Here is a 54,783-nt window from a genome sequence, read left to right as displayed (position 1 = left end):
CGCGGAAGAGGTCGCCCGTGGAGATGTGCGGAATCGACAGGTTCTTGGCAAGGTACGCAGCCTGCGTTCCCTTGCCGGCGCCCGGAGGCCCGACGAGGACGATTCGCATCAGCGGAGGAACCCTTCGTAATTGCGCTGCTGGAGCTGACTCTCGATCTGCTTCACGGTCTCCAGACCGACACCCACGATGATGAGGATGCTCGTCCCGCCGAACGGGAAGTTCTGGTTAGCACCGCCGAAGCCTGCCAACGCCATCGTCGGCACCAGAGCGATCAGGCCCAGGTACAGCGAGCCCGGCCAAGTGATCCTGTTGAGCACGTAGCTCAGGTACTCGGCAGTAGGTCGACCTGCCCGGATGCCCGGGATGAAGCCACCATACTTCTTCATGTTGTCGGCGACCTCGTCGGGGTTGAACGAGATGGCCACGTAGAAGAAGGCGAAGAACACGATCAGCACGAAGTACGTCGCGATGTAGTACGCGCCGTCGCCCGTGACGAAGTTGTCCTGGATCCAGGTCGCCCAGCCCGCGGTCGAGTTGGAGAACTGGACGATCAGGGCCGGGATGTAGAGCAGCGAAGAAGCGAAGATGACGGGGATCACACCCGCCTGGTTCACCTTGAGCGGGATGTACGTCGAGGTGCCGCCGTACGACCTGCGCCCGATCATGCGCTTCGCGTACTGCACCGGAATGCGGCGCTGGGCCTGCTCGACGAAGACGACGAGCGCGACCATCACGAAGCCGATGAGGATGACGGTGCCGAACTCGATCCAGCCGTCGGCCAGCTTGCCGCTCTCCTTGATGGCCCACAGGGCGCCGGGGAACGTCGCGGCGATCGAGATGAACATGAGGATCGACATGCCGTTGCCGATGCCGCGGTCGGTGATGAGCTCACCGAGCCACATGACGGCGGCGGTGCCGGCGGTCATCGTGAGGACCATGATGACCGTGGTGAAGATCGACTTGTCGGCGACGATCTGGTCGCCCACCGAGCAGTTGGAGAAGAGCGCTCCACTACGGGCGGTGGCCACCAGGCCGGTGCCCTGGAGGATGGCCAGCGCGACGGTCAGATAACGCGTGTACTGCGTGATCTTCGCCGTCCCGGACTGCCCTTCCTTCTTGAGCGCTTCGAGGCGGGGAATCACCACGGTCAGCAGCTGGAGAATGATGCTGGCCGTGATGTACGGCATGATGCCGAGCGCGAAGATGGTGATCTGCAGCAGGGCGCCACCGCTGAACATCTGCATCAGACCGAGAAGACCGCCCGCACCGGCTTGGTCGATGCACGTCTGGACCTTCGCGTAGTCGACGCCGGGGGCCGGGATGTGCGCCCCGAGCCGGTAGATCACGATGATGCCGAGCGTGAAGAGCAGCTTCTTGCGCAGGTCGGGCGTCTTGAACGCTCGGGCGAACGCGGTGAACACGGTGCCTCCTGCGACCCCCGCGCTATGCGTCAGAGGCGACGGGTCTGGATGGGATCGGATACAGGGCAGCCCTACATCGTAAGGAGGCCACAAAGATTAACGGCGCTACCCTACCCGGGGTTCCCCTGAGCAGGAAACACGCGCCCGGCCCCGGCACCCCTTCCGCCGCCCGGAATTCGGGCCGTGCGGACGCCGAAGACCCACCATGTTGGACGTGCCGGTGCGCCGTTCCGGACGGAACGGCGCACCGTTCCGGACAGGAAGGCGCACCGGCCCGCCCCGCGCTCTCCGCCACCCGCGCCGGGCCGGCCTCTCCCCAGCCTTTACCGGGAGTACGCCCGCCCGGCCACGCGGTCACTCCCCCGCACCGCACCACCCGCCCGCCCGGCTGGACGGCCGCCTGCCGCTTCAGCGTCCGACCGGTGACGCCGGGTGGCCCTCCGATGCCTCTCAGCACGGGAGCGGACGGCACGAGGACACGAAAAGGCCCGGTCGGCCGCCTCCGAAGAGGCAGCCGACCGGGCTCAGTTCTGTCCCGGGGCTCAGACGAGCTCGGTGACCGTACCGCCGGCGGCGGTGATCTTCTCCTTGGCGGAGCCGGAGACGGCGTCAACCGAAACCTGCAGCGCCACGGAGATCTCGCCCTGTCCGAGGACCTTGACGAGGTGGTTGTTGCGCACGGCGCCCTTGGCGACCAGGTCGGCCACCGTGACCTCTCCACCCTCGGGGTAGAGCGTCGCGAGCTTGTCCAGGTTCACGACCTGGTACTCCGTACGGAACGGGTTCTTGAAGCCCTTGAGCTTCGGGAGACGCATGTGGAGGGGCATCTGGCCACCCTCGAAGCGCTCCGGAACCTGGTAACGAGCCTTCGTACCCTTGGTACCACGGCCTGCGGTCTTACCCTTGGACGCCTCACCACGACCCACACGGGTCTTGGCGGTCTTGGCGCCCGGGGCAGGCCGGAGGTTGTGGGCCTTCAGCGGGCTGTTCTCCGCCATGTCAGTCAACCTCCTCAACCGTCACGAGGTGGCGGACGGTGTGTACCATTCCGCGGAACTCGGGGCGGTCCTCCTTGACAACCGAGTCGTTCAGGCGCTTGAGCCCGAGCGAACGCAGGGTGTCGCGGTGGTTCTGCTTGCTGCCGATGTACGACTTCGTCTGCGTGATCTTGAGGCGAGCCATTACGCACCCGCTCCCGCACGTGCACGCAGCAGAGCCGCGGGGGCGACGTCCTCGAGGGGCAGACCGCGGCGGGCCGCGATCTCCTCGGGACGCTGCAGGCCCTTGAGGGCCGCCACGGTCGCGTGCACGATGTTGATCGCGTTGGAAGAGCCGAGCGACTTCGACAGGATGTCGTGCACGCCGGCGCACTCGAGCACGGCACGCACCGGGCCACCGGCGATGACGCCGGTACCGGGGGAAGCCGGCTTGAGCATGACGACGCCCGCAGCCTTCTCGCCCTGGATCGGGTGAGGGATGGTGCCCTGGATACGCGGGACCTTGAAGAAGCTCTTCTTCGCCTCTTCGACGCCCTTGGCGATGGCCGCGGGAACTTCCTTGGCCTTGCCGTATCCGACACCGACGGTGCCGTCACCATCGCCCACCACGACCAGCGCGGTGAAGCTGAAGCGACGACCACCCTTCACAACCTTGGCGACGCGGTTGATCGCGACGACGCGCTCGACGTACGCGGTCTTCTCGGCGGCGCTGGCGCCACCGTCACGGCCCTTCCGGTCCCGCCGCTCGCCGCCACCGGCACCGCTTCCGCGGCGCTGGGGTCCAGCCATTGGATTTACCTCTCTCTGTTACGTCCGCTGTGCGTAGGAACCGGGGCTTAGAACTTCAGCCCGGCTTCACGGGCGGCGTCAGCCAGAGCGGCAATCCGCCCGGCGTACTGGTTGCCACCGCGGTCAAACACGACGGCCTCGACGCCTGCGGCCTTGGCGCGCTCGGCGACCAGGGCGCCGACCTGCTTGGCCTGGGCGCTCTTGTCACCCTCGCCACCACGGATCGAGGTGTCCAGGGTCGACGCCGACGCGAGCGTGTGGCCCGCGATGTCGTCGATGACCTGGGCCACGATGTGGCGGTTGGAACGCGTCACGACCAAGCGGGGACGCTCCGGCGAACCGGAGATGTGCTTGCGGACGCGGATGTGGCGCCGCTTGAGAGCGGCACGCTTGTACGCGTCGCCCTTGGCGATCTTCACACCGTATGCCATGGCTACTTACCAGCCTTTCCGACCTTGCGGCGGATGACCTCGCCCGCGTACTTGACGCCCTTGGCCTTGTACGGGTCGGGCTTCCGCAGCTTGCGGATGTTGGCGGCTACCTCGCCGACCTTCTGCTTGTCGATGCCCTCGACGCTGAGCTTCGTGGGCGACTCGACCTTGAAGGTGATGCCATCCGGAGCCTCGATGAGGATCGGGTGGCTGTAGCCCAGGGCGAACTCCAGGTTGGAGCCCTTCGCCTGGACGCGGTAACCGACACCGCTGATCTCGAGCGCCTTGCTGTAACCCGCGGTCACGCCGGTGATCATGTTCGCCACCAGCGTGCGGGACAGGCCGTGGAGGGCCTTGTTCTGACGCTCGTCGTTCGGGCGGGTGACGTTGAGAACGCCGTCCTCGCCCTTGGAGACCTCGATCGGCGCGGCGACGGTGTGCGAGAGGGAACCCTTGGGGCCCTTCACCGCGACCGTACGGCCATCGATGGTGACGTCCACACCGGCGGGAACCTGGATGGGGAGCTTGCCGATTCGCGACATGAGCTTTCCTTCCTTTCCCGACTACCAGACGTAGGCGAGGACTTCCCCACCTACGCCCTTCTTGCCTGCCTGCTGGCCGGTCAGGAGACCGTGGGACGTGGAGATGATCGCCACGCCCAGGCCGCCGAGGACCTTCGGCAGGTTGGTGGACTTCGCGTACACGCGCAGACCCGGCTTCGAGATCCGCTTGATGCCGGCGATCGAGCGCTCGCGGTTCGGGCCGAACTTCAGCTCCAGGACGAGGTTCTTGCCGACCTCGGCGTCCTCGACCTTCCAGCCGGTGATGAAGCCCTCCTGCTGGAGGATCTCCGCGATGTGCGACTTGATCTTGCTGTGCGGCATCACGACGGAGTCGTGGTACGCCGAGTTCGCGTTGCGCAGACGCGTGAGCATGTCTGCGATGGGATCAGTCATGGTCATGAATTGGCCTTCGGCCTCTCTCGCCGGGGTTTCCTGTATGCGCCATCCCTCTCCCCGCTCAGTGGCGGGACGGGTGCGGTGCGGGGACCTACGGCGTAGTAAGTCGGTCTTGGGCGGCAGGCGCCCAACCCTTCAAGCCTACGGCATGAAAGGCGGGGCTCCTGCCGACCAGATGCTTACCGAGAGCTTCCGGGTACTTCCAACGCCCAGGGGGCGAAGGAGAGTTACCAGGAGCTCTTGGTCACGCCCGGCAGCTCGCCACGGTGAGCCATCTCACGAAGGCACACGCGGCACAGGCCGAACTTGCGGTAGACGGAGTGGGGCCGGCCGCAGCGCTGGCAGCGGGTGTACCCGCGAACGCCGAACTTCGGCTTGCGGGCGGCCTTAGCGATCAGAGCCTTCTTCGCCACGGTCAGTTCTCCTTGAACGGGAAGCCGAGGTGACGAAGGAGGGCACGACCCTCGTCGTCGTTGGTCGCCGTGGTGACCACGGTGATGTCCATGCCCCGGACCCGGTCGATCTTGTCCTGGTCGATCTCGTGGAACATGACCTGCTCCGTGAGACCGAAGGTGTAGTTGCCACGGCCGTCGAACTGCTTGGGCGACAGGCCGCGGAAGTCACGGATACGCGGCAGCGCGAGCGACAGCGTACGGTCCAGGAACTCCCACATCCGGTCACCGCGGAGGGTGACGTGGCAGCCGATCGGCTGGCCCTCGCGCAGCTTGAACTGCGCGATGGACTTGCGGGCCTTGGTGACGGCCGGCTTCTGGCCGGTGATCGTGGTGAGGTCGCGAACGGCCCCGTCGATCAGCTTGGAGTCGCGGGCGGCGTCGCCCACACCCATGTTGACCACGATCTTGACCAGACCGGGAACCTGCATGACGTTCTCGTAGGAGAACTCCTCACGCAGCTTGCCGGCGATTTCCTCGCGGTAGCGCGTCTTGAGACGCGGCGCAGTGGTGGCAGTCATCAGATGTCCTCACCGGTCCGCTTGGCAACGCGGATCTTGTTGCCCTCGTCGTCAAAGCGGTAGCCGACGCGGGTGACGACCTTGTTGCCGTCCTTCTCCACGACCAGCTGAACGTTGCTGACGTGGATCGGGGCCTCGGTGGTGACAATGCCACCGGTCTGCGAGCCGCGAGCCGTCTGACCGGCCTTGGTGTGCTTCTTGACCCGGTTGACACCCTCGACGAGGACGCGGTCCTGAGCGGGGTAGGCCACGATGACCTTGCCCTGCTTGCCCTTGTCCTTACCGGTGATGACCTGAACCAGGTCGCCCTTCTTGATCTTCATGCTTACAGCACCTCCGGCGCGAGCGAGATGATCTTCATGAACTTCTTCTCGCGCAGCTCTCGGCCCACGGGGCCGAAGATGCGGGTGCCGCGGGGGTCGCCGTCGTTCTTCAGAATGACGGCGGCGTTCTCGTCGAAGCGGATGTACGAGCCATCCTGACGACGACGCTCCTTGACGGTGCGAACGATGACGGCCTTGACGACGTCACCCTTCTTCACGTTGCCACCGGGGATCGCGTCCTTGACGGTGGCGACGATGACGTCACCGATACCCGCGTAGCGGCGACCCGAGCCACCGAGAACACGAATGGTGAGAATTTCCTTCGCACCCGTGTTGTCGGCGACGCGCAGTCGCGACTCCTGCTGGATCACGTCTATCTCCTGATCGTCTGCCGGTTCCCGGCGGGCGCCTCTCCGTCACCGGAGAGGCGCCCCACCGAGCCTGGCGGAACTGACCTGAGGGGAATCCCCCTCAGGAATTACTTGGCCTTCTCGAGGATCTCGACGATGCGCCAGCGCTTCGAGGCGGACAGCGGACGCGTCTCCATGATGAGGACACGGTCGCCGACGCCCGCAGCGTTCTGCTCGTCGTGGGCCTTGAGCTTGTTCGTACGGCGGATGACCTTGCCGTACAGCGCGTGCTTGACGCGGTCCTCGACGGCGACGACGACGGTCTTGTCCATCTTGTCGCTGACGACCAGACCCTCACGGGTCTTGCGGAAACCGCGGTCGATCTTGCTGGTCTCAGTCACAGTCTTCTCGCTCATCAGGCGCTCTCCACCGTCTCGATGCCCAGCTCGCGCTCGCGCATCAGGGTGTAGATCCGGGCGATGTCCTTACGGACGGACTTGAGCCGGCCGTGGTTCTCGAGCTGGCCCGTCGCCGCCTGGAAGCGGAGGTTGAACAGCTCTTCCTTGGCCTCGCGGAGCTTGTTGAGGAGCTCCTCGTTGCCCAGCTCGCGCAGCTCGGACGCCTTGGTACCGGCCGACATCACGACTCACCTGCCTCGCGCCGAACGATCCGGCACTTCATCGGAAGCTTGTGAGCAGCGCGGGTGAGCGCCTCACGAGCAATCTTCTCGTTCGGGTAGGACAGCTCGAACATCACCCGACCCGGCTTGACGTTCGCGATCCACCACTCGGGAGAACCCTTACCGGAACCCATGCGGGTCTCGGCCGGCTTCTTCGTCAGGGGACGGTCCGGGTAGATGTTGATCCAGACCTTGCCGCCACGCTTGATGTGACGGGTCATCGCGATACGAGCGGACTCGATCTGACGGTTCGTCACGTACGCCGGGGTCAGCGCCTGGATGCCGTACTCGCCGAACGCAACCTGCGTGCCACCCTTGGACATACCGCTGCGCTTCGGGTGGTGCTGCTTGCGGTGCTTGACCCTACGGGGGATCAGCATTTCGGTCAGGCCTCCGTTCCGGTGCTCTCAGCAGCCGGAGCAGCGGCGGCGGGAGCGTCGGCCTTGGGGGCCTCGGCTGCCGGCGACTGCTGCGGCTTACGGCCGCGACCGCCACGCTCGCCACCACGGCCACCACGGCCGGCCGGGCGGTCAGCGCCGCCACGGGCCGGACGGTTGCCGGCGCGGGCCGCGGCGTTCTCGGCGCGAACCTCGGCGATGTTCTTGACGTCGCCCTTGTAGATCCAGACCTTCACGCCGATGCGGCCGAAGGTCGTCTTGGCCTCGAAGAAGCCGTAGTCGACGTTCGCACGGAGCGTGTGCAGGGGCACGCGGCCCTCGCGGTAGAACTCCGAGCGGGACATCTCGGCGCCGCCGAGGCGACCGCCGCACTGGATCTTGATGCCCTTGGCGCCGGCCTTCATCGAGCTCTGCATGCTCTTGCGCATGGCACGACGGAAGGAGACGCGGGAGGAGAGCTGCTCGGCGACGGCCTGGGCCACCAGCTGAGCGTCCACCTCGGGGTTCTTGACCTCGAGGATGTTCAGCTGGACCTGCTTGCCGGTCAGCTTCTCCAGCTCGCCGCGGATGCGGTCGGCCTCGGCGCCGCGGCGGCCGATGACGATGCCCGGACGAGCGGTGTGGATGTCAACGCGGACGCGGTCCCGGGTGCGCTCGATCTCGACCTTCGAGATGCCGGCCCGCTCCATGCCCTTCGTCATCATGCGACGAATGGCGACGTCTTCCTTGACGTAGTCCTTGTACAGCTTGTCGGCGTACCAGCGGGACTTGAAGTCCGTGGTGATGCCGAGCCGGAACCCGTGCGGGTTTACCTTCTGGCCCATTACCGGGTTCCTTCCTTGCTGCTGACGACCACGGTGATGTGGCTGGTCCGCTTACGGATCCGGTAGGCACGGCCCTGAGCACGCGGACGGAACCGCTTCAGGGTCGGGCCCTCGTCCACGTACGCCTCGCTGATGACCAGCGAAGAGGCGTCGGTGTGGTCGTAGTTGTGTGCAGCGTTGGCGATGGCGCTGTCCAGCACCTTGCCAACCGGCACGCTCGCGGCCTGCGGGGCGAAACGCAGGACCGCCTGAGCCTCCGTGGCATCCATGCCACGGATGAGGTCCACCACGCGGCGGGCCTTCATGGGCGTGACGCGGATGTACCGCGCCTGGGCCCTGGCTTCCATGGTTGTCCCTTCGGTGTAAGTCATAGTCGTTTCCACCCCGCCGTTAGCGGCGCTTCGACTTCCGGTCGTCCTTGACGTGGCCGCGGAAGGTGCGAGTCGGCGAGAACTCGCCGAGCTTGTGGCCGACCATCGACTCGGTGACGAACACCGGGACGTGGATCTTGCCGTTGTGCACCGCGATGGTGTGGCCCAGCATTGCCGGGACGATCATCGAGCGACGGGACCAGGTCTTGATGACGTTCTTGGTGCCTGCCTCGTTCTGTACGTCCACCTTCTTGATGAGGTGTCCGTCGACGAAGGGCCCCTTCTTGAGACTGCGCGGCATCTAAACCCGCTCCTAGCGCTTCTTGTTCGTCTTGCGGCGGCGGACGATGTACTTGTTGCTCGCCTTCTTGGGAGAACGAGTACGACCCTCCTTCTGACCCCACGGCGAGACCGGGTGGCGACCACCGGAGGTCTTGCCCTCACCACCACCGTGCGGGTGGTCAACCGGGTTCATCGCGACACCGCGGACGGTCGGGCGAACGCCCTTCCAGCGCATGCGGCCGGCCTTGCCCCAGTTGATGTTCGACTGCTCGGCGTTGCCGACCTCGCCGATGGTGGCGCGGCAGCGGGCGTCGACCAGGCGGATCTCACCCGACGGCATACGAAGGTGGGCCATGGTGCCCTCCTTCGCCAGCAGCTGCACGGAGGCACCCGCGGAACGGGCGAACTTCGCGCCGCCGCCGGGCCGCAGCTCGATGGCGTGGATGGTCGTACCGACCGGGATGTTGCGCAGCGCCAGGTTGTTGCCGGGCTTGATGTCGGCGGTCGGACCGTTCTCGACACGGTCGCCCTGCGTCAGGCCACGGGGAGCGACGATGTAACGCTTCTCGCCGTCCGCGTAGTGCAGCAGCGCGATGCGCGCGGTGCGGTTCGGGTCGTACTCGATGTGCGCGACCTTGGCCGGCACGCCGTCCTTGTCGTGACGACGGAAGTCGATCACTCGGTAGGCGCGCTTGTGGCCACCGCCCTGGTGGCGAACGGTCACACGACCGGCGTTGTTACGGCCGCCCTTGCTGTGCAGGGGGCGGACCAGCGACTTCTCCGGCGTGGACCGCGTGATCTCGACAAAGTCGGCGACGCTGGAGCCACGACGGCCCGGGGTCGTCGGCTTGTACTTGCGGATACCCATTTCTCAGTCCTCGTCCGATTCCGGACGACTCGACCTCACTAGGAGGTCGGGCCGCCGAAGATGTCGATTCGGTCGCCCTCAGCGAGGGTCACGATGGCGCGCTTCGTGTCGGCGCGCTTGCCGAAGCCGGTCTTGGTGCGCTTGCGCTTACCCTGCCGGTTGATCGTGTTGACCCCGGTGACCTTGACCGAGAAGACCGCTTCCACGGCCTGCTTGATCTGGGTCTTGTTGGAGCCCGGCGCGACGATGAACGTGTACTTGTTCTCGTCGAGCAGCGCGTAGCTCTTCTCGGAGACCACGGGCTTGACGAGAACGTCGCGCGGGTCCGAGTACGTCTTGCTGGTGACGGTCGCCTCACTCATCAGGCGTCGCTCCCTTCGGTCTCAGCGGTCTGGGGGCCAGACACGAAGGACTCGAAAGCGGCCTGGGTGAAGACCACGTCGTCAGAGACGATCACGTCGTACGTGTTCAGCTGGCCCGGCTCCAGGATGTGCACCTGGGGCAGGTTGCGGGCGGACAGCCACGCGGCCTCGTCGGCGCGGTCGACGACCAGGAGCAGGTTCTGGCGCTCCGAGATCTTGCCGAGCAGCGTCCTGGCGGCCTTCGTGGAGGCGGCACCCTCGACCACGCCGGTGACGACGTGGATGCGGGAGTGACGGGCCCGGTCGGAGAGGGCACCGCGCAGGGCGGCGGCCTTCATCTTCTTCGGGGTCCGCTGCGAGTAGTCACGCGGCTGCGGGCCGTGGACGACGCCACCGCCGGCGAACTGCGGGGCGCGGGTCGAACCCTGACGGGCGCGGCCGGTGCCCTTCTGGCGGTACGGCTTCTTGCCGCCACCGCGGACTTCGCCGCGGCGCTTGGTCTTGTGCGTGCCCTGACGGGCAGCCGCCAGCTGAGCGACAACGACCTGGTGGATCAGCGGAACGCTGGTCTTCGCGTCGAAGATCTCCGCGGGGAGCTCGACGGTACCGGCCTTGTCGCCTGCCGGCGAAAGGATGTCAATGGTGCTCATTACCTCAAGCCCCCTTGGCCGCGGTACGGACCAGGACGAGGCCGCCGTTCGGACCGGGGACCGCGCCCTTGATGAGGAGCAGACCCTTCTCCGCGTCAACCGCGTGGATGGTCAGGTTCTGGGTGGTGACGCGCTCGTTACCCATGCGGCCCGCCATGCGCATGCCCTTGAAGACACGCCCAGGGGTGGCGCAGCCACCGATGGAACCGGGGGAACGGTGCTTGCGCTGGGTGCCGTGCCCGGCGCCGAGGCCCTTGAAGTTGTGACGCTTCATGACACCGGCGAAGCCCTTGCCCTTGCTCTTGCCCGTGACGTCGACCTTGACGCCGGACTCGAACACCTCGGCAGTGACCTCCTGGCCCAGCGTGTACTCGCTGGCGTCAGGGGTGCGGAGCTCCACCAGGTGGCGGCGCGGGGTGACGTCGGCCTTGGCGAAGTGACCCTTGAGGGGCTTGTTCACCTTGCGCGGGTCGATCTCGCCGAAGGCGATCTGGACCGCTTCGTAGCCGTCGCTGTCGTTGGTGCGGACCTGGGTGACGACGCACGGCCCGGCCTTGACGACGGTGACCGGGACAACCCGGTTGTTCTCGTCCCAGACCTGGGTCATGCCGAGCTTCTCGCCCAGGACGCCCTTAATGTTCTTAGCCATCTCGCGCGTCACCTCAGAGCTTGATCTCGATGTCGACGCCCGCCGGCAGGTCGAGACGCATCAGCGAGTCAACCGTCTTCGGCGTGGGGTCGAGGATGTCGATGAGGCGCTTGTGCGTGCGCATCTCGAAGTGCTCGCGCGAGTCCTTGTACTTGTGCGGCGACTTGATGACGCAGTACACGTTCTTCTCAGTGGGCAGCGGCACCGGGCCTGCGACCGACGCACCAGTGCGGGTCACCGTCTCGACGATCTTCTTCGCCGAGGAGTCGATGACCTCGTGGTCGTAGGCCTTGAGCCGGATGCGGATCTTCTGTCCCGCCATGGCTACTAGTAGTCCTGTCTCTCTGTTTAACGCTCTGGAACCCGGGGGTTCTCCGAACCTCCGCCTCCGACCCACGCGGTCGGGCGTGTCGCATCCCCTCTACGAAAATCTCCCGAAGGAGATCCCAACCAAGGGGGTGCGGGCCCGAGGACCGCGGAACCGGGGGCGGAACACCCACCGGGTGCCTGGCCGGCGCCCTGCGTTGCTTCCCGGAAGATTCCCGTACGTCCGGCCCTACAGGGCCGACGAGTACTGTGGGACTCGCTTCCGGTCCTCCCGGCGGGAGGCGCGCAGCATTGACACTCAACCGAGCAACCTGGTCAGTGTGCCATACGGGGCGCGGGCCTGGCCAATCGAGTCCGGAATACTACCCCGCGCGAGCGAGTACTCAAACGCGGGCACGCATCCGGCGGCCTCGCGCGCCCCGTCCGGCCCCACCCCAGGGCCTGCCCGCACCGCCCCACGCACACGGGCACGGCGGGCCGTTCGCCGGCCGCGGAGGAAGCGGACGGACAACTCCCCGGCAACCATGGCCGATTCGCGCACCCGCGCCATAACGCCGCGTTATGGCCAAACGTTAGTACCCCTCGTCGCGGGGCTCCGGGCACCCTGTTGCCCACCATCCCCCACAGACACGTCCACCCAACGTGTCCCGCGAATCGAGGAACCATGCGTATAGCCAGGCTCGTGCCCGCTGTCGCCGCAGCGGCGGTCTCCGTCCTCGCTCTGCTCGCCCCCTCCGCCTCGGCCGCCCCGGCCGTCGCCCCTCCGGTCACCAAGGCCGTCCAGCCGATCATCGGCGGCGGCCAGGCCACCAGCGCCCCGTGGGCCGCGCGGCTCTTCTCCCAGGGCAGAGAGACCTGTTCGGCGACGATCATCGCGCCGACCTGGATCCTCACCGCCAAGCACTGCGTCACCGGCGGCGGGCTGTCGTTCCGTATCGGCAGCCTCGACCAGCAGAGCGGCGGAACGGTGGCCAACGGCGTCCAGACGTACACCCACAGCTCCGACCTGGCGCTCGTCCGGCTGGACCGCTCCGTGCAGGCCACCTACTCGCGCCTGGGCCAGCCCGGCTCGGTCAGCGTCGGGCAGAGCGTGCAGGTCTGGGGCTGGGGCGCCACCTCGCAGTGCGGCTCCGAGGCCAACTGCCAGTCCCGCTACCTGAAGGTCGCCAACGTGACCGTGACCGGCAGCTGCGGCGACGCGTACGGCGGCTCCGCGATCTGCGCCCGGCGCGGCAACGGCATCACCGCCGGCGGCGACTCCGGCGGCCCGATGACGGCGAACGGCATCCAGGTCGGCGTCGCCTCCACCAGCGACCGCCAGACCACGACCGCGTACACGAACGTCACCGCGTACCGCTCCTGGATCCAGTCGGTCGCCGGCGTCTGATCCCGCGGCCACCGGCCACCGGCCCCGGCCTCCCCGCCGACGGCCCGCCCGCACGGCGAAGGGCCCCCACCTCTCGGAAGAGAGGTGGGGGCCCTTCTTGCGGCTCGGTGAGCCACCAGGTCCAAGGACCAAGCAGAGAACTACTTGATGATCTTGGTGACCTGGCCGGCGCCCACGGTCCGGCCACCCTCGCGGATGGCGAACTTCAGGCCCTCTTCCATGGCGACCGGCTGGATCAGCGCGACGTCCATGAGGGTGTTGTCACCCGGCATGACCATCTCGGTGCCCTCGGGAAGGGTCACGACGCCCGTCACGTCCGTGGTACGGAAGTAGAACTGCGGGCGGTAGTTGTTGAAGAACGGGGTGTGACGGCCACCCTCGTCCTTCGACAGGATGTAGGACTGCGCCTGGAACTCGGTGTGCGGCGTGACCGAACCGGGCTTGATGATGACCTGGCCGCGCTCGACGTCCTCGCGCTTGATGCCACGGAGGAGCAGACCGACGTTCTCACCGGCCTGGCCCTCGTCGAGCAGCTTGCGGAACATCTCGATGCCGGTGACCGTGGTGGTGGTCTTCTCGGTCTTGATACCGACGATGTCGACGGTCTCGTTGACCTTCAGGACACCACGCTCGATGCGGCCGGTGACGACCGTACCGCGACCGGTGATCGTGAAGACGTCCTCGATCGGCATGAGGAACGGCTTCTCGACGTCACGCTCGGGCTGCGGGATGGACTCGTCGACGGCGGCCATCAGGTTCAGGACCGACTGGCCCCACTCCTTGTCGCCCTCAAGAGCCTTGAGCGCCGAGACGCGCACGACCGGGAGGTCGTCGCCCGGGAACTCGTACTCGGAGAGGAGCTCACGGACCTCGAGCTCGACGAGCTCCATGATCTCCTCGTCGTCCACCATGTCGGCCTTGTTCAGGGCGACGACGATGTACGGAACGCCGACCTGGCGGGCCAGGAGCACGTGCTCCTTGGTCTGCGGCATCGGGCCGTCGGTGGCCGCGACCACGAGGATGGCGCCGTCCATCTGCGCCGCACCCGTGATCATGTTCTTGATGTAGTCCGCGTGGCCGGGGCAGTCGACGTGCGCGTAGTGACGCGACTCCGTCTGGTACTCGACGTGCGCGATGGAGATGGTGATACCGCGCTGGCGCTCCTCGGGAGCCTTGTCGATCTGGTCGAAGGCCGAGGCCTCGTTCAGGTCGGGGTACGCGTCGTGCAGCACCTTGGTAATGGCGGCCGTGAGGGTCGTCTTACCGTGGTCGATGTGACCGATGGTGCCGATGTTGACGTGCGGCTTAGTCCGCTCGAACTTCGCCTTCGCCACTGGGTCCTCCTGGAGTGGTTCTGTACGCCTTGCTTCATCGGCGCCAGGTGATCTTTGCTGGGATGCCGGTGCCGGGGGCATGCGGCACAGTGCTCGCGCGCTGTGCCGCATGCCCGCCAGGCTCCGGTGACAAGCCTAAAGCGTGAGCTCGGGAGAGTTACTCGCCCTTGGCCTTCGCGATGATCTCCTCGGCGACGTTCCGCGGAACCTCGGCGTAGGAGTCGAACTGCATCGAGTAGCTTGCGCGACCCGAGGTCTTGCTGCGGAGGTCTCCGACGTAGCCGAACATCTCCGAGAGGGGCACGAGGCCCTTCACGACGCGAGCGCCGCTGCGCTCCTCCATGGCCTGGATCTGGCCACGGCGGGAGTTGAGGTCGCCGATGACATCGCCCATGTAGTCCTCGGGCGTGGTGACCTCGACGGCCATCATCGGCTCCAGGAGCACGGGAGAGGCCTTGCGGGCACCCTCCTTGAACGCCTGCGAACCGGCGATCTTGAAGGCGAGCTCCGAGGAGTCGACCTCGTGGTAACCGCCGTCGAGAAGGGTGACGCGGACGCCGACCATCTCGTAACCGGCCAGGATGCCGAACTGCATGGCTTCCTGGGCGCCCGCGTCCACCGAGGGGATGTACTCACGGGGGATGCGGCCACCGGTGACCTTGTTGACGAACTCGTAGGAGGCGTCGCCACCCTCGATGGGCTCGAGGGCGATCTGCACCTTCGCGAACTGGCCGGTACCACCAGTCTGCTTCTTGTGCGTGTAGTCGATGCGCTCGACGGCCTTGCGGATCGTCTCGCGGTACGCGACCTGGGGCTTGCCGACGTTCGCCTCGACGCGGAACTCGCGCTTCATGCGGTCGACGAGCACCTCGAGGTGAAGCTCGCCCATACCACCGATGATGGTCTGGCCGGTCTCCTCGTCGGAGTGCACCTGGAAGGAGGGGTCCTCCTCCGAGAGGCGCTGGATGGCGACACCCAGCTTCTCCTGGTCACCCTTGGACTTCGGCTCGATGGCGACCTGAATGACCGGCGCCGGGAAGTCCATGGACTCCAGGATGACCGGGTTCTTGTCGTCGCACAGCGTCTCACCGGTGGTGGTCTGCTTGAGACCCATGACGGCGATGATGTCGCCGGCGCCCACCGATGCGATCTCCTCACGCTTGTTCGCGTGCATGCGGTAGATCTTGCCGATGCGCTCCTTCTTGCCCTTGACGGAGTTCAGCACCGCGGTGCCGGCCTCCAGGCGACCGGAGTAGATCCGGACGAAGGTGAGCTTGCCGAGGTGCGGGTCGCTCGCGATCTTGAACGCCAGGCCGGAGAACGGCTCGTCGTCCGAGGGCTTGCGCTTGATGACCAGCTCGGGGTCCTTGACGTCGTGGCCCTCGATGGCCTCGACGTCCAGGGGCGACGGCAGGTAGCGGACGACCGCGTCGAGCAGGGGCTGGACGCCCTTGTTCTTGAACGCGGTACCGCAGAACACCGGGGTGACGGTGATGGAGTCGGCGCCACCCTTCGACGCCAGGGTGATGCGGCGGATCGCCTCGTGCAGCTGGTCCTGGCTGGGCTCGTTGCCCTCCAGGTACAGCTCCATCATCTGGTCGTCGTTCTCGGCCACGGCCTCAAGGAGCTTGCCGCGCCATTCCTCGGCGGCCTCCTTCAGGTTGTCCGGGATCTCGACGATGTTGTACATCTCGCCCTTGGCGGCCTCTTCGGGGTACACGAAGGCCTTCATCGACACGAGGTCGACGACGCCCGTGAAGTCCGCTTCGGCGCCGATGGGGAGCTGCATGACGATCGGGGTCGCGCCGAGGCGGTCCACGATCATGTTGACGCAACGGAGGAAGTCCGCGCCGGTGCGGTCGAGCTTGTTGACGAAGCAGATACGCGGCACGCCGTAGCGGTCCGCCTGACGCCAGACGGTCTCGGACTGCGGCTCGACGCCCGCCACACCGTCGAACACGGTGACGGCGCCGTCGAGGACGCGGAGCGAACGCTCCACCTCGACGGTGAAGTCGACGTGACCCGGGGTGTCGATGATGTTGATGGTGTGGTCAACATCGTTGAGCGGCCAGTGGCAGGTCGTCGCGGCGGACGTGATCGTGATGCCGCGCTCCTGCTCCTGCTCCATCCAGTCCATCGTGGCAGCGCCGTCGTGGACTTCACCGATCTTGTAGCTCACACCGGTGTAGAAGAGGATCCGCTCAGTGGTGGTCGTCTTGCCCGCGTCGATGTGGGCCATGATCCCGATGTTGCGGACCTTGGCCAGGTCAAGCGAAGTGGTGGCCATAAGGCTCAATCTTCTCTCGGTCTCGATGGGGGTAGCGACTACCAGCGGTAGTGCGCGAAGGCCTTGTTGGACTCGGCCATCTTGTGGGTGTCCTCACGCTTCTTGACCGAAGCGCCGAGGCCGTTGGAGGCGTCGAGCAGTTCGTTCATGAGGCGCTCGGTCATGGTCTTCTCGCGGCGGGCGCGGGAGTAACCGACGAGCCAGCGCAGAGCGAGGGTGGAGGCGCGACCGGGCTTGACCTCGATCGGCACCTGGTAGGTGGCGCCACCGACACGGCGGGACTTGACCTCGAGCGAGGGCTTGACGTTCTCAAGCGCGCGCTTCAGCGTGATGACCGGGTCGTTGCCGGTCTTCTCGCGGAGGCCTTCCATGGCGCCGTACACGATCCGCTCGGCGGTGGAACGCTTGCCGTCGAGGAGGATCTTGTTGATCAGCGAGGTGACAAGAGGAGAGCTGTAGACCGGGTCGATGATGACCGGGCGCTTCGGGGCGGGGCCCTTACGAGGCATTCTTACTTCTCCTTCTTGGCGCCGTAGCGGCTGCGGGCCTGCTTGCGGTTCTTGACACCCTGGGTGTCAAGGGAGCCGCGGATGATCTTGTAACGAACACCCGGCAGGTCCTTCACACGGCCACCACGCACGAGCACGATGGAGTGCTCCTGCAGGTTGTGTCCCTCACCCGGGATGTAGGCCGTGACCTCGATACCGGAGGTCAGACGCACACGCGCGACCTTACGGAGGGCCGAGTTCGGCTTCTTCGGGGTGGTCGTGAACACACGCGTGCAGACGCCGCGGCGCTGGGGCGAACCCTCGAGCGCGGGCGTCTTGTTCTTCTCGACCTTGTCCTGCCGGCCCTTCCGGACCAGCTGCTGGATCGTAGGCACTACTTCTCCGGTTTCTGTGTGCCGTTCGTGAAACTAACCTGGAACGTCGCCGACCCACGCGGTCGGGTGTGTCGAATACTGCAAGCTCCTACCCTGGGGCAGAAGGGGCGCAGATCGCGGTGGCCACTGACGAGCTCGCCGTGCGGTTGAGGACACGCACCCGAGCCCAGGCACACCCCAGGCACAAGGCTTGAGCGTACCTACCTCACGGAGCTGGGTCAAAACAAATGCCGTCCACCCCGACGGGCACGGCCTCCACCGACGATCCCGCCCGTCGCCCCGAGGGCTTCCGGATCAGCGGAACCTCCTCCCGTATGCCTTCCGACGCCCCTCAGGGCTCCTGAGGGCGCTGTACGCGGACGGGAACGGGAACGGAGACCGGGAAGGCCGCCGCCCACGCCGGAGGGCGGCCACCCCGCGTACAGGGTGACCGCCCTCCGGTCGATCAGGCGACTCGCCTACTGGTTGTACGGACCGTAGTCGTAGTCCTCCAGCGGAACGGCCTGGCCGGAGCCGGTGCCGAACGGCGAGTAGTCGATGTCGTCGTAGCCGACGGCCGAGTACATCGCGGCCTTGGCCTCCTCGGTCGGCTCGACCCGGATGTTGCGGTAGCGGGACAGGCCCGTACCGGCCGGGATGAGCTTACCGATGATGACGTTCTCCTTGAGGCCGATCAGGGAGTCCGACTTGGCGTTGATCGCCGCGTCGGTCAGGACCCTGGTCGTCTCCTGGAAGGACGCCGCCGACAGCCACGACTCGGTGGCGAGCGAGGCCTTGGTGATACCCATCAGCTGCGGACGGCCGGAGGCGGGGTGACCGCCCTCGGTGACCACACGACGGTTCTCGGTCTCGAACTTCGACCGCTCGACCAGCTCGCCCGGAAGCAGTTCCGCGTCGCCGGACTCGATGATCGTCACGCGGCGGAGCATCTGCCGGATGATGATCTCGATGTGCTTGTCGTGGATCGACACGCCCTGCGAGTTGTAGACCTTCTGGACTTCGCCGACCAGGTGGACCTGGACCGCACGCTGGCCGAGGATGCGCAGCACGTCGTGCGGGTTGGTCGCACCGACGGTGAGCTTCTGGCCCACCTCGACCGGGTCGCCCTCGCCCACGAGCAGACGGGCGCGCTTCGAGATCGGGAACGCCGTCTCGTCGCTGCCGTCGTCCGGGGTGACGACGAGCTTCTTGGTCTTCTCGGTCTCCTCGATCCGCACGCGGCCCTTGGCCTCGGAGATCGGGGCGACACCCTTCGGCGTACGGGCCTCGAAGAGCTCGACGACTCGGGGCAGACCCTGGGTGATGTCGTCACCGGCCACACCACCGGTGTGGAAGGTACGCATCGTCAGCTGGGTGCCGGGCTCACCGATGGACTGGGCGGCGATGATGCCGACCGCCTCACCGATGTCGACCAGCTTGCCGGTGGCGAGCGAGCGTCCGTAGCAGAAGGCACAGGTGCCGACCGCGGACTCACAGGTCAGGACCGAGCGGGTCTTGACCTCCTCGACGCCGGCGCCCACCAGGGCGTCGATCAGGACGTCGCCCAGGTCGACGTTGGCAGGCGCGATGACCTTGCCGTCCACCACGACGTCCTCGGCGAGCATGCGGGCGTAGACCGAGGTCTCGACGTCCTCCGTCTTGCGGAGCACGCCGTCGGCGCCCTTGACCGCGATCTTCAGCTTGAGGCCGCGGTCGGTGCCGCAGTCCTCCTCGCGGATGATCACGTCCTGCGAGACGTCCACCAGACGACGGGTCAGGTAACCCGAGTCGGCGGTACGCAGGGCGGTGTCCGCCAGACCCTTACGGGCGCCGTGCGTGGAGATGAAGTACTCCAGGACGGTGAGGCCCTCGCGGAAGGACGCCTTGATGGGACGCGGGATCGTCTCGTTCTTGGCGTTCGACACCAGACCGCGCATACCCGCGATCTGACGCATCTGCATCATGTTTCCTCGGGCGCCCGAGTCGACCATCATGAAGATGGGGTTCGTCTTCGGGAAGTTCGCGTTCATCGCCTCGGCGACCTCGTTGGTCGCCTTGGTCCAGATCGCGATGAGCTCCTGCGTGCGCTCGTCCTTGGTGATCAGACCGCGCTCGTACTGCTTCTGGACCTTCTCGTCCTGCTCCTCGTAGCCCTTGACGATGGCCTTCTTGGCCTCGGGCACGACGACGTCGGAGATGGCCACGGTGACGCCCGAACGGGTCGCCCAGTGGAAGCCCGCCGCCTTCAGGTTGTCGAGCGTCGCCGCCACGATGACCTTGGGGTAGCGCTCGGCCAGGTCGTTGACGATCTCGGAGAGCTGCTTCTTGCCCACCGAGTAGTCGACGAACGGGTAGTCCTCGGGCAGCAGCTCGTTGAAGAGCGCGCGGCCCAGGCTGGTGCGCAGGCGGAAGGTGTCGCCCGGCTGGTACTCGGGCTCGCCCTCCTCGGCGACCGGCGGCACCCAGCCGCGCGGCGGGATGGTGCCCACCGGGAAGCGGATGTCGACCTTCGCCTGGAGCGACAGCTCGCGGGCGTCGAAGGCCATGATCGCCTCGGCCGTGGAGCCGAAGGACCGGCCCTGGCCCTTGACCTCGCGCTCCTCCTCGTCCGTGGTGAGGAAGAAGAGGCCCAGCACCATGTCCTGGGTCGGCATGGTGACCGGACGGCCGTCGGCCGGCTTGAGGATGTTGTTCGAGGACAGCATCAGGATGCGGGCCTCGGCCTGCGCCTCCGCGGAGAGCGGCAGGTGCACGGCCATCTGGTCGCCGTCGAAGTCCGCGTTGAACGCGGTGCAGACGAGCGGGTGGATCTGGATGGCCTTGCCCTCGACCAGCTGCGGCTCGAATGCCTGGATGCCGAGGCGGTGCAGGGTGGGCGCACGGTTCAGCAGCACCGGGTGCTCGGCGATGACCTCTTCGAGGACGTCGTACACGACGGTGCGGCCACGCTCGACCATGCGCTTGGCCGACTTGATGTTCTGCGCGTGGTTCAGGTCCACCAGGCGCTTCATCACGAACGGCTTGAAGAGCTCCAGCGCCATCGCCTTCGGCAGACCGCACTGGTGCAGCTTGAGCTGCGGACCGACGACGATCACGGAACGCGCGGAGTAGTCCACGCGCTTGCCGAGGAGGTTCTGGCGGAAACGGCCCTGCTTGCCCTTGAGCATGTCGCTCAGGGACTTCAGGGGCCGGTTGCCGGGACCGGTGACCGGGCGACCGCGGCGGCCGTTGTCGAACAGCGCGTCGACGGCCTCCTGCAGCATCCGCTTCTCGTTGTTCACGATGATCTCGGGCGCGCCGAGGTCGAGGAGACGCTTGAGGCGGTTGTTGCGGTTGATCACACGGCGGTACAGGTCGTTCAGGTCGGAGGTCGCGAAGCGGCCACCGTCCAGCTGCACCATCGGACGCAGGTCCGGCGGGATGACCGGCACGCAGTCGAGCACCATGCCCTTGGGCTTGTTGCTGGTCTGCAGGAACGCCGAGACGACCTTGAGGCGCTTGAGCGCACGGGTCTTCTTCTGGCCCTTGCCGGTACGGATGATCTCGCGGAGGCGCTCGGCCTCCTCGTCGAGGTCGAAGGACTCCAGGCGCTTCTGCAGCGCGGCGGCGCCCATGCAGCCGTCGAAGTACGTGCCGAAGCGGTCACGCAGCTCGCGGTAGAGCAGCTCGTCGCCCTCCAGGTCCTGGACCTTGAGGTTCTTGAAGCGGCTCCACACCTCGTCGAGGCGGTCGATCTCGCGCTGCGCGCGGTCGCGCAGCTGCTTCATCTCGCGCTCGGCGCCTTCGCGCACCTTGCGGCGCACGTCGGCCTTGGCGCCCTCGGCCTCCAGCTCGGCCAGGTCGGTCTCGAGCTTCTTGGCGCGGGCCTCCAGGTCGGAGTCGCGGCGGTTCTCGGTCTGCTGACGCTCGACGGAGACGTGCGCCTCCAGGGACGGCAGGTCGCGGGTACGACGCTCCTCGTCCACGAACGTGATCATGTACGCGGCGAAGTAGATGACCTTTTCCAGGTCCTTCGGCGCGAGGTCCAGCAGGTATCCGAGGCGCGACGGGACGCCCTTGAAGTACCAGATGTGGGTGACGGGAGCGGCAAGCTCGATGTGGCCCATCCGCTCACGACGCACCTTGGCGCGAGTGACCTCGACGCCGCAGCGCTCGCAGATGATGCCCTTGAAGCGGACACGCTTGTACTTGCCGCAGTAGCACTCCCAGTCCCGGGTCGGACCGAAGATCTTCTCGCAGAAGAGTCCGTCCTTTTCGGGCTTGAGCGTGCGGTAGTTGATGGTCTCCGGCTTCTTCACTTCGCCGTGGGACCAGGTCCGGATGTCGTCCGCGGTGGCAAGGCCGATCCGCAGCTCGTCGAAGAAGTTGACGTCGAGCACTTGTCGTCAATCCCTCTTTCGGGGGTTCGAGCCCCTTGCCGTCAAGCGAGCAATGGGGCACTTCAGCAATGGTCTGAACGGGTCCGGGGAGAGCCGGCCGGATCACGGGGATCCGGCCGGCGAACCCGTCAGACCTCTTCGACGCTGCTCGGCTCGCGCCGGGACAGGTCGATACCGAGTTCCTCCGCCGCGCGGAAGACGTCCTCGTCCGTGTCGCGCATCTCGATGGACATGCCGTCCGAGGAGAGCACCTCCACGTTGAGGCAGAGCGACTGCATTTCCTTGATGAGCACCTTGAAGGACTCGGGGATGCCCGGCTCGGGGATGTTCTCGCCCTTGACGATGGCCTCGTAGACCTTCACGCGGCCGGTCACGTCGTCGGACTTGATCGTCAGCAGCTCCTGGAGGGCGTAGGCGGCGCCGTACGCCTCCAGTGCCCACACCTCCATCTCACCGAAGCGCTGTCCACCGAACTGTGCCTTACCACCCAGCGGCTGCTGGGTGATCATGGAGTACGGACCGGTCGAACGGGCGTGGAGCTTGTCGTCGACCAGGTGGTGGAGCTTGAGGATGTACATGTAACCGACCGAGACCGGGTCCGGGAACGGCTCGCCGGAGCGGCCGTCGAACAGCTTGGCCTTGCCGGAGGGCTGCACCAGGCGGTCGCCGTCGCGGTTGGGGATCGTGGCCTCGAAGAGGCCGGAGATCTCGTCCTCGCGCGCACCGTCGAAGACGGGCGTGGCGACGTTGGTGCCGGGGGCGACCTGGTCGGCGCCGATGGCCTGCAGGCGCTTGGCCCACTCGTCACCGAGGCCGGAGACGTCCCAGCCGCGGCTGGCGAGCCAGCCGAGGTGGATCTCCAGGACCTGTCCCGGGTTCATTCGGGACGGGACGCCCAGCGGGTTGAGGATGATGTCGACCGGGGTGCCGTCCTCCAGGAACGGCATGTCCTCGATCGGCAGGATCTTGGAGATGACGCCCTTGTTGCCGTGGCGTCCGGCGAGCTTGTCACCGTCGGTGATCTTGCGCTTCTGCGCGACGTAGACGCGGACCAGCTGGTTCACGCCCGGCGGCAGTTCGTCGCCCTCCTCGCGGTCGAAGACGCGGACGCCGATGACCTTGCCGATCTCGCCGTGCGGCACCTTCAGCGAGGTGTCGCGCACCTCGCGCGCCTTCTCGCCGAAGATCGCGCGGAGCAGGCGCTCCTCGGGGGTCAGCTCGGTCTCGCCCTTGGGCGTGACCTTGCCGACGAGGATGTCTCCGGCGACGACCTCGGCGCCGATCCGGATGATGCCGCGCTCGTCGAGGTCCGCGAGGACCTCCTCGGAGACGTTCGGGATGTCCCGGGTGATCTCCTCCGGGCCGAGCTTGGTGTCACGGGCGTCGACCTCGTGCTCCTCGATGTGGATCGAGGAGAGGACGTCGTCCTGCACGAGGCGCTGCGACAGGATGATCGCGTCCTCGTAGTTGTGACCCTCCCACGGCATGAACGCCACGAGCAGGTTCTTGCCGAGGGCCATCTCACCGTTCTCGGTGGCCGGTCCGTCGGCGAGCACCTGGTCGGCGACGACCCGGTCGCCCTCGGAGACGACGACCTTCTGGTTGACCGAGGTGCCCTGGTTGGAGCGCATGAACTTGGCGATGCGGTACGTGGTGTACGTGCCGTCGTCGTTCGTGACGGTGATGTAGTCCGCGGAGACCTCCTGGACCACACCGTCCTTCTCGGCCTTGAGGACGTCGCCGGCGTCGGTGGCGCAGCGGTACTCCATGCCGGTGCCCACGAGCGGGGCCTCGGACTTGATGAGCGGCACGGCCTGCCGCATCATGTTCGCGCCCATGAGCGCGCGGTTGGCGTCGTCGTGCTCCAGGAAGGGGATCATCGCGGTGGCGACGGACACCATCTGGCGCGGCGAGACGTCCATGTAGTCGACGTCCGTGCCGGGCACGTAGTCGACCTCTCCGCCGCGGCGGCGGACCAGGACGCGGGGCTCGGTGAAGCGCAGCTCGTCGGAGAGCGTCGCGTTCGCCTGGGCGATGACGAAGCGGTCCTCCTCGTCGGCCGTGATGTAGTCGACGTCATCGGTGACCTGGCCGTCGACGACCTTGCGGTACGGCGTCTCGATGAAGCCGAACGCGTTGACGCGGCCGTACGAGGCGAGCGAACCGATCAGACCGATGTTCGGGCCTTCGGGGGTCTCGATCGGGCACATGCGTCCGTAGTGGGACGGGTGCACGTCGCGGACCTCGAAGCCGGCCCGCTCACGGGAGAGGCCACCCGGGCCGAGCGCCGACAGGCGGCGCTTGTGGGTGAGACCCGACAGCGGGTTGTTCTGGTCCATGAACTGCGACAGCTGGCTGGTGCCGAAGAACTCCTTGATGGAGGCGACGACCGGCCGGATGTTGATCAGGGTCTGCGGCGTGATCGCCTCGACGTCCTGGGTCGTCATGCGCTCGCGCACGACGCGCTCCATCCTCGCCAGACCCGTGCGGACCTGGTTCTGGATGAGCTCGCCGACGTTGCGCAGACGGCGGTTGCCGAAGTGGTCGATGTCGTCGGTCTCGACGACGATCTCCCGGCCCGACTCGCCGATCGTCTCGGTCTCACCGGCGTGCAGCTTGACCAGGTACTTGATGGTCGCGATGACGTCGTCGGTGGTGAGCACGCCGGCGTCCAGCGGCTCGTCCGCGCCGAGCTTCTTGTTCACCTTGTAGCGGCCGACCTTCGCGAGGTCGTAGCGCTTCGGGTTGAAGTAGAGGTTCTCGAGCAGCGTCTGAGCGGCCTCGCGGGTGGGCGGCTCGCCCGGGCGCAGCTTGCGGTAGATGTCGAGCAGCGCGTCGTCCTGGCCCTGGGTGTGGTCCTTCTCCAGGGTGGCGCGCATCGACTCGTACTCGCCGAACTCCTCAAGGATCTGCTCGGTGCTCCAGCCGAGGGCCTTCAGGAGGACGGTGACCGACTGCTTGCGCTTGCGGTCGATGCGGACACCGACCATGTCGCGCTTGTCGATCTCCATCTCCAGCCAGGCGCCCCGGGACGGGATGATCTTCGCGGAGAAGATGTCCTTGTCGGACGTCTTGTCGATGGAGGAGTCGAAGTAGACACCCGGCGAGCGCACCAGCTGCGACACCACGACACGCTCGGTGCCGTTGATGACGAAGGTGCCCTTGTTGGTCATGAGCGGGAAGTCGCCCATGAAGACCGTCTGGGACTTGATCTCGCCGGTCTCGTTGTTGGTGAACTCGGCCGTGACGAAGAGCGGCGCGGCGAACGTGAAGTCGCGCTCCTTGCACTCGTCGATCGAGTTCTTCGGGGGCTCGAAGCGGTGGTCGCGGAACGTAAGCGACATCGACCCGGAGAAGTCCTCGATCGGTGAGATCTCCTCGAAGATCTCCTCCAGGCCGGACTTGGTGGGGACGTCTTGTCCACTGTCCAGAGCAGCCTCGACGCGAGCCTTCCAGGCGGCGTTGCCGAGGAGCCAGTCAAAGCTCTCGGTCTGCAGCGCGAGGAGGTTCGGAACCTCGAGGGGCTCCTTGATCTTTGCAAAAGAGATGCGCAGCGGGGCGGTGCTGGCACCGTTGTTCGTATTCGCGGTCGAGGCGTTGCGCGAGGCGGCCAAGAGGGGGTCCTTCCGAGGGCTCGGACTCACTACGCGCGTACCGGTCCCAAGCTGGACACAAAGGCAGAAATCCCAGTTCAGGGACGATCGGCCATCGGTGCTTCAGCGTGGGCATGCCCCTGGTGACGGGCAGGAGGCAGCTAACAGGCAGCGCAAAGGGTCAGTGTAGCCAAGCGGCACACTGATGTCCAGTCGGGGTTCTCAGAGACCCACGTTGCTCTCAACAGCTGTTCTCAACACCTATGTCTAGCCCTCGCGCGGGGTGCGCTCTTCTTTACTGCCCTCTTCACTCTCGATCCATGCCTCGGATACGGATCGAAGTGATGACGCGTCCTGAGAATTGCGCGCCGCGTGCGGTTCGTCAAGGCCCACCGGTCCGAACGGCCCTCCGGGCGGCCTCGCCGCCTGCCCCGTACGCGGCCCCAGGGTGCCCCTGGGCGGCCCGCGAGAGGCGCACGGCGAAGATCACCCTACTCGCCCCGGGCGGAAGAGCAAGGCAGCCGTCTCGGGCACGCCACAGGGCGACCACCCGGATGGGTGATCGCCCTGTGGAGAGGCGACGCCCCCGCCCTGCGGCGGGAACGGCACCGGAGAGAGTCAGACGACTCTCGAAGTCACTTGACCTCGACGGAAGCGCCGGCGGCCTTGAGGGACTCGGCAGCCTTCTCGGCGGCCTCCTTGGCGACCTTCTCGAGAACCGGCTTCGGGGTGCCGTCGACGAGGTCCTTGGCCTCCTTCAGACCCAGCGAGGTCAGCTCACGCACGACCTTGATGACCTGGATCTTCTTCTCGCCGGCACCGGTGAGGATGACGTCGAACTCGTCCTGCTCGGCCTCGGCCTCGGCCGGGGCGCCCGCAGCGGCGGGGCCGGCGACGGCGACCGCGGCGGCGGCGGTGACGTCGAACTTCTCCTCGAAGGCCTTCACGAAGGCGGAGAGCTCGATGAGGGTCATGTCTTCGAACTGCGCGAGCAGGTCGTCCTGGGACAGCTTCGCCATGATAGGCGTCCTTCCACTATTCGGCAGGTGCCGGATGTATGTGTCGGCGGGCGTACGTGGAGCCCGCTGGACCGCTGAGCGAAATTACTCGGCGGCCTCGGCGGGAGCCGGAGTACCGGCACCGCCCTGCTCTTCCTTCTTGGCGCGAAGCGCTTCCGCGGTGCGGACGAACTTCGACGGCAGAGCCTGGAAGAGCTGCGCAGCCTGAGTCTGCTTGCCCTTCATGGCACCGGCCAGCTTGGAGAGCAGAACCTCGCGGGACTCGAGGTCCGCAAGCTTCTTGATCTCATCGGCGGACAGCGCCTTGCCGTCAAGGACACCGCCCTTGATGATGAGGTTGGGGTTGTCCTTGGCGAAGTCACGAAGACCCTTCGCCGACTCCACCGGGTCACCGGTGACGAAGGCAACCGCCGTCGGACCCGAGAACAGGTCGTCCAGCGTGTCGATCCCGGCCTCGTTGGCCGCAATCTTGGTCAGCGTGTTCTTCACCACGGCGTACTGGGCGTTCTCACCGAGCGAACGGCGCAGCGTCTTGAGCTGCGCCACGGTGAGACCCCGGTACTCGGTCAGCACGGCGGCGTTCGAGCTGCGGAACTGGTCCGCGAGCTCGGCTACCGCGGCAGCCTTGTCGGGCCTTGCCATGAGCGTCGGCCTCCTTCCGGGTGATGAGGACCGCTCAGAAGGGGCCGGGAAAGACGAAACGCCCCAGCACAAGTGCCAGGGCGCAGCTCGACCGGACAGAGTCCGGGAGCGTTCCACAGTCACCTGCGCAGGTCGTCCGGTCTAGCGGAACCTTCGGTCACCGTCCCTCTTGCGAGAGCGCAGTGACGACCAGCGGTCTTTGGCTTCCTGTGGAGAGTACGCGAGAGGAGGCGCGCCGGGCAAATCCGTCTCGATTCGCCCGGTGCGCGAGGTTTACCGAAGGCTCAGGACGCTCCCGCGGCCCCGCCCTGCTGCTTGAGGACGTCCCGGAAGTCCACGGTGTCGGAGGCGGCGGGCTTCTCGACGGAGACCTCCGTGCCGTAGTCGCTGTAGAAGACGGTCGTGTCGAAGTCGCCGGCCGCCGTCCGCCCGCGCTCGGTCTTCTTCACCAGGAGATCGTCCCGGTCCACCCAGATGTCCACGGTCTGGGTGGTGACGCCGGCGGCGGCGAGCTGCTTCTTGAAGGCCGCCAGCTGCTCCGCGTTCAGCGCGGAGTCGCGGGCGGTCAACTTCGCCACGTCGACGGTGCCGGAGTAGTGGGTGGCGGACACCCCGCGCACGTCCTCCCGGCCCACCTTCTCGACGTCGCCGGAGGCGAGCAGCGCCCGCACGCCCTGCTCGGGTGTGCTGTTATGCATCTGGTCCTTGAGGACGTCGCCGGCGGCGCCGCCCAGCGCGGCGAGGTCCCTCAGGCCGTACCGGATCCAGCTCCGGCCGCCCAGCTCGGAGGCGAAGGCGTCGCCCATGGCCGCGTAGTACTCGTCCCGGAGGTAGCGCACCCGGACCGACCCGTCGCCGCCGGTCCGCTTCAGGGCCTCGCCCATCGTTCCGCCGGTGTACGTGATGGTGAGCGAGCCGGTCAGACCGTCGGCCCAGTCGATCGTGCCGGACTGCTTCAGGGCGACGCTGTCGCCGACCTCGGCGGTGCCCTCGATACGGGCCGACCGCGCCGTGCCGGTCTTCTCCCGCACCTGCTGGAGCGCCGTGACGGAGGCGGTGTCCACCGCGCCGCCCGCGGCCCGCTCGTCCGGGCGCGAGCCGCCGCCCTGCCCCGGGCCGCTGCAGGCCGCCGCCGACATCAGGGCCGTGACCGCCAACGCCGTCCCCGCGCGCCGTACCGTGCTCGTCCTCATCGTCCGTCCACCCCTCGCGTCGTCGCTCGTCCGGCCGCCCCCACCCTGGCACAGGGCAGCCGGCGGGCACCGGCCCTCGCGGGAAATCACGGACGTCGCACTCACCGGCCGCCCCATCGGAAACGAGGACGGGCCCCGCACCTCGAAAGGTTGCGGGGCCCGTCCACAGGGGTGCACGCGTACGACGCGGCTACCGGGTGAGCGCGAGGGCTCAGACGGCGGCCGGGTCCTCCTCGACGAGGAGGTTGCGGGTGCGGTTGGCGTCCAGCGGGATGCCGGGGCCCATCGTGGTGGCCAGCGTGGCCTTCTTGATGAAGCGGCCCTTGGCGGCGGACGGCTTCAGACGGAGGATCTCCTCCAGCGCCGCTGCGTAGTTCTCCACCAGCTTGGTGTCGTCGAACGACGTCTTGCCGATGATGAAGTGCAGGTTCGAGTGCTTGTCGACGCGGAACTCGATCTTGCCGCCCTTGATGTCGTTGACAGCCTTCACGACGTCGGGGGTGACGGTGCCGGTCTTCGGGTTCGGCATCAGACCACGCGGACCGAGCACGCGGCCCAGGCGGCCGACCTTGCCCATGAGGTCCGGGGTGGCGACGACGGCGTCGAAGTCCAGACGGCCCTTCGCCACCTCGTCGATGAGCTCGTCGGCGCCGACGATGTCGGCTCCGGCGGCTTCCGCGGCCGCAGCACGGTCACCGGTCGCGAAGACCAGGACCCGGGCGGTCTTGCCGGTGCCGTGCGGGAGGTTCACGGTGCCGCGGACCATCTGGTCGGCCTTGCGCGGGTCGACACCCAGGCAGAAGGCGACCTCGACGGTGCCGTCGAACTTCGTGGAGGCGGTGTCCTTGGCGAGACGGACGGCCTCGAGCGGGGCGTAGTTGCGCTCCCGGTCGATCTTGGCGTCCGCAGCGCGGAGGTTCTTGCTGCGCTTCACTTCTACTCCTGTGGTTTCAGGTGTGGAGTCGTGGTGCGGACCAGCGCTTGGTCCTACCACTGGGGGTTACGGGGCTGAATCAGCCTTCGACCGTGATGCCCATGGAGCGGGCGGTGCCGGCGATGATCTTCGACGCGGCGTCGAGGTCATTGGCGTTCAGGTCGGGGAGCTTCGTCGTGGCGATCTCGCGGACCTGGGCGGCCGTCAGCTTGGCGACCTTGGTCTTGTGCGGCTCGCCGGAGCCCTTGTCCACACCCGCGGCCTTGAGGATCAGCTTGGCGGCCGGCGGAGTCTTGGTGACGAACGTGAAGGAGCGGTCGTCGTAGACCGTGATCTCCACCGGCACGACCATGCCGCGCTGCGACTCGGTCGCGGCGTTGTACGCCTTGCAGAACTCCATGATGTTGACGCCGTGCTGGCCGAGCGCGGGGCCGACCGGCGGGGCCGGGTTCGCCGCACCGGCGTTGATCTGGAGCTTGATAAGCCCCGTGACCTTCTTCTTCTTGGGAGGCATTGCTCTCTCCGGGTCCTAGTGAGAGTGTTTCGCCGCCGTTCCGGTCATCCGGATGGAGGCATACCGCACAACGATAACGGGTATAGCTGTGCGACCAAAAACCAAGCAGGTCAGACGAGCCGCGAAGCCCCTCTGACCTGCTGGGTAGGCATGTGTCCAGAAACCGGCGGAGAGTGCTAGTTCTTCTGGATCTGGTCGAAGCTGAGCTCGACCGGGGTCTCGCGGCCGAAGATCTCCACGAGGCCCTTGACCTTCTTGGAGTCGGCGTTGATCTCGTTGATCGTCGCCTGCAGCGTCGCGAACGGGCCGTCGGTGACGGTGACCGAGTCGCCCACCTCGAAGTCCAGCACCTGGACCTCGACCTTGCGGGACGGAGCCGGCTTGCCCTCGGCCTCGGCGGCCTCGCGGGCGGCCTTCTCCTCGGCCTCCGGGGCGAGCATCTTGACGATCTCGTCCAGCGTCAGCGGGTACGGGTCGTAGGCGTTGCCCACGAAGCCGGTGACGCCCGGCGTGTTGCGCACGACGCCCCAGGACTCGTTCGTCAGGTCCATGCGCACCAGCACGTAGCCGGGGAGCTTGTTCTGCCGGACGTTCTTGCGCTCGCCGTTCTTGATCTGGACGATCTCTTCCTCGGGCACCTCGGCCTGGTAGATGAAGTCCTCGACGTTGAGCGAGACGGCGCGCTGCTCCAGGTTGGCTTTCACGCGCTTCTCGTACCCGGCGTACGTGTGGATGACGTACCACTCGCCGGGCAGGCCGCGCAGCTCGTCGCGGAGGGCGGTGACGGGGTCGACGGCGGGGGCCGGCTCGGCGGCCTCGGCCTCGTCGGCGCTCTCGTCGTCGGCGCTCTCTTCGTCGGCCTCGGCCTCGGGGGCGTCGGCGTCCTCGTCGGACGCGTCCTCGTCGGCCTCGGCGTCCTGCGACTCCTCCACCACCGCGTCCTGCTCGGCGGGCTCGCCCGCGGCCTGGTCTGCGGCCTCGGCCTGGTCGGGCTCCACGGAGTCAGCAGCCTCAACGATGTCGAGCTCGTCCTCGGCGGACTCGAAGGCGCCAGCCTCGGGCTCGACGGCGTCGTTCAGGTTCGGGTCAGACACGATGGCTGCTTCTTCCTGGATACAAAGGGTGGAACGTGCGAAAGGGGCGCCCGGTCGGACGCCTTCCGCGGGATCAGCCGAAGACGTACTTGATGACCCGCGAGAATCCCATGTCAATGACGGTAACAAGACCGATCATGACGACGACGAACACGATCACCACGGTGGTGTACGTCGTCAGCTGGCTGCGGGTCGGCCAGACGACCTTGCGGAGCTCGGCGACGATCTGACGGTAGAAGAGCGCGAGACGGCCCAGAGGGCCCTTCTTACCGCGCTTGCCGCCCTTCCGGGACTTCTTGTTCGACTCGGGCGCTTCGTCCTCGGCATCAGGCATGTCGATGGAGCCCACGGCGTCCGTCACGCTACTCACCTGATTCCGGGTCGTGGCCGTGCCGCGCCCGGGGGAGCCGCACGGCTGTGCAAGGAAGTACGTACATGCGCACACATCCTGGCGGAGGAGTGTGAAGCAGGGCCGGAGGGACTTGAACCCCCAACCGCTGGTTTTGGAGACCAGTGCTCTACCAATTGAGCTACGACCCTTTGTGGTTTCCCCCAACCTACCGCATCTTTCCCCGTGACCGGGTGCAGGAACGGTGCGGCTGGTGAAGGCCAACGACAGGTGAGTGTACGTGCTCGGGGCCGCCGCGTCGAACAGACAACTACCGACCGGTCCTGTCCGGATGCTGTCCGGGTCCTGTCCGGTCCCTGAAACCCCTGTGCCGTCGGCTTTTGCGGTCTGCGAGCATGGGCGGCATGAGCGCTGCTACTTCTCCGTCCGAGCGTCGGGTCTCCGTCCGCATCGGCGCGATCTCCGAGTCCGCGACCCTCGCCGTCGACGCCAAGGCCAAGGCCCTCAAGGCCGCCGGGCGGCCGGTGATCGGCTTCGGGGCCGGCGAGCCCGACTTCCCGACCCCCGACTACATCGTGGACGCCGCGGTCGAGGCCTGCCGCAACCCGAAGTACCACCGGTACACCCCGGCCGGCGGGCTCCCCGAGCTCAAGGCCGCCATCGCGGAGAAGACGCTGCGCGACTCCGGCTACGAGGTCGACCCGAGCCAGATCCTGGTGACCAACGGCGGCAAGCAGGCGATCTACGAAGCCTTCGCCGCGATCCTCGACCCGGGCGACGAGGTCATCGTGCCCGCCCCGTACTGGACCACCTACCCCGAGTCGATCCGGCTCGCGGGCGGCGTCCCGGTCGAGGTCGTCGCGGACGAGACCACCGGCTACCGGGTCTCCGTGGAGCATCTGGAGGCGGCCCGCACCGAGCGGACCAAGGTCGTGCTCTTCGTCTCGCCGTCCAACCCGACCGGCGCCGTGTACAGCGAGGCCGACGCCGAGGCGATCGGCCGCTGGGCCGTCGAGCACGGCCTGTGGGTCCTGACCGACGAGATCTACGAGCACCTCGTCTACGGCGACGCGGCCTTCACCTCGCTCCCGGCGATCGTGCCCGAGCTGCGCGACAAGTGCATCGTCGTCAACGGCGTCGCCAAGACGTACGCGATGACCGGCTGGCGGGTGGGCTGGATCGTCGGCCCGAAGGACGTGGTCAAGGCCGCGACGAACCTCCAGTCGCACGCCACCTCCAACGTCTCCAACGTGGCCCAGGTCGCCGCGCTGGCCGCCGTCTCCGGCCCGCTGGACGCCGTCGCGGAGATGCGCTCGGCCTTCGACCGCCGCCGCAAGCTCATCGTGCGCATGCTCAACGAGATCGACGGCGTGCTCTGCCCGGAGCCCGAGGGCGCGTTCTACGCCTACCCCTCGGTCAAGGGCCTGCTCGGCAGGGAGATCCGCGGCAAGCGCCCGGCCACCTCCGTCGAGCTGGCCGCGCTGATCCTGGACGAGGCCGAGGTCGCCGTCGTACCGGGCGAGGCGTTCGGCACCCCGGGCTACCTCCGCCTGTCGTACGCGCTCGGCGACGACGACCTCGTCGAGGGCGTCTCGCGGCTCCAGAAGCTCCTGGGCGAGGCCACGGCCTGACCGCTCCGCAGACCCGAAGAAGCGCCCCCGGCCCGGGAATCCACTCTCCGGCCGGGGGCGCTTTTTGTTCGAGGAGCACCCCCGAAGGGGAATGCGGCTACCGCTCCGGCCCGCCCGTGCGGCAGGATCTTCCAATGGAGCGTGATGTACGTCTATTGCCCAAGGCCCACCTGCACCTGCATTTCACCGGGTCGATGCGGCCCACCACCCTGCTCGAACTCGCCGACAAGTACGGGGTCCACCTCCCCGACGCCCTGACCGGCGGCGAGCCGCCCAAGCTGCGGGCGACCGACGAGCGCGGCTGGTTCCGCTTCCAGCGCCTCTACGACATGGCCCGGTCCTGTCTGCGGTCCCCCGAGGACATCCACCGCCTGGTGCGCGAGAGCGCCGAGGAGGACGTGGCCGACGGTTCGGGCTGGCTGGAGATCCAGGTCGATCCGACCTCGTACGCGCCGCTGCTCGGCGGGCTGATCCCGGCCATCGAGATCATCCTGGACGCGGTCGACAGCGCCGCGCGGGGCACCGGGCTCGGGATGCGCGTGGTGATCGCCGCGAACCGGATGAAGCACCCGCTGGACGCCCGCACCCTGGCCCGGCTCGCCGTGCGCTACGCGGACCGGGGCGTGGTCGGCTTCGGGCTCTCCAACGACGAGCGGCGCGGCATGGCCCGCGACTTCGACCGGGCCTTCGCCATCGCCCGCGAGGGCGGCCTCCTCGCCGCCCCGCACGGGGGCGAGCTGTCGGGCCCCTCCAGCGTGCGCGACTGCCTGGACGACCTGGACGCCTCCCGCGTCGGGCACGGCGTCCGGGCCGCCGAGGACCCCCGGCTGCTGCGCAGGCTCGCCGAGCGGCAGATCACCTGCGAGGTCTGCCCGTCCTCCAACGTCGCCCTCGGCGTCTACGAGAAGCCCGCGGACGTACCCCTGCGCACTCTGTTCGACGCGGGCGTGCCGATGGCGCTCGGCGCGGACGACCCGCTGCTGTTCGGGTCCCGGCTGGCCGCGCAGTACGAGCTGGCGCGCCGCCACCACGGGTTCACCGACGAGGAGCTGGCCGAGCTGGCGCGTCAGTCGGTGCGCGGCTCGGCCGCGCCCGCCGACGTACGGCAGAAGCTGCTGTCCGGGATCGACGACTGGCTGGCGGGCTGATTCCTCGGAGGCCGTCCCCCAGAGACCGTCCGCCTGAGGCCGTCCGCCTGAGGCCGTCCCCCGGAGGCCGTCCCTCAGAGGCTGACGCCGACCGTCACCGGTTCGTTGACCAGGGTGACGCCGAAGGCCGCCCGGACCCCGGCGACGACCTCGCGGGCCAGGGCGAGCAGGTCCTCGGTGGTGGCCTCGCCGCGGTTGGTGAGGGCGAGCGTGTGCTTGGTGGAGATCCGGGCCGGGCCGCTTCCGTAGCCCTTGGTGAAGCCGGCCCGGTCGATCAGCCAGGCCGCCGACGTCTTGGTGCGGCCCTCGCCCGCGGGGAAGGCGGGCGGCGCGGTGTCCGGGCCGAGTCGTTCGCGGACCCGGGTCAGGAACTCCTCGAACGCCTCGGCGTCCAGGACGGGGTTGGTGAAGAAGGACCCCGCCGACCAGGTGTCGTGGTCCTCCGGGTCCAGCACCATGCCCTTGCCGGCCCGCAGCCGCAGCACCGTCTCGCGGGCGGCGGCGGCCGGAACGCGCTCGCCCTGCTCGACGCCCATGGCCCTGGCCGTCTCGGCGTACCGCAGGGGCGCGGAGAGGCCGCCGGCGTCCTCCAGCGCGAACCGGACCCTGAGGATGACGAAGCGGTCGGGTTCGGCCTTGAAGCGGCTGTGCCGGTAGGAGAAGGCGCACTCCGCGTTCGGGATCGTCACCGTCTCCCGCGCTCGCCGGTCGTAGGCGACGACCTCGGAGATCGTGGTGGACACCTCCTGCCCGTACGCACCGACGTTCTGGAGGGGCGTCGCGCCCGCGGAGCCGGGGATGCCGGCCAGGCATTCGATTCCCGCGAGGCCCGCCCGCACGGTCCGGGCGACGGCGTCGGTCCACACCTCGCCGGCCGCCAGCTCCAGTGCCGTGCCGGACAGGGCGAACCCTTCGGTGGCGATCCGCAGGGCGGTGCCGTCGAAGCCCTTGTCGCCGATGACCAGGTTGGATCCGCCGCCGATGATCAGCAGCGGGGTGCCGGAGGCGTCGGCCTCGCGCACGGCGGCGACGACCTCGTCGTCGGTCGTGGCGTGGAGAAGCCGCGCCGCGGGTCCGCCGAGCCGGAAGGTGGTCAGGGGGGCGAGGGGGGCATCGTGGAGTTCCTGCACGGGGACAAGACTACGGTCCGCGTCCCCGCCGCTCGGGCGGGGCCACGGACCGTGTGCGCGCGTCCTCAGGCGAGCCGGACGACAGCGCGGGCCATGCCGAGCACCTTCTTGCCGTCGCAGACGGCGACCAGGTCCACCCGGACCCGCCGGTCGTCCAGGAGCGCCGCGACCTTGCCGCTGACCTCGATCAGCGCGCCCTTGTCGTCGTTCGGCACGACGACCGGCTTGGTGAACCGCACTCCGTACTCGACGACCGCGCCCGGGTCCCCGGTCCAGTCCGTGACCACCCGCGCCGCCTCGGCCATGGTGAACATGCCGTGGGCGATCACGTCCGGCAGCCCGACCTCGCGGGCGAACTTCTCGTTCCAGTGGATCGGGTTGAAGTCGCCGGACGCGCCCGCGTACTGCACGAGCGTCGCGCGGGTGACCGGGAACGACCGCGACGGCAGCTCCGTACCCACCTCGACCGCGTCGTAACTGATCCTCGCCGTCATCACGCCTCCTCGGCGGCGCGCGCCACCAGCTTCGTCAACGCCGTCACCACCAGCTCACCGGCCTCGTCGTGCACGTCCCCGCGGATGTCCAGGATGTCGTTGCCCGCCAGGGACTTGACGCCCTCGATGGTGGACGTGACCGTCAGCCGGTCCCCCGCCCGCACCGGGCGGACGTAGGAGAACTTCTGGTCGCCGTGGACGACACGGCTGTAGTCCAGGCCCAGCTGCGGGTCCTGCACGACCTCGCCGGCGGCCTTGAAGGTGATCGAGAACACGAAGGTGGGCGGTGCGATCACATCGGGGTGGCCGAGCGCACGGGCAGCCTCCACGTCGACGTACGCCGGATTGGTGTCGCCCACCGCCTCGGCGAACTCGCGGATCTTCTCCCGGCCGACCTCGTACGCCGGGGTGGGCGGATAGGTCCGCCCCACGAAGGACTGGTCGAGCGCCATGAGCTCGCTACCTCCTGATGAAAGACGAATGAGGGGGCACGCTCCCACGCGGGGAACGCCGGCCCCGTACAACGACACGAGGCCGCCCCCAGAGGGGACGGCCTCGTGTACGAGCCTGATTCAGCGCGTTTCGCGGTGCGCGGTGTGCGAGTTGCAGCGCGGGCAGTGCTTCTTCATCTCAAGACGGTCCGGGTTGTTGCGCCGGTTCTTCTTGGTGATGTAGTTCCGCTCCTTGCACTCCACGCAGGCCAGCGTGATCTTCGGGCGGACGTCGGTGGCAGCCACGTGAGTGCTCCTTGGACGGACGGATGGACGGATGAACGCATAAAAGAGTAGCCGATCGAAGGACCGACCCCACAATCGGCTACCGTTAGTAGCGGTGACCGGACTTGAACCGGTGACACAGCGATTATGAGCCGCTTGCTCTACCGACTGAGCTACACCGCTTTGATGACGAGTCCCCCCGCCGAAGCGGGGTTTCCCGATCACCAGAGCCCCAATGCGGAATCGAACCGCAGACCTTCTCCTTACCATGGAGACGCTCTACCGACTGAGCTATTGGGGCGAGCGAGGAAGACATTACACGCTCCTCGGCCGGTTGCCCAAATCCGTTTCCGCAGCCGCCTCCCGGCCCCTCTCCGGCCCCTCCCGACGCCTCCGACCGGGCCTTGATCAGCGAGGATCGCGGCCCCGCGCCGATGGCCTCCCGGCCCCGGCACACCGGTACGACTATCGCGCGGTCACGGCATTCGCCGCCCGGCCCGCCCGCCCGCACCGCGTCCCGTACGCGGCCGTCCCCGCCGCGCGCCGCACCGCGTCCGAGCGCCGCGCGCTGATCCGCCGGGATCGACGGGGCAGCCCTTAGGCTCGACCCACTCCGGATCTTGCCCCTCTCCCAGGAGCGCGATGCCCGACAGCCAGCCGCGGCGGCCCGGCGACAGCGCGCCCGACAGCGCCGACGCCGGCTCCCCCGCCATCGTCCTGACCGGCGCCCGCCTCGCCGACGGCCGCACCGTCGACGTACGCCTCGGCGGCGGCCGGATCGAGGCCGTCGGCACGGCGGGCAGCCTCTCCGCCCGCGGCCCCCGCCTCGACCTGCGCGGCTACCTCCTGCTCCCCGCCCCCGCCGAGCCCCACGCCCACAGCGACACCGCCCTCACCGCCGACGGCGACGCCCCGGGACCGGGCCCCCGGCCCGTCGAGGACATCCAGCGCCGCGCCACCGAGGCCGCCCTCCTCCAGCTCGGCCACGGGGCCACCGCGCTGCGCACCCACGTCCGCATCGGCGGCGACCGGGGCCTCGCCCCGCTCGAAGCCGTCCTACAGAGCCGCCGCGCCCTGCGGGGCCTGGTCGATCTCGCCCCGGTCGCCGTCCCCCGCCTGCTCACCGGCGTCGCCGGGGCGGACGGCCTGGCCATGCTCCGCGACGCCGTGCGGATGGGCGCGGCCGTCGTCGGCGGCTGCCCCGACCTCGACCCGGACCCCACCGGTCACACCGAGGCCGTCCTGGAGATCGCCGCCGAGCACGGCCGCCCCGTCGACCTGCACACCGACGGCGACGACCCCGCCCGGCTCACCCGGCTCGCCGCCATGGCCCGCGGGCTGCGGCCCGGCGTCGCCATCGGCCCCTGCGCGGGCCTCGCCCACCTCCCGCTCCACGCCGCCGCCCGCGCCGCCGACCGGCTGGCCGCCGCCGGCGTCACCGTCATCTGCCTGCCGCAGGGCGGCTGCACCGCGGCCGAACGCCGTACGACCGCGCCCGTACGCCTCCTGCGGGCCGCCGGGGTGCGCGTCGCGGCGGGCAGCGGGGCCCTGCGCGACGCGGCCAATCCGGTCGGCCGCGGCGACCCGCTCGAAGCCGCCTACCTCCTCGCCTCGCAGACCGGCCTGCGCGCCGAGCAGTCCTACGCCATGGTCTCGGCGGCGGCCCGCGCGGCGCTCGCGCTGCCCGAGGTCCGCGTCGAGGCGGGCTTCCCCGCCGAACTCCTCGCCGTACGCGGCGAGCGGCTTCCGGCCGTGCTCTCCCTCGGCTACAGCAGGATCGTCATCCACCGGGGCCGCGTCGTCGCCCGTACCAGCGCCGTCCGCGAGTACTGCGACTCCGACACCCTGAGCGGCCTCGATCTGCCGCGCCAGGGCCGACCCGACCCCGGGACGGGGTCCCGGAACTGAGCGACGGGCGCTCCCCGGGCGTACGGTCGGACACATGCGCATTGTCATCGCAGGTGGACACGGACAGATCGCCCTCCGGCTGGAACGGCTCCTCGCCGCACGCGGGGACGAGGCCGTAGGGATCATCCGCAACGCCCAACAGAGCCAGGAACTCGCCGACATCGGCGCCGAACCCGCCGTGCTGGACCTCGAATCGGCCTCCGTCGAGGAGGCCGCGGAGGTGCTGCGCGGGGCCGACGCCGCCGTCTTCGCGGCCGGCGCCGGACCGAACAGCGGCACCTCCCGCAAGGACACCGTGGACCGCGCCGCCGCCGTCCTGTTCGCCGACGCCACCGAGGCCGCGGGCGTCCGGCGCTACGTCATCGTCTCCTCGATGGGGGCCGACGCCTCCCACGCCGGCGACGAGGTCTTCGACGTCTATCTGCGGGCGAAGGGCTCCGCGGACGCCGACGTACGCTCGCGCGCCGCACTCGACTGGACGATCCTGCGCCCGGGAATGCTCACCAACGACGCCGGCACCGGCCAGATCCTCCTCGCCGCCTCGACCGGCCGGGGCCCGGTCCCGCGCGACGACGTGGCCGCCACGATCCTGGAACTGCTCGACACCCCGGCGACGGCGGGCCTGACCCTCGAAGTGATCTCCGGGAACACCCCGGTGACCGTGGCCGTGAAGCACGTCGCGGGCAACTGACCGCGCAACGGCGCGAGTCCCGGACGCGGACCGGACGACGGACGCCCGGACCGGACGACGGACGCGGACCGGACGACGGAACCGCATGACGAAGAAGCCCCCGACCGGATCTCCCGGTCGGGGGCTTCGTTCGCGTGGCGGCGCCAGGGTTCGAACCTGGGTAGGCTGAGCCGGCAGATTTACAGTCTGCTCCCTTTGGCCACTCGGGCACACCGCCTCGAACGACGCGTCGGATCTCCGCTGGTGAGCTCCTTGGCGACGACGTAAACGATACCTGATGCCCAGGGGTGCTCCGCCACCGCTTTTGATCAGGGCCGGGAGCCCGTCGCGGGGCCCCGGGCCGTCGGGGGAGAGCCCTTAGGCTTTGCGCTGTATCCCCCGCATTCGACGCAAGGAGCCACACGTCATGGCCGACTCCAGTTTCGACATCGTCTCGAAGGTCGAGCGGCAGGAGGTCGACAACGCCCTCAACCAGGCCGCGAAGGAGATCTCCCAGCGCTACGACTTCAAGGGCACGGGCGCCTCGATCTCGTGGTCCGGCGAGAAGATCCTGATGGAGGCGAACGGCGAGGAGCGGGTCAAGGCGGTCCTCGACATCTTCCAGTCCAAGCTGATCAAGCGGGGCATCTCGCTGAAGTCGCTGGACGCCGGTGAGCCGCAGCTCTCCGGCAAGGAGTACAAGATCTTCGCGACGATCGAGGAGGGCATCTCCCAGGAGAACGCCAAGAAGGTCGCGAAGATCATCCGTGATGAGGGCCCCAAGGGCGTCAAGGCGCAGGTCCAGGGCGACGAACTGCGGGTCAGCTCGAAGAGCCGCGACGACCTCCAGGCCGTGCAGGCGCTGCTCAAGGGCCAGGACTTCGACTTCGCCGTGCAGTTCGTGAACTACCGGTAGCCGGCACCCCTTCCGCCCGGGCGCGATGCCGTGCGCGCTCCCGGGCGGAGCACACTGGTCGGTGCGGGCCGGGGCCGGCGCGGTGCGGCCCGCGTTCTCGCAGGCGAGGGAAGTGAGCGGTCGTGTCGACGGTGTACACGCGGGTGGCGAGCCCGCTGGGCGAGTTGCTGCTGGTGGGCGAGGAGTCGGCCGGCGGGGTCGTGCTGGCCTCGCTGTCCGTTCCGGATCAGCGGGGCGGGGCGGTCGTCCTGGACGGGTGGCGGCGTGCGCCGGAACCGTTCGCGGACGCCGTCGCCCAGTTGGACGCCTACTTCGCGGGCCGGTCGAGGCGGTTCGACGTGCCCGTCGCCGAGGGCGTGGGCACGCCGTTCCAGCGGCGCGTCTGGCGGGCCGTGGAGTCCGTCCCGTACGGCGAGACCGTGTCGTACGGGGAGGTCGCCGCGGAGGTGGGGGCCTCGGGCGCGGGGGTGCGGGCCGTGGGCACGGCGATCGGGCGCAATCCGCTGCTGGTCGTGCGCCCGTGCCACCGGGTGATCGGCGCGGACGGGGCGCTGCGCGGGTACGCGGGCGGGCTGGAGCGCAAGCGGACCCTGCTGGGACTCGAAGGCGCGGCCTGCGTCGCGCGGGCCTGAGGGGGGTGGGCCGCATGGTGTCGCGCGGAGTGCCGCCGCCGGTCGCGGACGGGCTGTTCCCGCGTCCGCGACGGGTCGTGGCGCCGGGAGCGGTGCATGTGCCGGAGTGGCTGTCCGCGGAGGCGCGGCGGGAGTTGGTGGCGGCCTGCCGCGCGTGGTCGCGGGGGCCGGTGCCGCTGCGGCACACGGCGCTGCCGGGCGGCGGGGTCATGTCGGTGCGAACGGTGTGCCTCGGGTGGCACTGGCAGCCCTACCGGTACACGCGCACCGCCGACGACGTCAACGGCGAGCGGGTGGCCGAGCTGCCGCCGTGGCTGGCCGAGCTGGGCCGGGCGGCGGTCGCGGAGGCGTACGGGGACGAGAGCGCCGGGCGGGCGTTCGCTCCGGACACGGCGTTGATCAATTTCTACGATGCCGACGCGCGGATGGGCATGCACCAGGACAGGGAGGAGCGCTCCGGCGCGCCCGTGGTGTCGCTGAGCATCGGCGCGACGTGCCTGTTCCGGTTCGGGAACACGGAGGACCGCGGGCACCCTTACACGGACGTGGAACTGGCCTCGGGCGACCTCTTCGTGTTCGGCGGACCGTCGCGGTTCGCGTTCCACGGGGTGCCGAAGGTGTACGCGGGGTCGGCCGACCCGGCCGCGGGGATGCGGGCCGGCCGGTTGAACGTGACGCTGCGGGAGACCGGGCTGGGGCCTCGGGACGGCGCGTAGCCGGGTGGGCGCGCGCCCGCCCGGGGGCGGTCAGCGGCGTTCGCGGGAGTTGCCGAAGAGCAGCCGGTAGACGATGAGCAGGACGAGGGAGCCGGCGACGGCGGCGACCCAGGTCGCGGTGTCGTAGAAGTCGTTGCTGATCGGGCGGTCCAGGAAGCGGCTGGAGAGCCAGCCGCCGACGAACGCCCCGGCGATGCCGATGAGAGTGGTGCCGATGATGCCGCCGGGGTCGCGTCCCGGGAGCAGGATCTTGGCTATGACTCCGGCGAGCAGCCCCAGGATGATCCAACCGATGATGCTCATGTCGCTGCGCCTACCCTTCGCTCGGTGTTGGAATCCAAGACGCGGGTGGGGCGCGTTCGGTTGCGGACGGTCGAGGTCAGCGGGCGGTGAAGGGCTGGTCGGTGGGGACGATCTCCTTGCCGAAGGGCATCAGGGAGACCGGGATCAGCTTGAAGTTGGCGATGCCGAGGGGGATCCCGATGATGGTGAGGCACAGGGCGATGCCGGTGGTGATGTGGCCGAGGGCGAGCCACCATCCGGCCAGGACCAGCCAGAGGACGTTCCCCACGCAGGAGGGCGAGCCGGCGTCCCCGCGGTCGACCACGGTGTACCCGAAGGGCCACAGGGCGTAGACGCCGATCCGGAAGGCGGCGAGGCCGAACGGGATGCCGATGACCGTGACGCAGAGCAGGGCGCCGGCCAGCAGGTAGCCGAGGAACATCCAGAATCCGCAGAGGATGAGCCAGATGACGTTCAGGATGGTTTTCACGGGCGATGACCTGCCATCTGTTCTAGTCGGGCGATGCGCTCGGCCATCGGTGGATGGGTGGAGAACATCTTGGACAGCCCCTGTCCGGGACGGAAGGGGTTCGCGATCATCATGTGGCTCGCGGTCTCGATCCGCGGCTCGGGCGGCAGCGGCAGCTGCTTCGTCCCGGCGTCGAGCTTGCGCAGGGCGTCGGCGAGGGCGAGCGGGTCGCCGGTGAGCTGGGCTCCGGAGGCGTCGGCCTCGTATTCGCGGGAGCGGCTGACGGCGAGCTGGATGACGGAGGCCGCCAGCGGACCCAGGATCATGATCAGCAGCATGCCGAGAATGCCGGGGCCCTCGTCGTCGTTGGAGCGGCCGACCGGGATGAGCCAGGCGAAGTTGACGAGGAACATGACGACGGAGGCGAGGGCTCCGGCGACGGACGAGATGAGGATGTCCCGGTTGTGAACGTGGCTCAGCTCGTGCCCGATGACGCCGCGCAGCTCCCGTTCGTCGAGGATCTGCAGGATGCCCTCGGTGCAGCAGACGGCGGCGTTGCGCGGGTTGCGTCCGGTGGCGAAGGCGTTGGGCGCCTGGGTCGGGGAGATGTAGAGGCGGGGCATCGGCCGGCGGGCGGCGGTGGAGAGCTCGCGGACGATGCGGTACAGCTGGGGCGCCTCGAATTCGCTGACGGGCCGGGCCCGCATGGCGCGGAGCGCGAGCTTGTCGCTGTTCCAGTAGGCGTAGGCGTTGGTGGCCAGGGCCACCAGGAGCGCGACGAGGAGACCCGTACGTCCGAAGAGGCTGCCGATGACGATGATGATCGCGGACAGGCCACCGAGGAGTACGGCGGTTTTCAGCCCGTTGTGCCGGCGGTGCACGGTGCGCCCTCCCGATAGTGCCGCGGGGGAACCCTTTGCGTGGTCTCCACTCCCCAGTGGAGCCTCCCGTACAGGTCAACGCGAGGCGGGGAGAGCTAGTTCCCTTGTGCGGACGGCCGGCGGGCGGGGCCGGTGCGGCTGGTCACGGGCGTTGCGGGGCCCCGGCCCGTACGGCGGGGCGCTCGGCCGTACGGGTGGTCGGGGCGGGGCGGCTCAGCGCTGGACGGGGAGCCTGGCGAGCGCGAGGGCCTCCGGGTCGGGCTCGACGTCGCTGGTGCAGTGGCCGCAGCGCGAGGCGATGGCCGGGATCTCGGTGTAGCAGCGCGGGCAGTCGCGGAGGGCGGCCTTGATGTCGACCTTCTCCTCCTCTTCCTTGGCGGTGAAACGGTTCTGGACCTTGGCCATGGGGACGACGACGCAGAAGTAGAGGACGGCGGCGGTGATGAGGAAGGCGATGGCGGCGCTGAGGAAGAGGCCGTAGGGGAACTCGACGCCGTCGGCCTTGAAGGTGGCCTTGCTGAAGTCGCCGGTGCCGCGGGTGACCACGCCGATGAGCGGGACGATGAAGGCGTTGCTGAATCCGGTGACGACGGCGGTGAAGGCCGCTCCGACGGCGAGGCCGATGGCCACCGAGATCACGTTTCCGCGCAGGATGAATTCCTTGAACCCGTTCAGCACTGCTTCTCTCTCCTCTGGTGTCGGCTTCCGCCGGTACGTCGCCGGTACGTGACGCAGGCAGCCAAGACCTTGCCCTGCGGCGGTGGCCACGGGCAAACCGGTGGTGCGGGCGTCAGAAGAGGTTGACGGCGGCGAATCGCAGGACGAGCTGCGGCGCGCCGGACAGGACGATGCCGGCTGCGGTGGCGAGGGCGATGGCCGCGGCGAGGGGCGCGGGGGCGCGGAGCAGGTGAGGGGCGTCCGGGGCCGGAATTCCGGGTGCCGCGGGCGTGGTCGCCGTACCGTTCGGCGCGGTCGCCGTACCGTTCGGGACGGTCTCCGTGGCGCTCGCGGCGGGCGTGCGGAAGAGCGCCGCCGTCCACTGGAGGTAGTAGTACAGAGCGATCACGACGTTGACGGCCATGACGACGGCGAGCCATCCGAGTCCCGCGTCGACGGCCGCCGAGAAGACGGTGACCTTCGCGAAGAGCCCGATGACGCCGGGCGGCAGTCCGGCCAGGCAGAGCAGGAAGAAGCCGAGGGCGAGGGCGGCGAGCGGCCGGGTCGCGTAGAGGCCCCGGTAGTCGGCGAGACGGTTGCCGGGCCTCGTACGGGCGACGAGCGCGGCGACGGCGAAGGCGCCGAGGTTCACGACGGCGTACATGAGGGCGTAGGCGACGGTCGAGCCGATCCGCTCGCCGCCGGAGTACGCGGCGGCGGCGATCGGGACCAGGAGGTATCCGGCCTGGGCGACGGAGGACCAGGCGAGGAGGCGGACGGCGCTGCGGGCGCGGGTGGCGCTCTGGCGCAGGGCCGCGACGTTGCCGACGGTCATGGTGAGGGCGGCGAGGACGGCCAGCGCCGGGCCCCATACGTCGGCGTGGGCCGGGAACGCGATGACGGTGACGAGGACGAGCCCGGAGAACCCGACGGCCTTGCCGACGACGGAGAGGTAGGCGGCGATCGGGAGCGGCGCGCCGACGTAGGTGTCGGGGACCCAGAAGTGGAAGGGCGCGGCGGCGGTCTTGAACGCGAAGCCGACCAGGGTGAGGGCGACGCCGGTCTCGGCGAGGGTGTCGAGCACCGGGGGCACGTCGTCGAGGCGCGCGGCGATCTCGGTGAGGTGGAGGGTGCCGGTGGCCGCGTACACGAAGCTGACGCCGAGGAGCATGACGGCGGTGGCGACGACGGAGGACAGGAAGAACTTGAGCGCGGCCTCGGAGGAGCGCCGGTCGCCGCGCTTGAGGCCGACGAGCGCGAAGGCGGGCAGCGAGGCCACTTCGAGGGCGACGACGAGCGTGGCGAGGTCGCGGGCGGCGGGCAGGAGGGCCGCGCCCGCCGCGGAGGACAGGAGCAGGAACCAGTACTCGCCGGCCGGGAGCCCGCGGGTGTCGTCGAGGGAGAGCAGGGCGGTGAGGAACGCGCCGCCGAGGACGAGTGCCTGGATGACGAGGGCGAAGTGGTCGGCGGTGTAGCTGCATGCCTGGCTGCCGGCGGTGAGGCAGAAGGTGGAGCGGTCGCCGGCCCGCAGCGGGATGAGGAGGGCGAGGGCGGCGGCGAGGGCGGTGAGGACGCCGTGGCCGAGGAGCCTTTTGCGGTGAGCGGGGAGGAAGAGGTCGGCGACGAGGACGAGCAGGGCGGCCAGCGCGGTGAGGGTGGGCGGCGCGACGGCGAGCCAGTCGACGGACTGGACGAGGCTGGGCGCGGCGGCGGTGAGGCCGTCCGCGGCGGTTCCGGCCGTGGGGGTGCTGGGGTCCGCGGTCACGACTTGCCTCCTGCGAGGAGCTTCTGCACGGCCGGGTCGGTGAGGCCGAGGAGGACGGCGGGCCAGAGTCCGGCGAGGACGGTGAGAGCGGCGAGCGGGGTCCAGGCGGCGGCCTCGTACGGCTGGATGTCGGCGGGGCGCGTACGGGTGGCGGTGGTTGTGGTGAGGCCGTCCGCGGCGGGTCCGGTGGAGGTGGTTCCGGTCGTGGTGGTTGCGCTGGCGGCGGTTGCGCTGGCGGCGGGTCCGGTGCGGGCGGGCGGCGCCGCCTCGGGCGTTGCGTCGGCGGGCTGCGGGGGCGCGGTCGGCGGCGACAGGGGCGAGTGGGGCGCGTGTTCGCCCATGCAGACGCGGCGTACGACGATGAGCATGTACGCGGCCGTGAGCAGGGTGCCGAACGCTCCGATGGCCATGAAGGTGCGGAACGCGGGGCGGCTGAGGCCGTCGGCGGGGTCGTAGGCGCCGAAGAGGGTCAGCATCTCGCCCCAGAACCCGGCGAGTCCGGGAAGTCCGAGCGAGGCCACGGCGGCGAAGGCGAGGAGTGCGCCGAGGCGTGGGGCGCGGCCGTAGAGGGCGGCTCCGGTCGCTCCGGCGAGGGTGTCGAGGTCGGCGGTGCCGTAGCGGTCCTTGACCGCGCCGACCAGGAAGAAGAGCAGGCCGGTGATGAGGCCGTGGGCGATGTTGGCGAAGAGCGCGCCGTTGACGCCGGTCGGGGTCATGGTGGCGATGCCGAGGAGCACGAAGCCCATGTGGCCGACGGAGGAGTACGCGATCAGCCGCTTGAGGTCGCCCTTGGCTCCGGTGCGGGCGAGGGCGAGGCAGGCGAGGGAGCCGTAGACGATGCCGACGACGGCGAACGCGGCGAGGTAGGGCGCGAAGGTGTGCATGCCGTCGGGGGTGATGGGGAGCAGGATCCTGACGAACCCGTACGTGCCCATCTTCAGCAGGACGCCCGCCAGGAGGACGGAGCCGACGGTGGGGGCGGCGGTGTGGGCGTCGGGGAGCCAGCTGTGCAGCGGCCACATCGGGGTCTTCACGGCGAGCCCGAGACCGATCGCCAGAACCGCGATGACCTGCACGGATGTGGTGAGGCCGCGGCCGTTGTCAGTGGCGAGTGCCACCATGTCGAAGGTGCCGCTCTTCAGCCCGATGAGGAGCAGCCCGAGCAGCATGACGACCGAGCCGAGCAGCGTGTAGAGGATGAACTTCCAGGCGGCGGCCTGCCTTTGGGCCCCGCCCCAGCGGGCGATGAGGAAGTACATCGGGATGAGGACCATCTCGAAGGCGAGGAAGAAGAGCAGCAGGTCGAGGACGGCGAAGGTGGCGAGGGTGCCGGACTCCAGGACGAGGACGAGTGCGACGAAGCCCTTCGGGGAGGGGCCGGCGGGCGGCTTGAAGTAGCTGTGGAGCGCGCAGAGGAAGGTCAGCAGCGCGGTGAGGACCAGAAGGGGGAGCGAGATGCCGTCGATGCCGAGGTGGATGCGGACGTCGAGCGCCGGGATCCAGCTGATGTCGGTGGTGGCCTGCATCGTGGCCGGGCTGTCGTGGTCGAAGCCTGCGGCCAGGAGGATCGCGGCGGCGAGGACCGCGCCGGTGACGGTCACGCCGTGGCGGAGCACCGCCTGGTCGGGGCTGGTTCCCTTCAGTCCGGGCGGGGCGGGGAGCAGGGCCGCGACGGCGCCCAGGAGCGGGGCGGCGACGATGAACGCGAGAAGGAACTGCATCACGGACGCACTCATATCGATCAAGGTCACGACCCCGCGTTGACGTTGGCGAAGACCGCGGCGGCGATGGCCAGGGCGACGGATCCGGCGAGCAGGGCGCTGAGGTAGGTCTGCACGTTGCCGGTCTGGGCGCGGCGGACGGCGGTGCCGAGGAGCCGTGCGGTGGCGCTCGCGCCGCGAACGTAGGTGTCGACGACCTCGCGGTCCAGGAAGCGGACGAGGCGGGCGGCAGCCTGGACGGGGCGGACGAACAGCGCGGTGTACAGGGCGTCCAGGTGGAAGCCGGTGGCCGCGTGGCGGTGCAGGGGGCCGAGGAGCAGGCGGCCGGGGTCGGCGGGGTCGGGGGCGGCGGCGATGGTGCCGTAGGCGGCGGTGTGGGAGGTCATGGCCTCGGCTTCGACGACGGCGGGTTCGGCGTCCGGGTGGGCGGCGACGGCGCCGATGGGGGTGCGGGCGGCGAGGGCGGTGGTGTGGCGCCAGGCGGCGTAGGTGACGAGTCCTCCGACGAGCGTCACGCCGGTGGACAGGACCGCGGTGGTGAGGGAGGGGGTGAGGCTGTGTCCGTCGAACCAGTCGCCGAGCGCGCCGACCGTGATGCCGAAGGCGATGGTGGGCACGGCGAGGACCCACAGGACGGTGGTCATGGCGGCGGGCTGAGGCCCGTGGTCGGGCAGTTCGGGCCCGCGCCCGCGGAAGGCGAGGAGCCAGAGGCGGGTCGCGTACGCGGCGGTGAGGACGGCGGCGAGCAGTCCCGCGACCAGGATCGTCCAGCCCGCGGCGGCAGGGGCGACGGTCCGTTCGCCGAGGGCGGTGTGCTCTGCGGCGACGAGGACGGCTTCCTTGGAGAAGAAGCCGGCGAACGGCGGGATGGCGGCGAGCGCGAGGAGGGCGACGGTCGTCGTCCAGAAGGCGTCCGGGACGCGGCGGGCGAGGCCGCCCATGCGGGACATGGCGGCGAGTGAGTTCGTTCCGGCGGCGTGGATGACGACGCCGGCGGCGAGGAAGAGGACGGCTTTGAACGCACCGTGCGAGATGAGGTGGAAGACGGCGGCGCCCCGGTCGCCGACGGCCAGGGCGCCCGACATGTAGCCGAGCTGACCGATCGTCGAGTAGGCGAGGACGCGTTTGATGTCGTCCTGGGCGAGGGCGGCGAGGCCCGAGCCGATCATCGTGACGGCGGCCATCACGGCGAGCACGGTCAGCGCCGCGTCCGAGGCGGCGAAGACGGGCAGCAGGCGGGCGACGAAGTAGATGCCGGCGGCGACCATCGTCGCGGCGTGGATGAGCGCGGAGACGGGGGTGGGGCCGGCCATCGCGTCGGGCAGCCAGGTGTGCAGGGGGAACTGCGCGGACTTGCCCGCGACGCCCGCCAGGAGCAGGAGGGCGATGACGGTGGGGTGGTCGAGACCGCCGTGGGCGACGGCGGCGAGGATCTTGGTGATCCGGAAGCTGCCGGTGTCGGCGGCGAGGGCGAACAGGCCGATCAGGAAGGGGACGTCGCCGAGCTTGGTGACCAGGAACGCCTTGAGGGAGGCGGCGCGGGCTTCGGGCGTCTCCCAGTAGTGGCCGACGAGGAAGTACGAGCAGATGCCCATGACCTCCCAGCCGACCAGGAGCACCATCAGGTCGCCGGAGTAGACGACGAGGAGCATGGCGGAGGTGAAGAGGGAGACCAGCGCCGCGTACGAGGGGTAGCGGGCGTCGTCGCGGAGGTAGGCCGTCGAGTAGACCTGTACGCAGGTGGCGACGACGGTGACGAGGACGGCGACCAGGACCGCGAACCCGTCCAGGTGCAGGGCCAGGTCGATCGGGACGGATCCGGTGGGGGTGAGCTGGGTCGCGGCGTCGATGGCACGGCCGCCGCCCTGGCGCACCGCGACGATCACGGCGAGGACGGCCGCGGTCAGGGTCGGCAGGATGGCGAGGGGGCGGACGAAGCCGGGGGCGGTGCGGCCGAGGGCGAGTCCGGCGGCGGCTCCGAGGAACGGCAGGAGCGGGACGAGTGCGGCCAGGGTCGTCGTGGTCACGAAGTCGCCTCCGCCTTCTGCGTCTTCCCCGCCGCGACGGCGGCCCGGTCGTCGTCGTCCGTGGTGGTGGCGGTCGTGTCGTCGGGGAGCGCTTCGGCGTCGTCGGTCTCGGCGGTGTCGCGGAGCCGGTCGATGTCGGAGGTGCCGCGGTTGCGGTACACGGCGAGCACGATGGCGAGGCCGATGCCGATCTCGGCGGCGGCGATGGCGATGGTGAAGAGGGTGAGGGCCTGCCCGGAGTGGACGGCGTCGCGGAGCCAGACGTCGAACGCGACGAGGTTGAGGTTGACGGCGTTGAGCATCAGCTCGACGGACATCAGGACGAGGATCGCGTTGCGGCGGGCGAGCACGCCGTAGAGGCCGGTGCAGAAGAGGAGGGCGGCGAGTACGGCCGGATAGGCGAGGTGCATCAGCTCTGTCCCTCCTTGCCCCGCCGGGCAGGGCGGGCGGATCGGCCGGCTGCGGCGTCGCGGCCGACGCCGGTGCGGCCGGGGCCGGTGCGGCCGGGGCCGGTCGCCGCGTCCGTGTCGCTCTTGCGGGACAGGACGATGGCGCCGACGAGCGCGGCGAGCAGGAGGACGGACAGCGCCTCGAAGGGCAGCACCCAGTTCCGGAAGAGGAAGGCTCCGGTGACGGCGGTGGAGCCCTGGGCCGCTCCGTCGAGGTCGATCCAGGTGGTGCGGAAGGCGTCGACGACGACCCAGACGAGGGCCGCCGCCGAGACGAGCGCCACACCGAGGGCGATCCACCGGTTCCCGGAGTCGGCGTCCGGGGAGCGGCCGATGGGGGCCCGGGTGAGCATCAGACCGAAGAGGAGGAGGACGACGATGGACCCGACGTAGATCAGCACCTGTACCCAGGCGATGAACTCGGCCGTGAGCAGGAGGTACTCGACGGCCAGTCCGCCGAGTGCCACGACGAGCCAGAGGGCGGCGTGCACGAGTTGCCGGGTGGTGACCGTGATGACGGCCGCGCCGAGCGTGACGAGTCCGACGAGCACGAAGGCGATCTCGACGCCGGTCGGGGAGAGGAAGCCGGGGTGGTCGCCGGCGGCGAGGGCGGGGGCCGCCGTGCTCGCGGTCGTGGTGGCCGCTGCGGTGAACGTCACGGGTTTCCTCCCTTCTGGTCGGTCTGGTCCGCAGTGGAGTCCGGTGCGGCCTGTGCGCGTTGGGCGGCCTGCTTCTCCGCCGTCCGGCGGGCGGCGGCGATCTCCTTGGGCTCCTCCGCGCCGGGGTCGAGCGCGGGCGGCTCGGGCACCGTCCACATCCACGCACGGAGCTTGTCGCGTTCGTGGGTCAGTTCGTGGATGTCCGTCTCCGCGTACTCGAACTCCGGTGACCAGAACAGGGCGTCGAAGGGGCAGACCTCGATGCAGATACCGCAGTACATGCAGAGGGAGAAGTCGATGGCGAAGCGGTCGAGGACGTTGCGGCTGCGCTCGCGCCCGCCGGGGGCGGCGGGCGGCACCGTCTCCTTGTGGGAGTCGATGTAGATGCACCAGTCCGGGCACTCGCGGGCGCACAGCATGCAGACGGTGCAGTTCTCCTCGAACAGCCCGATGACGCCGCGGGAGCGCGGAGGCAGTTCGGGCTGGACCTCCGGATACTGCGCGGTGACGGTCTTCCGCGTCATCGTGCGGAGGGTGACGGCAAGGCCCTTGGCCAGGCCGGAGCCGGGGATCGGGGGCATCAGTCGATCGCCACCTTCACGATGCCGGTGAGCGCGATCTGCGCGAGTGCGAGCGGGACGAGTGCGGTCCAGGCGAGCCGCTGGAGCTGGTCCTCGCGCAGCCGCGGGTAGCTGACGCGCAACCAGATGACGACGAAGGCGAGGACGGCGGTCTTGAGGAGGGTCCAGAGCCAGCCCAGCCCGTCCTCCCCGAACGGGCCGTGCCAGCCGCCGAGGAAGAGGACGGTGGTCAGGGCGCAGAGGACGACGATGCCGGCGTACTCGGCGAGGAGGAAGAGCGCGAAGCGCAAGCCGGTGTATTCGGTGTACGCGCCGAAGATGATCTCGGAGTCGGCGACGGGCATGTCGAACGGCGGGCGCTGGAGTTCGGCGAGACCGGCCACGAAGAAGACCAGCGCGCCGACGATCTGCCAGGGCAGCCACCACCACGTGAAGGCGTCGAGGATGCCGGTGAGCGAGACGGTGCCCGCCGCCATGGCCACGGAGGCGGCGGCGAGCAGCATCGGCAGCTCGTAGGCGAGGAGCTGGGCGGCGGTACGCAGACCGCCGAGCAGGGAGAACTTGTTGGCCGAGGCCCAGCCCGCCATCAGCGAGCCGAGGACGCCGATGCCCATCACGGCCAGGACGAAGAAGACACCGGCGTCGACGGTCTGCCCGACCGCGCCCTCGCCGGGGCCGACGGGGATGACCAGGACGACGAGGAGGTACGGGAGGAGGGCGACGGCGGGGGCGAGCTGGAAGACGCGGCGGTCGGCGGCGGCCGGGACCACGTCCTCCTTCTGCACGAACTTCACGCCGTCCGCGACGAGCTGGGCCCAGCCGTGGAAGCCGCCCGCGTGCATGGGGCCGAGGCGGCCCTGCATGTGGGCCATCACCTTGTGCTCGGTCTGGCCCACGAGGAGCGGGGCGACCATGAACACGACGAAGACGATGGCCAGGCGGAGGGCGACGTCGAGAACGTCGTTCACTCGGATTCGCCTCCGGCGGGGTGGGGGTCGGTGTCGGGGTGGGGGCCGGGGCTGTCCCCCTCCCCCTCCTCCTCTGTTGTTTCCCTCCGCTGGGGCTGGGCCCCGGTGGGATCGGGCTCGGCGTCGGCCTTGGGCTCGGGCTCGGTGGAGGGTGTTCTGCCGTCTGCGGGGTCGGTTCCGCCGGCTTTGGGGTCGGAGGCTTCGAAGGCGGGCTGGGCGTCGTGCCAGGGCGCGTCCGTGCTGCGGGCCGGGCCCGCCGTGCGGCGGGGCCGATCCGTCGCGGGCGCGTCCGGGCCGCGCTGCTGGCTCGCCGAGCCGTCGGACGCGGACCGGGACCGGCGCGGGCGCGCGGCCGGGGGCTGCGGGTCCGTCGGCGGGGCGGGGAGCGCCCCCGCTCCACCGGCCTCGGGTGCGTCCGGCGTGGGGCGTTGGCCGACGGAGCCCTCGCTCGCGCTGCGTGTGCGGCGGGCGGGACGGTCGCCCGCCGCGGGACGCCCAGCCCCAGCCCCGGCATCCGCCCCAGCCCCGGCACCCGCCCCGGCCCCGGTACCGGCACGTCCCGCACCGGCCGCCGCGCTCCCCGCGGTGCGCGCCGCTCGGGCCGGGCGGGCGGCGGCAGGCGGGAGCTGGCCCTTGAGCGGGCCCCATTCGTTCGGGTCCGGGACGCCGGGCGGCAGCATCGTGCGGCGCTTGGGCCCGCCGTGCTCCTTGCCCGCCGCGGACTCCCCCGGCTCCTTCGCGCCGGGCCATGCCTTGGCGACCCGGGCCGCCAGGACGAAGTCCTTGCGCAGCGGATGGCCCTCGAAGCCGTCCGGGAGCAGCAGCGGGACGAGGTGCGGGTGGCCCTCGAAGCCGATGCCGAACATCTCGTGCGTCTCGCGCTCGTGCCACGCCGCGCCCGCGTACACGTCGACGGCGCTGGGCAGAACGGGCTCCGCGTGCGGGACGGTCGTACGGAGCATGAGCCGGCGGACCGTTCCGCCGCCGAGAGCGGCGACGTGGGCGCAGACGCGGAAGCCGAGGCCGGGTTCGTCGACGGCGCTGAGCCAGTCGAAGTACCGGCAGTCCAGCTCGTCGCGGGCGGTCCGCAGGGCGGTGGTCCAGGCGGTGGCGGGGACGTCCACGGTGAGCAGGTCGTAGGCCAGTTCCGCCGCGGCCTCCTCGCCGAACAGCTCGGTGACGCCGTCCGGCAGCCGGTCGTAGGGGTGTCGGGGCTCGTTCATCGCCGCTCCTCCCCGCCCGCAGGAGCCTCGCCCTGCCGCCCGGACGGGGCCGGAGCACCCGGTCCCGGCTCCTGCGGCGGGGCGGGGGCGGCGACCAGGCCGCTGCGCAGGGCCGCCGCCGACGGGGCGCTGCCGCCCGTCCCGGACCCGTACCGCTCGGCGAGCGATTCGCGGGCGATCTTCTCCTGGAGCTTGAGGATGCCCTGGAGCAGCGCCTCGGGCCGGGGCGGGCATCCGGGTACGTAGACGTCGACGGGGATGATCTGGTCGACGCCCTTGGTCACGGAGTACGAGTCCCAGTACGGGCCGCCGCAGTTGGAGCAGGCTCCGAAGGAGATGACGTACTTCGGTTCGGGCATCTGCTCGTAGAGGCGCTTGACGGCCGGGGCCATCTTGTCCGTCACCGTGCCGGAGACGATCATGAGGTCCGCCTGGCGCGGGCCGGGCGCGAAGGGGATCACGCCGAGCCGGATGAAGTCGTGGCGCGCCATGGAGGCGGCGATGAACTCGATGGCGCAGCAGGCGAGTCCGAAGTTGAAGACCCAGAGGCTGTAGCGGCGGCCCCAGTTGAGGACGACCTTCATCGGTTCGGGCGCGAGGCGGGAGAGGACGCCCAGGCGCTTGGGCTCCGGAAGGAGCACCGCTTCGGCGGCCGTTCCGGCGGTTCCGGCGGTTCCGGCGGTTCCGGCCTGCGGGTCGGGCGGTGACGGGGGCTGCGGTGCGGGTTCCGGCCGGCTCGTCAGGCCCATGCGAGGACGCCCTTCTTCCATGCGTAGAGCAGACCCACGGCCAGGAAGCCGAGGAAGATGAACATTTCGACTAGCGTCGTCGCGCCGTATCCGGGGGCCGCGAACACGGTGGCCCACGGGAACAGGAAGATGGAGTCCACGGCGAAGATCACGTAGAGGAACGCGTAGACGTAGTAGCGGACCTGGGTGTGGGCCCAGCCCTCGCCGACCGGGTCGACGCCGCACTCGTACGTGAGCAGCTTCTCCGGTGTCGGCACCACGGGCCGCAGCAGCCGTCCGGCCCCGAAGGCGACCGCCACGAACAGGACGCCGATCAGCGCGAGCAGCCCGACCACCGAGTAGCTCCGGAAGTACTCCGATGCGAGAACGGCCGGTTCTTCGATCGGCACGTGCGTCACGTCCGCCCCTCGCTCCCGCGTTGTCCGTTCCGGCCCATCTGTACGCACGGGAGTCTAAGGGGTGTCCCGCGATTCCTGGCGGGCGCACGACGACGGCTGCGGCGGCCGGGCTCACGGCCTCCGGCCCGGCCGGAAGCACGTCGGAGCACCGCATCGGCATCGCATCAGCACTGCATCAGCACTGCATCAGCACCGCATCAGCACCACGGAAAGCCCCGCTTCCCGGCCGGGCCGGAAAGCGGGGCGGTCGAAACGGGCGTCACACCACCAGGCTGGGCAGGTTGACGTAGGTGCCGACGCCGTTCACCAGGTGCGTCTGCACGTAGGAGGTCGGGTCGAACGGCTCGGGCTGGTTCAGCTTCGCGGCGGTTCCGCTGTTCTGCACGACGAGGTGGCCGCCGTACGGGTTGCTGAGGGGCAGTGACGAGAGTGCGGCGATGGCCGGGTAGCGCGTGATCAGGGAGGCTTCCGGCTTGTCGCCGTTGTGGTGGTGGAAGGCCCCGTCAGCGGGGTCGACGATGCCCTTGGTCAGGGAGACGCCCGAACCCGCGCCCCCCTGGGCCGTGTCGGCGGCGTCCGAACGCTCCACGCGGGCCTCCGGGGACTGCTGCGTCTTGGAGACGTTCAGCTCCGCCCTGACGGTGGTCGGGGTCGCCTTGGTGGTGGAGAGGTAGGCCCGGTTGTTCTCGGTGGACGACTGCTGCACGCCGCCCAGCTCGTTCACGTACGCGCCCCTGGTGCCGGACACCGC

General features: G+C 69.2%; 63 protein-coding genes and 4 tRNA genes (1 of these 67 running past the window's edge). 8 read left to right on the top strand and 59 right to left on the bottom strand.

What is annotated here, in order from left to right:
* The 23 genes from EES43_RS17805 to rpsJ form a co-directional block, all read right to left on the bottom strand.
* On the bottom strand, nt 1-109 hold the 5' portion of the coding sequence (locus EES43_RS17805) for an adenylate kinase (protein WP_124269614.1). It extends 548 nt beyond the left edge of the window; only the first 109 of its 657 coding nucleotides appear in the window; it begins with the start codon at nt 107-109; the stop codon falls past the left edge of the window.
* Nucleotides 109-1,422, bottom strand: a complete 1,314-nt coding sequence (gene secY, locus EES43_RS17800) for a preprotein translocase subunit SecY (protein WP_124269613.1) — start codon at nt 1,420-1,422, stop codon at nt 109-111. The genes EES43_RS17805 and secY overlap by 1 nt, the downstream gene beginning before the upstream one ends.
* A 542-nt stretch (nt 1,423-1,964) precedes the next feature.
* Nucleotides 1,965-2,420: a 50S ribosomal protein L15 gene (rplO, locus tag EES43_RS17795; protein WP_003966942.1), complete on the bottom strand. Its 456-nt coding sequence runs from the start codon at nt 2,418-2,420 to the stop codon at nt 1,965-1,967.
* 1 nt (nt 2,421) lies between these two features.
* The gene (rpmD, locus tag EES43_RS17790; protein WP_003966943.1) at nt 2,422-2,604 is read right to left on the bottom strand and encodes a 50S ribosomal protein L30; all 183 of its coding nucleotides are present in this window, start codon (nt 2,602-2,604) and stop codon (nt 2,422-2,424) included.
* Entirely contained in the window at nt 2,604-3,209 is a 606-nt protein-coding gene (gene rpsE / locus EES43_RS17785) for a 30S ribosomal protein S5 (RefSeq protein ID WP_124269612.1), read from the bottom strand. The genes rpmD and rpsE overlap by 1 nt, the downstream gene beginning before the upstream one ends.
* Before the next feature lie 47 nt (nt 3,210-3,256).
* The gene (gene rplR / locus EES43_RS17780) at nt 3,257-3,640 is read right to left on the bottom strand and encodes a 50S ribosomal protein L18 (RefSeq protein WP_014047792.1); all 384 of its coding nucleotides are present in this window, start codon (nt 3,638-3,640) and stop codon (nt 3,257-3,259) included.
* Nucleotides 3,641-3,642: 2 nt separating this feature from the next.
* Nucleotides 3,643-4,182, bottom strand: a complete 540-nt coding sequence (gene rplF / locus EES43_RS17775; RefSeq protein WP_124269611.1) for a 50S ribosomal protein L6 — start codon at nt 4,180-4,182, stop codon at nt 3,643-3,645.
* 21 nt (nt 4,183-4,203) lie between these two features.
* The gene (gene rpsH, locus EES43_RS17770; protein ID WP_003966947.1) at nt 4,204-4,602 is read right to left on the bottom strand and encodes a 30S ribosomal protein S8; all 399 of its coding nucleotides are present in this window, start codon (nt 4,600-4,602) and stop codon (nt 4,204-4,206) included.
* Between the two features lie 224 nt (nt 4,603-4,826).
* Nucleotides 4,827-5,012: a type Z 30S ribosomal protein S14 gene (locus EES43_RS17760; RefSeq protein WP_003948630.1), complete on the bottom strand. Its 186-nt coding sequence runs from the start codon at nt 5,010-5,012 to the stop codon at nt 4,827-4,829.
* A 2-nt stretch (nt 5,013-5,014) separates the two neighbouring features.
* On the bottom strand, nt 5,015-5,572 hold the full coding sequence (gene rplE, locus EES43_RS17755) for a 50S ribosomal protein L5 (RefSeq protein ID WP_006126888.1): 558 nt from the start codon (nt 5,570-5,572) through the stop codon (nt 5,015-5,017).
* Complete coding sequence (gene rplX, locus EES43_RS17750) at nt 5,572-5,895, bottom strand: 50S ribosomal protein L24 (RefSeq protein WP_003966949.1); 324 nt, start codon at nt 5,893-5,895, stop codon at nt 5,572-5,574. Before rplX ends, rplE begins: the two co-directional genes overlap by 1 nt.
* Nucleotides 5,896-5,897: 2 nt before the next feature.
* Nucleotides 5,898-6,266 carry a 50S ribosomal protein L14 gene (gene rplN, locus EES43_RS17745; RefSeq protein ID WP_003966950.1) on the bottom strand — a complete coding sequence of 123 codons (369 nt, stop codon included), beginning with the start codon at nt 6,264-6,266 and terminating at the stop codon, nt 5,898-5,900.
* Between the two features lie 107 nt (nt 6,267-6,373).
* Nucleotides 6,374-6,661, bottom strand: coding sequence for a 30S ribosomal protein S17 (gene rpsQ / locus EES43_RS17740; protein WP_124269610.1), 288 nt, complete (start codon nt 6,659-6,661; stop codon nt 6,374-6,376).
* Nucleotides 6,661-6,885, bottom strand: coding sequence for a 50S ribosomal protein L29 (gene rpmC / locus EES43_RS17735; protein ID WP_015035581.1), 225 nt, complete (start codon nt 6,883-6,885; stop codon nt 6,661-6,663). Before rpmC ends, rpsQ begins: the two co-directional genes overlap by 1 nt.
* Complete coding sequence (rplP, locus tag EES43_RS17730) at nt 6,885-7,304, bottom strand: 50S ribosomal protein L16 (protein WP_003966953.1); 420 nt, start codon at nt 7,302-7,304, stop codon at nt 6,885-6,887. The genes rpmC and rplP overlap by 1 nt, the downstream gene beginning before the upstream one ends.
* A 5-nt stretch (nt 7,305-7,309) precedes the next feature.
* The gene (gene rpsC / locus EES43_RS17725) at nt 7,310-8,146 is read right to left on the bottom strand and encodes a 30S ribosomal protein S3 (protein ID WP_007446736.1); all 837 of its coding nucleotides are present in this window, start codon (nt 8,144-8,146) and stop codon (nt 7,310-7,312) included.
* A complete protein-coding gene (gene rplV, locus EES43_RS17720) occupies nt 8,146-8,493 on the bottom strand; it encodes a 50S ribosomal protein L22 (protein ID WP_004571827.1) in 348 nt (115 codons plus the stop codon). Before rplV ends, rpsC begins: the two co-directional genes overlap by 1 nt.
* Nucleotides 8,494-8,536: 43 nt before the next feature.
* Nucleotides 8,537-8,818, bottom strand: coding sequence for a 30S ribosomal protein S19 (rpsS, locus tag EES43_RS17715; RefSeq protein WP_003966956.1), 282 nt, complete (start codon nt 8,816-8,818; stop codon nt 8,537-8,539).
* 12 nt (nt 8,819-8,830) lie between these two features.
* On the bottom strand, nt 8,831-9,667 hold the full coding sequence (gene rplB / locus EES43_RS17710; protein WP_124269609.1) for a 50S ribosomal protein L2: 837 nt from the start codon (nt 9,665-9,667) through the stop codon (nt 8,831-8,833).
* Nucleotides 9,668-9,705: 38 nt separating this feature from the next.
* Entirely contained in the window at nt 9,706-10,029 is a 324-nt protein-coding gene (rplW, locus tag EES43_RS17705) for a 50S ribosomal protein L23 (RefSeq protein WP_014154589.1), read from the bottom strand.
* Complete coding sequence (rplD, locus tag EES43_RS17700) at nt 10,029-10,679, bottom strand: 50S ribosomal protein L4 (protein ID WP_124269608.1); 651 nt, start codon at nt 10,677-10,679, stop codon at nt 10,029-10,031. The genes rplW and rplD overlap by 1 nt, the downstream gene beginning before the upstream one ends.
* 4 nt (nt 10,680-10,683) lie before the next feature.
* A complete protein-coding gene (gene rplC, locus EES43_RS17695; RefSeq protein WP_124269607.1) occupies nt 10,684-11,328 on the bottom strand; it encodes a 50S ribosomal protein L3 in 645 nt (214 codons plus the stop codon).
* Nucleotides 11,329-11,341: 13 nt separating this feature from the next.
* Nucleotides 11,342-11,650, bottom strand: coding sequence for a 30S ribosomal protein S10 (gene rpsJ / locus EES43_RS17690; protein ID WP_003948644.1), 309 nt, complete (start codon nt 11,648-11,650; stop codon nt 11,342-11,344).
* A 669-nt stretch (nt 11,651-12,319) separates the two neighbouring features.
* Here rpsJ and EES43_RS17685 point away from each other — a divergent pair.
* A complete protein-coding gene (locus EES43_RS17685) occupies nt 12,320-13,042 on the top strand; it encodes a S1 family peptidase (protein WP_124269606.1) in 723 nt (240 codons plus the stop codon).
* A gap of 140 nt (nt 13,043-13,182) precedes the next feature.
* On the opposite strand, the gene tuf is transcribed toward EES43_RS17685, so the two are convergent.
* The 14 genes from tuf to EES43_RS17610 form a co-directional block, all read right to left on the bottom strand.
* Nucleotides 13,183-14,376 (bottom strand): elongation factor Tu, encoded by a 1,194-nt coding sequence (gene tuf / locus EES43_RS17680; RefSeq protein WP_015610719.1) that lies wholly within the window; start codon nt 14,374-14,376, stop codon nt 13,183-13,185.
* 157 nt (nt 14,377-14,533) lie between these two features.
* Entirely contained in the window at nt 14,534-16,663 is a 2,130-nt protein-coding gene (gene fusA / locus EES43_RS17675; RefSeq protein WP_124269605.1) for an elongation factor G, read from the bottom strand.
* Between the two features lie 38 nt (nt 16,664-16,701).
* A complete protein-coding gene (rpsG, locus tag EES43_RS17670) occupies nt 16,702-17,172 on the bottom strand; it encodes a 30S ribosomal protein S7 (RefSeq protein WP_003966970.1) in 471 nt (156 codons plus the stop codon).
* Between the two features lie 2 nt (nt 17,173-17,174).
* On the bottom strand, nt 17,175-17,546 hold the full coding sequence (gene rpsL, locus EES43_RS17665; RefSeq protein ID WP_003948652.1) for a 30S ribosomal protein S12: 372 nt from the start codon (nt 17,544-17,546) through the stop codon (nt 17,175-17,177).
* Nucleotides 17,547-18,004: 458 nt separating this feature from the next.
* Nucleotides 18,005-21,904, bottom strand: coding sequence for a DNA-directed RNA polymerase subunit beta' (locus tag EES43_RS17660; protein WP_124269604.1), 3,900 nt, complete (start codon nt 21,902-21,904; stop codon nt 18,005-18,007).
* Between the two features lie 128 nt (nt 21,905-22,032).
* On the bottom strand, nt 22,033-25,518 hold the full coding sequence (gene rpoB / locus EES43_RS17655; RefSeq protein ID WP_124269603.1) for a DNA-directed RNA polymerase subunit beta: 3,486 nt from the start codon (nt 25,516-25,518) through the stop codon (nt 22,033-22,035).
* A gap of 614 nt (nt 25,519-26,132) precedes the next feature.
* Nucleotides 26,133-26,516 (bottom strand): 50S ribosomal protein L7/L12, encoded by a 384-nt coding sequence (rplL, locus tag EES43_RS17645; RefSeq protein ID WP_124269602.1) that lies wholly within the window; start codon nt 26,514-26,516, stop codon nt 26,133-26,135.
* A gap of 84 nt (nt 26,517-26,600) precedes the next feature.
* Nucleotides 26,601-27,158 carry a 50S ribosomal protein L10 gene (gene rplJ / locus EES43_RS17640; protein ID WP_124269601.1) on the bottom strand — a complete coding sequence of 186 codons (558 nt, stop codon included), beginning with the start codon at nt 27,156-27,158 and terminating at the stop codon, nt 26,601-26,603.
* 284 nt (nt 27,159-27,442) lie between these two features.
* On the bottom strand, nt 27,443-28,351 hold the full coding sequence (locus tag EES43_RS17635; RefSeq protein ID WP_124269600.1) for an SCO4651 family lipoprotein: 909 nt from the start codon (nt 28,349-28,351) through the stop codon (nt 27,443-27,445).
* A 211-nt stretch (nt 28,352-28,562) separates the two neighbouring features.
* Entirely contained in the window at nt 28,563-29,285 is a 723-nt protein-coding gene (gene rplA / locus EES43_RS17630) for a 50S ribosomal protein L1 (RefSeq protein WP_124269599.1), read from the bottom strand.
* Nucleotides 29,286-29,364: 79 nt separating this feature from the next.
* Nucleotides 29,365-29,799, bottom strand: a complete 435-nt coding sequence (gene rplK / locus EES43_RS17625) for a 50S ribosomal protein L11 (RefSeq protein WP_015610692.1) — start codon at nt 29,797-29,799, stop codon at nt 29,365-29,367.
* A gap of 176 nt (nt 29,800-29,975) precedes the next feature.
* The gene (gene nusG / locus EES43_RS17620) at nt 29,976-30,893 is read right to left on the bottom strand and encodes a transcription termination/antitermination protein NusG (RefSeq protein WP_124269598.1); all 918 of its coding nucleotides are present in this window, start codon (nt 30,891-30,893) and stop codon (nt 29,976-29,978) included.
* Between the two features lie 73 nt (nt 30,894-30,966).
* Nucleotides 30,967-31,254 carry a preprotein translocase subunit SecE gene (gene secE / locus EES43_RS17615; RefSeq protein ID WP_124269597.1) on the bottom strand — a complete coding sequence of 96 codons (288 nt, stop codon included), beginning with the start codon at nt 31,252-31,254 and terminating at the stop codon, nt 30,967-30,969.
* A 106-nt stretch (nt 31,255-31,360) separates the two neighbouring features.
* Nucleotides 31,361-31,433: transfer RNA gene (locus EES43_RS17610), tRNA-Trp, on the bottom strand.
* Between the two features lie 213 nt (nt 31,434-31,646).
* Here EES43_RS17610 and EES43_RS17605 point away from each other — a divergent pair.
* Both EES43_RS17605 and EES43_RS17600 read left to right on the top strand, forming a co-directional pair.
* Complete coding sequence (locus EES43_RS17605; protein ID WP_124269596.1) at nt 31,647-32,873, top strand: pyridoxal phosphate-dependent aminotransferase; 1,227 nt, start codon at nt 31,647-31,649, stop codon at nt 32,871-32,873.
* Between the two features lie 134 nt (nt 32,874-33,007).
* On the top strand, nt 33,008-34,021 hold the full coding sequence (locus EES43_RS17600) for an adenosine deaminase (protein WP_124269595.1): 1,014 nt from the start codon (nt 33,008-33,010) through the stop codon (nt 34,019-34,021).
* A 74-nt stretch (nt 34,022-34,095) separates the two neighbouring features.
* On the opposite strand, the gene EES43_RS17595 is transcribed toward EES43_RS17600, so the two are convergent.
* The 6 genes from EES43_RS17595 to EES43_RS17570 form a co-directional block, all read right to left on the bottom strand.
* A complete protein-coding gene (locus EES43_RS17595; protein WP_124269594.1) occupies nt 34,096-35,151 on the bottom strand; it encodes a UDP-N-acetylmuramate dehydrogenase in 1,056 nt (351 codons plus the stop codon).
* Between the two features lie 65 nt (nt 35,152-35,216).
* Entirely contained in the window at nt 35,217-35,645 is a 429-nt protein-coding gene (locus EES43_RS17590) for a MaoC family dehydratase (protein ID WP_124269593.1), read from the bottom strand.
* Complete coding sequence (locus EES43_RS17585; RefSeq protein ID WP_124269592.1) at nt 35,645-36,097, bottom strand: MaoC family dehydratase N-terminal domain-containing protein; 453 nt, start codon at nt 36,095-36,097, stop codon at nt 35,645-35,647. The genes EES43_RS17590 and EES43_RS17585 overlap by 1 nt, the downstream gene beginning before the upstream one ends.
* Before the next feature lie 120 nt (nt 36,098-36,217).
* A complete protein-coding gene (gene rpmG / locus EES43_RS17580; protein WP_003956487.1) occupies nt 36,218-36,382 on the bottom strand; it encodes a 50S ribosomal protein L33 in 165 nt (54 codons plus the stop codon).
* A gap of 89 nt (nt 36,383-36,471) precedes the next feature.
* Nucleotides 36,472-36,544, bottom strand: a tRNA-Met gene (locus tag EES43_RS17575).
* Between the two features lie 45 nt (nt 36,545-36,589).
* Nucleotides 36,590-36,662: transfer RNA gene (locus EES43_RS17570), tRNA-Thr, on the bottom strand.
* A 341-nt stretch (nt 36,663-37,003) separates the two neighbouring features.
* Between EES43_RS17570 and EES43_RS17565 the strand changes: the two genes are divergently transcribed.
* Nucleotides 37,004-38,269 (top strand): amidohydrolase family protein, encoded by a 1,266-nt coding sequence (locus tag EES43_RS17565; RefSeq protein ID WP_124269591.1) that lies wholly within the window; start codon nt 37,004-37,006, stop codon nt 38,267-38,269.
* A gap of 34 nt (nt 38,270-38,303) precedes the next feature.
* Nucleotides 38,304-38,960: an NAD(P)H-binding protein gene (locus tag EES43_RS17560; RefSeq protein ID WP_124269590.1), complete on the top strand. Its 657-nt coding sequence runs from the start codon at nt 38,304-38,306 to the stop codon at nt 38,958-38,960.
* 135 nt (nt 38,961-39,095) lie between these two features.
* On the opposite strand, the gene EES43_RS17555 is transcribed toward EES43_RS17560, so the two are convergent.
* Nucleotides 39,096-39,177, bottom strand: a tRNA-Tyr gene (locus EES43_RS17555).
* A gap of 189 nt (nt 39,178-39,366) precedes the next feature.
* Between EES43_RS17555 and EES43_RS17550 the strand changes: the two genes are divergently transcribed.
* The 3 genes from EES43_RS17550 (at nt 39,367) to EES43_RS17540 (ending at nt 41,203) form a co-directional block, all read left to right on the top strand.
* Entirely contained in the window at nt 39,367-39,855 is a 489-nt protein-coding gene (locus EES43_RS17550) for a YajQ family cyclic di-GMP-binding protein (RefSeq protein ID WP_003967012.1), read from the top strand.
* 122 nt (nt 39,856-39,977) lie between these two features.
* Nucleotides 39,978-40,487, top strand: coding sequence for a methylated-DNA--[protein]-cysteine S-methyltransferase (locus EES43_RS17545; protein WP_124269589.1), 510 nt, complete (start codon nt 39,978-39,980; stop codon nt 40,485-40,487).
* 14 nt (nt 40,488-40,501) lie between these two features.
* The gene (locus EES43_RS17540; RefSeq protein ID WP_124269588.1) at nt 40,502-41,203 is read left to right on the top strand and encodes an alpha-ketoglutarate-dependent dioxygenase AlkB family protein; all 702 of its coding nucleotides are present in this window, start codon (nt 40,502-40,504) and stop codon (nt 41,201-41,203) included.
* 30 nt (nt 41,204-41,233) lie between these two features.
* On the opposite strand, the gene EES43_RS17535 is transcribed toward EES43_RS17540, so the two are convergent.
* From EES43_RS17535 to EES43_RS17465, 15 genes are all read right to left on the bottom strand, one after another.
* The gene (locus tag EES43_RS17535; RefSeq protein ID WP_124269587.1) at nt 41,234-41,506 is read right to left on the bottom strand and encodes a GlsB/YeaQ/YmgE family stress response membrane protein; all 273 of its coding nucleotides are present in this window, start codon (nt 41,504-41,506) and stop codon (nt 41,234-41,236) included.
* 76 nt (nt 41,507-41,582) lie between these two features.
* Entirely contained in the window at nt 41,583-41,975 is a 393-nt protein-coding gene (locus EES43_RS17530) for a YccF domain-containing protein (RefSeq protein ID WP_124269586.1), read from the bottom strand.
* The gene (gene htpX / locus EES43_RS17525; protein ID WP_124269585.1) at nt 41,972-42,835 is read right to left on the bottom strand and encodes a zinc metalloprotease HtpX; all 864 of its coding nucleotides are present in this window, start codon (nt 42,833-42,835) and stop codon (nt 41,972-41,974) included. The genes EES43_RS17530 and htpX overlap by 4 nt, the downstream gene beginning before the upstream one ends.
* A gap of 213 nt (nt 42,836-43,048) precedes the next feature.
* Nucleotides 43,049-43,513 (bottom strand): large conductance mechanosensitive channel protein MscL, encoded by a 465-nt coding sequence (gene mscL, locus EES43_RS17520; RefSeq protein WP_124269584.1) that lies wholly within the window; start codon nt 43,511-43,513, stop codon nt 43,049-43,051.
* A 112-nt stretch (nt 43,514-43,625) separates the two neighbouring features.
* Nucleotides 43,626-45,257, bottom strand: a complete 1,632-nt coding sequence (locus tag EES43_RS17515) for an NADH-quinone oxidoreductase subunit N (protein WP_124269583.1) — start codon at nt 45,255-45,257, stop codon at nt 43,626-43,628.
* On the bottom strand, nt 45,254-47,008 hold the full coding sequence (locus tag EES43_RS17510; protein ID WP_124269582.1) for a complex I subunit 4 family protein: 1,755 nt from the start codon (nt 47,006-47,008) through the stop codon (nt 45,254-45,256). The genes EES43_RS17515 and EES43_RS17510 overlap by 4 nt, the downstream gene beginning before the upstream one ends.
* Entirely contained in the window at nt 47,005-49,005 is a 2,001-nt protein-coding gene (locus tag EES43_RS17505; protein ID WP_124269581.1) for an NADH-quinone oxidoreductase subunit 5 family protein, read from the bottom strand. Before EES43_RS17505 ends, EES43_RS17510 begins: the two co-directional genes overlap by 4 nt.
* Complete coding sequence (nuoK, locus tag EES43_RS17500; protein ID WP_124269580.1) at nt 49,002-49,415, bottom strand: NADH-quinone oxidoreductase subunit NuoK; 414 nt, start codon at nt 49,413-49,415, stop codon at nt 49,002-49,004. The genes EES43_RS17505 and nuoK overlap by 4 nt, the downstream gene beginning before the upstream one ends.
* The gene (locus EES43_RS17495; protein WP_241192678.1) at nt 49,415-50,014 is read right to left on the bottom strand and encodes an NADH-quinone oxidoreductase subunit J family protein; all 600 of its coding nucleotides are present in this window, start codon (nt 50,012-50,014) and stop codon (nt 49,415-49,417) included. Before EES43_RS17495 ends, nuoK begins: the two co-directional genes overlap by 1 nt.
* Before the next feature lie 95 nt (nt 50,015-50,109).
* Nucleotides 50,110-50,694, bottom strand: a complete 585-nt coding sequence (locus tag EES43_RS17490) for a NuoI/complex I 23 kDa subunit family protein (RefSeq protein ID WP_124269579.1) — start codon at nt 50,692-50,694, stop codon at nt 50,110-50,112.
* Nucleotides 50,694-51,662 (bottom strand): complex I subunit 1/NuoH family protein, encoded by a 969-nt coding sequence (locus EES43_RS17485; RefSeq protein ID WP_124269578.1) that lies wholly within the window; start codon nt 51,660-51,662, stop codon nt 50,694-50,696. Before EES43_RS17485 ends, EES43_RS17490 begins: the two co-directional genes overlap by 1 nt.
* Nucleotides 51,659-52,885: an NADH-quinone oxidoreductase subunit C gene (locus EES43_RS17480; protein ID WP_124269577.1), complete on the bottom strand. Its 1,227-nt coding sequence runs from the start codon at nt 52,883-52,885 to the stop codon at nt 51,659-51,661. Before EES43_RS17480 ends, EES43_RS17485 begins: the two co-directional genes overlap by 4 nt.
* On the bottom strand, nt 52,882-53,634 hold the full coding sequence (locus tag EES43_RS17475; protein ID WP_124269576.1) for an NADH-quinone oxidoreductase subunit B: 753 nt from the start codon (nt 53,632-53,634) through the stop codon (nt 52,882-52,884). Before EES43_RS17475 ends, EES43_RS17480 begins: the two co-directional genes overlap by 4 nt.
* Entirely contained in the window at nt 53,625-54,032 is a 408-nt protein-coding gene (locus tag EES43_RS17470) for an NADH-quinone oxidoreductase subunit A (protein WP_124269575.1), read from the bottom strand. The genes EES43_RS17475 and EES43_RS17470 overlap by 10 nt, the downstream gene beginning before the upstream one ends.
* Nucleotides 54,033-54,291: 259 nt before the next feature.
* Nucleotides 54,292-54,783: hypothetical protein (locus EES43_RS17465; RefSeq protein ID WP_206430074.1), on the bottom strand; the 492-nt coding region annotated here is incomplete at its 5' end.

The organism is Streptomyces sp. ADI96-02, from assembly GCF_003846185.1.
In the GTDB taxonomy this organism is placed as follows: Bacteria; Actinomycetota; Actinomycetes; order Streptomycetales; family Streptomycetaceae; genus Streptomyces.
The sequence above is the reverse complement of the archived record's forward strand: the minus strand, read 5'-3'. Positions and strand labels throughout refer to the sequence as shown.

Excerpts from the sequence above, each read along its gene's own strand:
- rplO (WP_003966942.1), bottom strand. The coding sequence starts at position 2,420 with ATGGCGGAGAACAGCCCGCTGAAGGCCCACAACCTCCGGCCTGCCCCG.
- rplL (WP_124269602.1), bottom strand. The coding sequence starts at position 26,516 with ATGGCGAAGCTGTCCCAGGACGACCTGCTCGCGCAGTTCGAAGACATG.
- EES43_RS17565 (WP_124269591.1), top strand. The coding sequence starts at position 37,004 with ATGCCCGACAGCCAGCCGCGGCGGCCCGGCGACAGCGCGCCCGACAGC.
- rpsH (WP_003966947.1), bottom strand. The coding sequence starts at position 4,602 with ATGACCATGACTGATCCCATCGCAGACATGCTCACGCGTCTGCGCAAC.
- rpsE (WP_124269612.1), bottom strand. The coding sequence starts at position 3,209 with ATGGCTGGACCCCAGCGCCGCGGAAGCGGTGCCGGTGGCGGCGAGCGG.
- rpsJ (WP_003948644.1), bottom strand. The coding sequence starts at position 11,650 with ATGGCGGGACAGAAGATCCGCATCCGGCTCAAGGCCTACGACCACGAG.
- rplV (WP_004571827.1), bottom strand. The coding sequence starts at position 8,493 with ATGGAAGCCAGGGCCCAGGCGCGGTACATCCGCGTCACGCCCATGAAG.
- rpsG (WP_003966970.1), bottom strand. The coding sequence starts at position 17,172 with ATGCCTCGTAAGGGCCCCGCCCCGAAGCGCCCGGTCATCATCGACCCG.
- EES43_RS17685 (WP_124269606.1), top strand. The coding sequence starts at position 12,320 with ATGCGTATAGCCAGGCTCGTGCCCGCTGTCGCCGCAGCGGCGGTCTCC.
- EES43_RS17585 (WP_124269592.1), bottom strand. The coding sequence starts at position 36,097 with ATGGCGCTCGACCAGTCCTTCGTGGGGCGGACCTATCCGCCCACCCCG.
- nuoK (WP_124269580.1), bottom strand. The coding sequence starts at position 49,415 with ATGCACCTCGCCTATCCGGCCGTACTCGCCGCCCTCCTCTTCTGCACC.
- EES43_RS17540 (WP_124269588.1), top strand. The coding sequence starts at position 40,502 with ATGGTGTCGCGCGGAGTGCCGCCGCCGGTCGCGGACGGGCTGTTCCCG.
- EES43_RS17550 (WP_003967012.1), top strand. The coding sequence starts at position 39,367 with ATGGCCGACTCCAGTTTCGACATCGTCTCGAAGGTCGAGCGGCAGGAG.
- rplK (WP_015610692.1), bottom strand. The coding sequence starts at position 29,799 with ATGCCTCCCAAGAAGAAGAAGGTCACGGGGCTTATCAAGCTCCAGATC.
- EES43_RS17490 (WP_124269579.1), bottom strand. The coding sequence starts at position 50,694 with ATGCCCCCGATCCCCGGCTCCGGCCTGGCCAAGGGCCTTGCCGTCACC.
- EES43_RS17560 (WP_124269590.1), top strand. The coding sequence starts at position 38,304 with ATGCGCATTGTCATCGCAGGTGGACACGGACAGATCGCCCTCCGGCTG.
- EES43_RS17475 (WP_124269576.1), bottom strand. The coding sequence starts at position 53,634 with ATGGGCCTGACGAGCCGGCCGGAACCCGCACCGCAGCCCCCGTCACCG.
- EES43_RS17480 (WP_124269577.1), bottom strand. The coding sequence starts at position 52,885 with ATGAACGAGCCCCGACACCCCTACGACCGGCTGCCGGACGGCGTCACC.
- rplE (WP_006126888.1), bottom strand. The coding sequence starts at position 5,572 with ATGACTGCCACCACTGCGCCGCGTCTCAAGACGCGCTACCGCGAGGAA.
- EES43_RS17600 (WP_124269595.1), top strand. The coding sequence starts at position 33,008 with ATGGAGCGTGATGTACGTCTATTGCCCAAGGCCCACCTGCACCTGCAT.
- rpmC (WP_015035581.1), bottom strand. The coding sequence starts at position 6,885 with ATGTCGGCCGGTACCAAGGCGTCCGAGCTGCGCGAGCTGGGCAACGAG.
- rplB (WP_124269609.1), bottom strand. The coding sequence starts at position 9,667 with ATGGGTATCCGCAAGTACAAGCCGACGACCCCGGGCCGTCGTGGCTCC.
- rpsQ (WP_124269610.1), bottom strand. The coding sequence starts at position 6,661 with ATGAGCGAGAAGACTGTGACTGAGACCAGCAAGATCGACCGCGGTTTC.
- rpsS (WP_003966956.1), bottom strand. The coding sequence starts at position 8,818 with ATGCCGCGCAGTCTCAAGAAGGGGCCCTTCGTCGACGGACACCTCATC.
- EES43_RS17635 (WP_124269600.1), bottom strand. The coding sequence starts at position 28,351 with ATGAGGACGAGCACGGTACGGCGCGCGGGGACGGCGTTGGCGGTCACG.
- rpmD (WP_003966943.1), bottom strand. The coding sequence starts at position 2,604 with ATGGCTCGCCTCAAGATCACGCAGACGAAGTCGTACATCGGCAGCAAG.
- rplF (WP_124269611.1), bottom strand. The coding sequence starts at position 4,182 with ATGTCGCGAATCGGCAAGCTCCCCATCCAGGTTCCCGCCGGTGTGGAC.
- rplP (WP_003966953.1), bottom strand. The coding sequence starts at position 7,304 with ATGCTGATCCCCCGTAGGGTCAAGCACCGCAAGCAGCACCACCCGAAG.
- EES43_RS17535 (WP_124269587.1), bottom strand. The coding sequence starts at position 41,506 with ATGAGCATCATCGGTTGGATCATCCTGGGGCTGCTCGCCGGAGTCATA.
- rplX (WP_003966949.1), bottom strand. The coding sequence starts at position 5,895 with ATGAAGATCAAGAAGGGCGACCTGGTTCAGGTCATCACCGGTAAGGAC.
- rpsC (WP_007446736.1), bottom strand. The coding sequence starts at position 8,146 with ATGGGCCAGAAGGTAAACCCGCACGGGTTCCGGCTCGGCATCACCACG.
- fusA (WP_124269605.1), bottom strand. The coding sequence starts at position 16,663 with ATGGCCACCACTTCGCTTGACCTGGCCAAGGTCCGCAACATCGGGATC.
- rplR (WP_014047792.1), bottom strand. The coding sequence starts at position 3,640 with ATGGCATACGGTGTGAAGATCGCCAAGGGCGACGCGTACAAGCGTGCC.
- rplW (WP_014154589.1), bottom strand. The coding sequence starts at position 10,029 with ATGAGTGAGGCGACCGTCACCAGCAAGACGTACTCGGACCCGCGCGAC.
- rplD (WP_124269608.1), bottom strand. The coding sequence starts at position 10,679 with ATGAGCACCATTGACATCCTTTCGCCGGCAGGCGACAAGGCCGGTACC.
- EES43_RS17590 (WP_124269593.1), bottom strand. The coding sequence starts at position 35,645 with ATGACGGCGAGGATCAGTTACGACGCGGTCGAGGTGGGTACGGAGCTG.
- rplJ (WP_124269601.1), bottom strand. The coding sequence starts at position 27,158 with ATGGCAAGGCCCGACAAGGCTGCCGCGGTAGCCGAGCTCGCGGACCAG.
- EES43_RS17605 (WP_124269596.1), top strand. The coding sequence starts at position 31,647 with ATGAGCGCTGCTACTTCTCCGTCCGAGCGTCGGGTCTCCGTCCGCATC.
- rplC (WP_124269607.1), bottom strand. The coding sequence starts at position 11,328 with ATGGCTAAGAACATTAAGGGCGTCCTGGGCGAGAAGCTCGGCATGACC.